Source organism: Amycolatopsis speibonae (assembly GCF_042647925.1).
GTDB lineage: Bacteria > Actinomycetota > Actinomycetes > Mycobacteriales > Pseudonocardiaceae > Amycolatopsis > Amycolatopsis speibonae.
On record NZ_JBHRWK010000086.1, the window covers coordinates 1 to 55,958 of the forward strand.

The following is a 55,958-nucleotide window of genomic DNA, read 5'->3' on the forward strand; positions in this document are numbered from 1 at the left end:
GGCACACACATCCGCACCCTTACAGACCTCACCAACCACGCCATCAACACCGGCATCACCCCACCAACGAAGATCAAACCAGCGAGTTGATTATCGGCGCGCCCATAGGGCCGGAATTCCGTTCCGCTCTCGTGCGGTTCCGATACCCGCCGAAGGCGTAGTGACCGTACTCACTACGGAAATAAACGTGACACGCACCGACCCGCACAGGCAGACTGAACGCTGAATCAGCTTCGCCTTCGCTGTCACCGTTGCCGACGCCGAAGGCGGCCCACGCGGAACCGCGCCCCTCCAGGAGCACCACACAGATGACCGAGACCATGCCCGAAACCACCCACGACCAGGAACGGGCACCGGCGCGCGCCGGGCTCCTGATCGGGGTCCTGGTCCTCTCCGCGTTCGTGATGATCCTCAACGAGACCATCCTGAGCGTCGCACTGCGTGACCTGACCGTCGACCTCAAGGTCCCGACCACCACCGTGCAGTGGCTGACCAGCGGCTTCCTGCTCACCATGGCGGTCGTCATCCCGATCACCGGGTTCCTGCTCGAACGGTTCACCCCGCGCCAGGTCTTCCTCGCCTCGCTGACCCTGTTCAGCACCGGCACCCTGGTCAGCGCGCTCGCCCCGGGCTTCGCGCTCCTGCTGACCGGCCGGGTCATCCAGGCCTGCGGTACCGCGGTGATGCTGCCGCTGCTGATGACGACGGTGATGCGCCTGGTCCCGGTCGAGAAGCGCGGCGCCACGATGGGCACGATCACCATCGTCATCGCGGTCGCCCCCGCCATCGGCCCGACCATCGGCGGCGCGGTGCTCTCCTCGCTCGGCTGGCGCTGGATGTTCTGGATCGTGCTGCCGCTCTCGATCGCCGCCCTGGTGGTCGGCGTGCTGCGGTTGCGGCTGGACAGTGACACCCGCAAGGTGCCGCTGGACGTGTTGTCGGTGATCCTGTCCGCCCTCGGTTTCGGCGGCGTGCTGTACGGCCTCTCGACGTTCGGCGAGTCGGCGGGCGGGCACCAGCCGGTGCCGCCGTGGGTGCCGATCGTCGTCGGTGTCCTGGCGCTCGCGGTGTTCACCTGGCGCCAGTTGCGCCTGCAGAAGGAAGACCGCGCGCTGCTGGACCTGCGCCCGTTCACCCATCGCAGCTTCGTCGTCTCACTGGTGCTGACGGCACTGCTGTTCATGTGCCTGCTCGGCGCCGCGGCGATCCTGCTTCCGCTTTACCTGCAGACAGTCCTGCACACCACCACGTTCGTCAGCGGGCTCGCGGTACTTCCCGGCGGTCTGGTCCTCGGGCTGCTCGGCCGCCCGGTCGGCGCGCTGTACGACCGCTTCGGCCCCCGGCCCCTGGTCATCCCCGGCGCCGGCGCGATGGCGGTCTCGCTGTGGCTGTTCGCCCTGCTCGGCGCGGATTCACCGCTGGTCGCGGTGATCGCCATCCACGTCCTCCTGATGGGCGGACTCGGCCTGATGATGACGCCGCTGATGACCGAGTCCCTCGGTTCGCTGCCCGAACACCTCTATTCACACGGCAGCGCGATCCTCGCCACCCTGCAGCAGCTCGCCGGCGCGCTCGGCACCGCCGTGTTCATCGCGGTCGCCACGGCGAGCACGGTCACGGCCGGGGCCGCCAGCCCCGACGCGGCGGGGATCCGCACCACGTTCATGGTCGCCGGCTGCGTCGGTGTGGCCGCGTTCGTCGGTTCGCTGTTCGTCAAGAAGAGCACCGGCACCGCCGCGGTGTCCGCGCACCACTGATCCACCTCGCGCCCGCCGTGACCTCCACCTGACGTCCGGCGGGCGTTCGAGCACCTTCCGGCCGTAGGCGATGGCCGGTCGCTCGACCCACCGGCGCAGCGCGCAGGCGAACAGCAGAGCGACGCCGGTGGTCGCCGCGGCCTTGGCGAACCCGCTGGGCAGCAGCCAGCCCGTGACTCCGGCCGCGGCGGTCTGGGCGAGGTAGAGCGCGTACGAACGGTCGCCGACGAAGGTCATCGGCCTGCTCGAAAGCAGGTTCCGGACCGGGCCGGGCGAAACGACGGCCACGAGCAGCAACGCCGAGCCTGCCGCGTACACCGGGACCACGAACTGCCAGTGCCCGCCGAGTGCCTTCGCCAGCGGGCCGACGGAGAACTGCAGCACGACGAACCCACAGCCGATCGCCGTGGCGATGGCAGGCCTGGTCAGTGGCCGGACCAGGGCGAACCCGCGCGGATGATGGAGCACCATCGCCAGCAGGCAGCCGATCACCAGCGAGCAGTAATGCACCGAAAGGCTCGCCCAGGTATGCGACGGCGCCAGCGGCAGCGCGAACAGCACCACCCCGAGGACGGCCGCTGAGCCCAGCAGCAGGCGTAGCGCTGTCTTCCCGCTTCGTGCGAAGGACGTGAGCACCAGCAGCGCGGGCCAGACGAGGTAGAACTTCTCCTCCACCCCCAGCGACCACGAAGTCGGATAGGGCGTGTTGTAGTTGACGAGTTCGTTGCCGAAGAGGAGGTAGTACGGCATGGCGTCGGCGAGCCTGCTGCTCTGATACGTGCCGCCGAGCAGCACCGCGAGCGTGGTCAGCGCCAGGAGCAGGAAGTACACCGGCATGATCCGGAAGACCCGGCGAAGGTAGAAGCCGCGCAGCGAGATCCGGCCGGTGCGGCCCTCTTCGCGCAGGGACAGGGTGGTGATCAGGAACCCGGACAGCACGAAGAACAGCTGCACGGCGATCCAGCCCTGCAGGCGGTCCATGGCGGTACCGCCGTAGTGGAAGAACACGACGGCCACGGCGGCGAGCGCGCGCACGCCGGTGAGACCGGGGAACCACGAAGAGGCCAGGTAGTCGGCGTGGCCGAGTGGCTGCCACCAAGAGCGGCGCGAAGGGACGGACATGGCCCGTAGGTTCGGGCCCGGACGCTGAACCGAAGCTTAAGGAAGCTGAAGACGTCTTAAGCTTCCGCCGACGGCAGGCGGACGACGAAGCGAGCACCGCCGTCGTGATCGGCGATCTCGACGGTGCCGCCGTGGGCCTGGGCGATCTCGGCGACAATCGCCAGCCCGAGGCCCGCTCCGCCGTCGTCGCGTGCACGTCCGTCGTCCAGCCGCACGAAGCGGTCGAACACCCGCTCGCGATCCGCGGCGGGGATCCCGGGCCCGTCGTCGGTCACCGTCAGCACACCGAATCCGTCCACTGTGGACACAGCCACGCCGACGCCGGTGCGGGTGTGGCGTTGCGCGTTGTCCACCAGGTTGCGCAGCAGCCGTTCCAGCCTGCCCCGGTTGCCGAGGACCGTCGGGTCTCCCGCGATCTCCGCGCGGACACCCTGCCGCCCGGAGAGACAGGATTCGACCACTTCGGACAGTCGCACCGGCGCGAGCCGTTCCGGTCCGGCGTTGTCCAGCTTGCCGAGCAGGACGAGATCGCCGACGAGGTCCTGCAGCCGGGTGACGTCGAGGAGGGCGTTCCGGCAGGCTTCGCGCCAGTCCAGCCTGTCCGGATGCGCGAGCAGCACCTCCAGCTGGGTGCGCAGGGAAGCCAGCGGGGTGCGCAGTTCGTGCGACGCGTCCGAGGTGAAGCGGCTCTGCCGGGTGACCGCGGTGTCCAGGCGGCCGAGCATCGTGTTCATCGTTTCGGCCAGCTTCGCGATCTCGTCGGCGCTGTCCGGCGCCGGGACCCGGCGGGAGAGGTCGTGCGCGCCGATCTCCGCGACTTCGGACCGGATCACCTCGACCGGGCGCAGCGACCGGCGTACCGCGAACCACGCGATCGCCCCGATCAGCAGCGCGATCACCGGGACACCCGCCAGCAGCGTCGTGCGCACCGCGTCGAGCGCCGCCTGCCCCGACTCGTCGACGATGGCGGCGCCGTAGACCCGGTACTTGCTGTCGCCGCTCACAGTGGCCGCCACGTGCAGCCGGAGTCCGTTCCTCTCCGGGTCTTCCCCGAGCGCGCTCCCGCAGCCGACGGACTCCTGCCTGGCGAGGTCGACGGCGCCAGGCTTGAGGTTCTGGACACTGTCGCCGTACCCGAAGTCCCCGTCCGGGATGATCGTCCCGAAACGCAGGCCGGGACAAGACGCGACCCGCTCGCCGGTCTGGGTGGTCACCTCGTAGATCGAAGCCTGCACGAGGAGCCGCAGATCGGCCGGAGCGGCGCCGGTGTTCAGCACCTGGACGACCGCGGTCGCCCGCTCCCTCGCCACCTGCGCGGCGCCGCTGCCCAGCCGGTTCTGGGCATCGAGCACCAGCCACGCCGAAACGACCGTCAGAGCGATGATCGACGCCAGGAAAGCGGTCAGCGCGACCCGGAACCGGGTGGTCCGCCAGAACCTACGCACCGGAACCCACCACGTGATAGCCGGCGCCGCGGACCGTCCGGATCGTCTCCGCCCCGAACGGCAGGTCGATCTTGCGCCGCAGAGCGCTCATGTGGACCTCCACCAGGTTCGCGGTCGCCGACGCCGCGAAGTCCCAGAGGTTCTCCAGCAGCTCGGCCTTGGTGACCACTTCGCCCTGCCGTTTCATGAGGTACGCCAGCAGTGCGAACTCCTTGGTGGTCAACGGGATCTCGGCCGTGCCGCGACGGCAGGTGTGACTCGCCTGGTCGAGTTCGAGGTCGCCGAGCCGCAGCGTGCCCGGCCGGATCGCTCCCCCGCGCCGGATCAGCGCCCGCAGCCGGGAGAGCAGGACACCGTAGGAGAACGGCTTCGGCAGGAAGTCGTCGGCGCCGGTGTCCAGCGCCTCGATCTCGTCGTCCTCGCCGTCTTTCGCGGTCAGCATGAGGATCGGGGTGCTGTCGCCGCGTTCGCGCAGCTTCCGGCAGACGCGGTAGCCGTTGAGCCCGGGCAGCATGATGTCGAGGATCATCGCGGAATACGGATGTTCGGCGGCGTACCAAAGCGCGTCGCGGCCGTTGTGCGCGACGTCCACGGCATAGCCCTCGGCGCTCAGCCCCGCCCGCAGCGACTCGGCCAGCCGTCGCTCGTCCTCGACGAGCAAGATCCTCATCCGCTCACGATCCCATACGGCCCGGCCGCACTTGGTCACCGCGCCGGGCACAATTGCCCTCATGAGCGGGTGACGCCGTTGCCACCATCGCCTCATGCCCGCCAACCGCCGCCGCGCGGCGCTCGTCCTGGCGCTCGCCGCCGTCCTCGTCGCCGGATGTTCCGCCGAACCCGAGCCGCCGCCCGCGTACCGGCTCGGCGGCGACGACGCGTGCGGGGCGGTGAACCCGGCGGATTTCGAAGCACTCACCCACGCCACGGCGTCGAAAACGCCGAGCAAACTCGTCGCCGGACTCGACGGCGGCAACTGCAAGATGGAATTCGACGGTTCCAGCGGCTACGCCACGCTGACGACGTTCATCGCGATTCACCCGTCGGGTGAGCCCGCCGCGAAGGCCATGTACGACGACTTCCGGAAGAGCGACGGCGAACGCTCGGGCGCCGGTACCGACATCACCGTGTCCGACGTCGAGGGCCTCGGCACCGCCGCGTACCTCTACCGGCAGCACGACGACAAGAAGCCCTGGACCGCGGACGAACTCTGGCTCTACAAGTTCGACATCCGGCACGGTTCGCTGGTGCTCACGGTCTCCGGAAGCGGCTACGCGCGCGAAGTCGCCGGCTGGCCCACCACGGAAGAGGACATGAAGGCCAAGGTCAGGAAAAGCGCCGAAGAGACCCTGAAAGCGCTCAAGCCCTGACCGCGGCCCTACCTCGTGAGTGGTGAGGACGGTTATTGGCGGGCAGGGGCGAACGTGTCGTGTCTGAACCCACGCTGAGCGAAGACGTAACTCGCGTGATCAGGAACGGATCTCGCGTGATCAGACGGCGAACACGGTGAACGGCGTCCGATCACGCGAGTTACGGCTCTGATCACGCGAGATCCGGCTCTGGTCACGAATGATCGCCCAACTCACCCGAACACGACATCTTTGACCTTCTTCTCAAGAGAACCCTCCTGGACCACTCACGAGGGGTCAGGCCTCTCCTTGCGCCGCACCGGTGATGTTGCGGACCATGCCGCCGAAAACGACACCGTGGAACGGCGCGATCCCCTTCCAGTACGCGTGCCCGGCCAGGCCGTGCGGCTCGAAAACCGCCCGCTGCCGGTAGACCGTCCCACCGTCCTCATCGGACTCGACGCTGAGTTCGAGCCACGCGCGCCCCGGCAGCTTCATTTCCGCCCGCAGCCGCAACAGACGCGGCCGGTCGAGGTATTCGACGCGCCACCAATCCAGCGCCTCACCGAGATGCAGCCGCCGCGGATCCCGCCGCCCGCGCCGCAGCCCGACGCCACCCACCAGCCTGTCGGCCCAGCCGCGGACCGACCACGCCAGCGGGAACGAGTACCAGCCGTGTTCCCCGCCGATGGACTCGATGACGTCCCACAGCGCTTCCGGTGAGGCGTCGGTCCGCTGCTCGCGTTTGTCCTCGTAGACGGTCCCGCCCGCCCAGTCCGGGTCGCTCGGCAGCGGATCCGAGGGCGCCGTCGACGCGTCCGACCAGCGGGTCGGCACGTCGGCGTTGCGGGTCCGGGTCAGCGCCAGTTCGACGGCGTGTTCGTAGTGGGTCAGCCCCGCTTCCGGATCCGGGATGTGGTCGACGATCGTGTGGTCGTGACAGATCACCTCGTGCACGAGCGATTCGATCAGCGGTACGGCGATCGACTTCGGCACCGGCGTGACCAGGTTGACCCACTGCGCGGACAGCCACGGGGTCAGCACCGGCACGGGCACGACCGCGCGCCTCGGCAGGCCGGAGACCACGGCGTAGCGGCGCATCATGTCCACATAGGTCAGGACGTCGGGGCCGCCGATGTCGAAGGCGCCGTTCACGTCGGACGGCAGGTCGGCGGCGTGCACGAGGTAATGCAGCACGTCCCGGATCGCGATCGGCTGGATGCGGTTGCGCACCCAGCGCGGGGTGATCATCGCCGGGAGCCGCTCGGTGAGGTAGCGCAGCATCTCGAAGCTCGCCGAGCCCGAACCGATGATCACCGCGGCCTGCAGGACGAGGGCGGGCACCCCGGAGTCCAGCAGGACCCGGCCCACTTCGGCACGCGAAGCCAGATGCGGCGACAACTCCTCGTCATCCGGCACGATGCCGCCCAGGTACACCAGCCGCCGCGCGCCCGCCGTCTTCGCGGCCTCGGCGACCGTCCGCGCCGCCTCCCGGTCGACCTCGACGAAGTCCTTGCGCGCCAAGGAATGCACGAGGTAGTAGACGACCTCGCAGTCGGTCAGCGCCGTCTCGATCGAGGCGGGCTCGGTGACGTCACCGCGTTCGACCTCGACGCGGTCACGCCACGGCTCCTCGGCGACCTTCTCCGGGGAGCGCGCCACCACGCGGACCTCGTGGCCCGCGTCGAGCAGCTGCGGCACCAGCCGTCCGCCTACATAACCCGTCGCCCCGAGCACCACGCATCGCATTCCCCGAGTGTTCCCGGCGAAGACGCGTCGCGCAGTCCGAGTGACCCCGTCAGGGGGCCAGCCGACCGCGGACCTCCACGGTCGCGGCGATGCTGCCGCGGAGGAACCGGGCGACCGTCCTCCGCTCGTCCTCCCCCATGTCCCGCCACGCCGCGGCATAGCGCTCGCCGAGGGGAAGGAAGAACTCGGCGCCGATCTGCCGCGCCTGGTCGTGCATCCGCAACTCGACCTTCCGCCGGTCGGTGGCGCTCCGGTCCCGGTACAGGTGCCCGGCCCGCTCCAGCCGGTCCAGCACCGACGTCGTCGCCGACGCGCTCAGGTGCAGGGCGCTCGCGAGCCTGCTCGGGCTCATCGGGGTCCCCATCCTGGCCGCGTCCATGATCACCGCGAGCGCGTTGAGGTCGGTCCGGTGCAGGCCGTGCGCCTCGCCGAACATCTCGGCGAACCGATCCGACTCGACGGTCAGCTGGCGCAGCAGGAGAACGAGCACGTCGTCCGTGACGTGTTCGACCTCGTCAGCACCCTCAGCCATGTCCGAAACCTCCCCTCCTGTTGCCCCGTCCGGGTGACCACTCTACTATTTCGATGGTCGAACTATTCACTCGTCGAAGCAGCAATGCCACAGGAGCCATCCGTCCATGATCTCGGAAGTCGAACGCCCCGCCCGCACGCGGTCACGTCTGCGGTGGCTGCTCCCCGCCCTCGTCGCGGTCGCCTGGCTGATCTTCGGCGGGTTCAGCGGCCCCTTCGCCGGCAAGCTGAGCCAGGTCACGGAGAACGACAGCAGCAGTTTCCTGCCCGCGTCGGCCGAAGCGACCGAGGTCGGCGAGCTGCAGAAGCAGTTCTCCAGCGCCGCCGTCATCCCGGCGATCGTCGTCGCGGAACGGCCGTCGGGCCTGACCGAGGGCGACAAACGGTTCCTCGCCGACCGGACCTCGAACGCACGGCTCATCCCCGCGCCGGAGAGCAACGCGGGCGCGCAGGTCGTCGTGCTCATGGACGCCACGAACGATCCCGGGGACAGCGTCGAAGCCCTGCGGGACTCGCTCGCCCGTGACACGCCCGACGGGTTGAAAGTGCTCGTGACCGGCCCCGCCGCCCAGGTCGCCGACCTCAAGGAGGCGTTCGGCGGGATCGACGGGCTGTTGCTCCTGGTCGCGGGCGCGGTGGTCGCGCTCATCCTGATCATCGTCTACCGAAGCCCGCTTCTCCCCTTGCTCGTCCTGCTGTCGGCGGTGTTCGCGCTGGGGACCGCGAGTCTCGCGGTGTACCTGCTCGCGGATCACGACGTGCTGGCCTTGAACGGGCAGAGTCAGGGAATCCTGTTCATCCTCGTCTTCGGCGCCGCCACCGACTACGCGCTCCTGATGATTTCGCGCTATCGCGAAGAACTCAAGACGACCGACGATGCCCGCTCGGCGCTCCGCACGGCCTGGCGCTCGACCATCGAACCGATCGCGGCCTCGGCCGGGACCGTGATCCTCGGCGTCCTCTGTCTCCTGTTCAGCGACCTGAACTCCAACAAGGGACTCGGCCCGGTCGCGGCCATCGGCATCGGCGCCGCGTTCCTCACGACCATCACGTTCCTGCCCGCCGTCCTGGCCTTGTGCGGACGCAACGCTTTCTGGCCCTTCCGCCCGGCTGTGGCGCCACCGAAGGAGGACACCGGCGGACTCTGGGGCCGTGTCGCGGGCTGGATCTCCCGCGCGCCGCGCACGGTCTGGATCGTCACGACCGTCGTCCTGCTCGCGGGCGGCGCGTTCCTGCCGCAGCTCAAGGCTTCCGGCACCGCGCAGTCCGACGTCTTCCTCACACCGGTCGATTCCGTGGCGGGACAGGAAGTCCTCTCTCGCTATTTCCCCGGCGGCTCCGGCTCCCCGACGGTGATCATCGCCCCGGCCGGCCAGGCCCAAGCGGTCACCGTGCTGGCGCGCGTCCCCGGTGTTTCCGATGTCCGTCAAAGTGGCGAAGCGGGCGGGCTCGCGAAGATCGACGCGGTACTGGCCGATCCCCCGGACTCCGACGCCGCCGTCGCGACGATCGAACGGATCCGCGAAGCCGTGCATCCTGTCGACGGCACCAAAGTCGGCGGGCCGACGGCGACCCTGCTCGACACCAGGGACACCTCCGAACACGACCGCATGATCATCATCCCGATCGTCCTGGTGGTGATCTTCCTCGTGCTCGCCCTGCTGCTGCGCTCACTGCTCGCTCCGCTGCTGCTGATCGGCACGGTGGTGCTGTCCTTCGCCGCCACGATGGGCGTCTCGGCGCTGGTGTTCAACCACGTCTTCGACTTCCCCGGCGCCGACCCGGTCGTCCCGCTGTTCGGCTTCGTCTTCCTTGTGGCGCTGGGGATCGACTACAACATCTTCCTGATGACCCGGGTCCGGGAGGAGGCGGGCAGAATCGGTACGCGCGACGGGACACTGCGCGGGCTGCGCGTCACCGGCGGGGTGATCACCTCCGCGGGCGTGGTTCTCGCAGCGACCTTCGCCGCGCTGGCCGTCCTGCCCATCCTCTTCCTGGCTCAGCTGGCTTTCATCGTCGCGTTCGGCGTTCTGCTCGATACGCTTCTGGTGCGGTCGCTGCTGGTACCGGCGCTGACGGTGGACGTCGGGCGGAAGATCTGGTGGCCGTCGAAGCTGGCGAAGACCGGCCTGGAATGAACGCGGCGATCGCCAGCGCGATGAGCGCGGTCGCCGAACCGAGTCCCATGATCAACCGGAAGCCGCCTTGGGACGGCACCTGAACCGGGCCGAAGGAGACGGTCAGCTGCGCGAGGATCACGCCCGCGACCGCGCTGGAGATCGAAGTACCGATCGCGCGCATCAGGGTGTTGAGACTGTTCGCGGCCGCCGTCTCCGAAACCGGGACCGCGCCCATGATCAGCGCGGGCATCGCACCGTACGCGAGCCCGATGCCCGCGCCGATCGTGGCGGACACCAGCACGAGATGCCACACACTCGCCATCAGGACGGTGCCGAGGCCGTAGCCCGCGGCGACCACGAGCGCGCCGAGCATCAGCGTCACCTTGGGGCCGCGCGCTTTCGTGATCCGCGCGGACAGCGGGGCGGTCAGCATCATCACGACCCCGGACGGCACCATCACCAGGCCGGTGACCAGCATGGTCTGCCCCAGTCCGTAGCCGGTCGCCGACGGCAGCTGCAGGATCTGCGGCAGCACCAGCGACTGCGCGAACATGGCGAACGCGAACACGATCGACGACAGGTTCGTCAGCAGGACCTGACGCCGGACGGTCGTCCGCAGATCCACCAGCGGCCGGGCCGTCCGCAGTTCCCAACCGCCCCACAGCAGCAGGACGAGCGCGGCGGCCCCGAACAGGCCAAGGGTCCGCCCGCTCGCCCAGCCCCACTGCGCGCCCTTCGAAATCGCCAGCAGCAGGCAGACCAGCGCGGTGGAGAGTCCCGCCGCACCGACGAGATCGAACCGGCCGCCGCTGCGCACGCTCGATTCGGGGACGAAAGCCAGCACGAGCGCGGTCACGACCGCACCGAGCCCGGCCGCGGTCCAGAACAGCAGATGCCAGTCGGCGGTCTCGGCGAGCAACGCCGACGCGGGCAGGCCGAGGGCACCGCCGACGCCGAGTGACGCGCTCATGGTCGCGGTCGCCGAAGCGAGCCTTTCGGCCGGGAGTTCGTCGCGCATGATGCTGATCCCGAGCGGGATCACCCCGGCCGCGAAGCCTTGCAGCACCCGGCCGGCGACCATCGGGACCAGCGTGTCGCTGAGCCCGGCGACGACCGAACCGGCGATCAGCATGCCGAGGCTGACCAGCAGCATCCGCCGCTTCCCGTACATGTCGCCGAGCCTGCCGACGACCGGCGTCGCGACCGCGCTCGCGAGCAAGGTGGCCGTGATGACCCAGGTCGCGTCGGCGGGCGACGTGTCCAGGAGTTCCGGCAGCTTCGGGATCAGCGGGATGACCAGAGTCTGCATCAGCGAGACCACGATCCCGCCCAGCGCCAGCACCACCACGACCACTTGAGGGCGTGGCACGGGCTGAGTCATACGGGGCCTCCGGGGAGATCGGGAACGAACTTCTCCAACTTAAGTCAGTTGATTGACTTATGCCAACAGTCCGGGCACTGTGTGCATCACGCGCCCACCACGCTGAAGGAGCCCTCGATGACGCTGCCGAGCTTCCCGTTCCCGACCGAGGCGGCCTTGGCGCCGCCCGCGGAATGGGCCGAGTTCCGCTCGAAGTGCCCGGTCGCCAAAGTCACCCTCGCCAGCGGCGACGAAGCGGCGCTGATCACGCGCTACGCGGACGTCAAACGCGTCTTGTCCGACCCGCGGTTCACCAGGCCGACCCCCGAGGACAAGGCGGCGAGGGTCGCGGACACCGAGTCGGGCGGGGTCTTCAACAGCGAGATGGCGGGCGTGATCCCCCAGCACGGCGAAGCGCACCTGAAATGGCGCCGGATGCTCGGGAAGTGGTTCACCGCCAAGCGGATGAACGCGCTGCGGCCGCGTATGGAGGCGATGGCCGTCCAGCTGATCGACGAGATGGTCGCGAAGGGCGGACCCGCGGATCTCAAGGCGGGCGTGGCCTTTCCGCTGCCCGTGTGGGTCATCTGCGACATGCTCGGCGTCCCGGACACCGACCGGGAACGGTTCGCCCACTGGTCCGACGTGATGCTCAGCATGACGCGCTACACGCAGGCGGAGTTCGACGTCGCGCAGGCGGAATTCGGCCGGTACATGGGCGGGCACATCGCGGCCAAGCGGGCGGAGCCCGGCGAAGACATCCTGAGCGCGCTCATCACCGACACCGACGCCGACGGCGAGCGCTGGTCCGACGCGCTGCTCGTCGCCACCGGGATCGGCCTGCTGATCGCCGGGCACGAGACCACCGCGAACATGATCGCGAAGATGGTGGCGATGCTGCTGGAGGACCGCGGCCGCTGGGAAGCGCTGCTCGCGGACCGGTCGCTGATCCGCACCGCCGTCGAGGAATCCCTTCGCATGGACGCCAACGCGGGTATCGGCATGTCGCGTTTCCTCACCGAGGATTTCGAGGTCGGCGGGACCACCTTGCCGTCGGGCACCACCGCGATGTGCAGCATGGCTTCGGCCAACCGGGACGAAGACGCGTTCGACGGCGCGGCCGACATGACGCTCGACCGCAGCCCGAACGCGCATCTGGCGTTCGGCGCCGGCGCGCACGCGTGCCTCGGGCAGCCGCTCGCCCGTACCGAACTCCAGGTCGTCCTCGGGGTCCTGCTGGAGAAACTGCCCACGCTGGAACTCGCCGTCGCGGCGGCGGACCTGCGCAAGGTCGAAGGGCTCGCCGTCGGCGGACTGCGGGAACTGCCCGTGCGATGGTGATGCCCATGACGAGTGAGATCACCGGTGCCCGCGCCGAACGGGCGCACGCGACGCGGGAACTGATCCTGACCGCGGCGGAGCGGCTGTTCGCCGAACACGGCGTGTTCGCGGTGTCCAACCGCCAGGTCAGCGAGGCGGCGGGACAGGGCAACAACACCGCCGTCGGCTACCACTTCGGCACCAAGGCCGATCTGGTCCGCGCGATCGCGCGGCGGCATTCGGGGCAGATCGAGGAGATCCGCCGCCGGATGCTGGCGGGCATCGGCGAAAGCACGGACCTGCGCGACTGGATCGGCTGCCTGGTCACCCCGGTGGCCGAGCATCTGGCCACGCTCGGGAGCCCCACCTGGTTCGCGCGGTTCGGCGCACAGGTGATGACCGATCCCGCGCTCCGCCCGATCATGGTCGAGGAATCGCTGACCTCGCCGTCACTGGTGCGGATCGTCGAGGGGCTGCACCGCTGCCTGCCCGAACTGCCCGCCGACGTCCGCGCCGAACGCGGCGACATGGCCCGCCAGCTGCTGGTCCACATGGTCGCCGAACGCGAACGCGCTCTCGCCGAGGGCACCCCCACTCCCCGGTCCACCTGGCACGACGCCGCGACCGGGCTCATCGACGCACTCGCCGGGATCTGGCTCGCACCGGTCACTCCCGGCCCGGACGAAGGAAAGCGACCATGAAGATCACCGTCGACCAGGACAAGTGCTGCGGCGCCGGAACCTGCGTGCTGCTCGCCCCCGACGTGTTCGACCAGCGGGAGGAGGACGGCATCGTGCTCCTCCTCGACGAGACGCCCGGCACCGGCCTGCACGACATCGTCCGCGAGGCCGCCGATGTCTGCCCCGGCGCGGCCATCACGGTGAGCGAATGACCCTGCTCGTCGTCGGCGCCTCAGCCGCCGGCCTCGGCACGGTGGAAGCCCTGCGCCGCAAGGGGTACTCGGAGCGGATCACGGTACTGGGCGCCGAGCCGCATCTCCCCTACGACCGGCCTCCACTGTCCAAACAGGTCCTTTCCGGCCAGTGGGAGCCCTCGCGGACCCAGCTGCGCACGGCGGAACGATTGTCCACATTGGACGCCGAGTTCCTGCTCGGCGACCCGGCCGTTTCGCTGGACGTCCGGGAACGCACTGTCCACACCGAATCGGGGCGGGCGCTGACCGCGGACGGGATCGTGATCGCCACCGGTCTGCGGCCGAGGGCCTTCCCCGGCCAGGACGGTCTCGACGGTGTTCACGTCCTCCGCACTCTCGACGACGCGCTGGCCCTGCGGGCGGATCTGCTCTCCTGTTCCCAGACGGTGGTCGTCGGCGACGGTGTCCTCGGCACCGAGATCGCCGCGAGCGCCGCCGGGATGGGAGTGCGGGTCACCCTCGCGGGACCGCAGCCGGCGCCGCTGGCGGACCGGTTCGGCCCGGTGGTCTCGGACTTGCTGGCGGATCTGCACACCTCTCACGGCGTGACCCTTCGGCTCGGTGCGGCGGTCGCAGGACTGGATTCGCGCGACGGACGCGTCATCGGCGTCCGGCTGGAGACCGGCGAGGTACTCCCCGCGGACGTCGTCGTGGTGGCGTTCGGCGCCGCACCGGCGACGGAGTGGCTCGAAGGCAGCGGACTCGCGCTGGCGAACGGCGTCGTCTGCGACTCCCGATGCCGCGCCGCGGAGGGCGTCCACGCCGTCGGCGATGTCGCGCGCTGGCATCACGAAACGCTCGATGTGGCTCTGCGGCTGGAGAACCGGACCAACGCCACCGAGCAGGCGGGCCACGTCGCCGGGGTCATCCTGGGCGACGACCGGCCCTACACCCCGGTCCCCTACTTCTGGACCGACCAGTTCGACGCCAAGATCCACGTGCACGGAACCCTTTTCGCGGACGCCGAAGTGTCTATTGTGGAGGGTTCTCTTGCCGAACGCCGCTTCGTCGCGCAGTACCGGCGCAACGGCGTGGTGACCGGCGTCCTCGGCTGGAACATGCCCAAACAAGCCCGCCTGCGCCGCCCGGAACTCGTCGGCGTTCTCGTTGGAGGAAAGCCTTGACCACCACACCGTCCTTTCCCGCCGCCAGGGCTCCGGGCTGCCCGTTCGACCCGCCGCCCGCCATCCGGTCGTTGCAGGAGGAGACCCCGCTCGCGCGGGTCCGGTTGTGGGACGACAGCACCCCCTGGCTCGCGACCCGCTACGCCGACCAGCGGAAACTGCTTTCGGATCCTCGTGTCAGCGCCGACATAAGCCGGCCCGGGTACCCGAGCCCGACACCGCTGCGCAGCGGATCCATCAGTTTCATCCTGATGGACGACCCCGAGCACGCCCGGCTGCGGCGGATGGTGACCGCGCCGTTCACCATCAAACGGGTGGAGGCCATGCGGCCCGACGTCCAGAAGATCGTGGACGACCTGATCGACGAACTGCTGGCCGGACCGAACCCCGCCGACCTCGTCACGGCGTTCGCGCTTCCGGTGCCCTCACTGGTGATCTGCCAGTTGCTGGGTGTCCCCTACGCCGATCACGATTTCTTCCAGGACAACAGCAACGTCCTGATCAACCGCGAGACCACCCCGGAAGCGAAGGCCGCCGCGGGCGCCGCGCTGGGCGAGTACCTCGAAAAGCTGATCGGCGAGAAACTCGAAAAGCCCGGCGAAGATCTCCTGTCCGGTCTCACCGAGCGGATCCACGCCGGTGAGCTGACCCGCCAGGAGGCGGCCCGGATGGGCGTCCTCATGCTGATCGCCGGGCACGAGACCACCGCCAACATGATCGCGCTGGGCACCCTCGCGCTGCTCGAACACCCGGACCAGCTCACCCTGCTCCGCGAGACGGACGACCCGAAACTGGTCGCTTCCGCCGTCGAAGAACTGTTGCGCTACCTGCACATCACGCACAACGGACGTCGGCGGGTCGCGCTCGAGGACATCGAGATCGCCGGTCAGGTCATCCGGGCGGGTGAAGGCATCATCCTGGCCAACGACGTCGGCAACCGCGATCCCGAGGTCTTCCCCGATCCCGACCGGCTGGACCTGCGCCGCGATTCCCGCCGTCACGTGGCTTTCGGCTTCGGCGTGCACCAGTGCCTCGGCCAGCCGCTGGCGCGGATGGAACTGCAGGTCGTCTACAGCACGCTGTACCGGCGGATCCCGTCGCTCCGGCTCGCCACGGACCTGTCGGAGGTCAAGTTCAAGCACGACGGTTCGGTCTACGGGGTGTACGAACTGCCCGTAGCCTGGTGACATGAGCGAAGACCAGGACGCCATCGACGAGCGGATCCAGGACGCCGGTGAGCGCGGCGACCTGGCCGAACTCCGGCGGCTGGCCGACGGCGGCAGCAGTGACGCGGCCGACCAGCTGATCGAAACGGCGACCGAACTGGGCGCGCTGGACGAGCTGCGCCGGTTGGCCGAGCGAGGTAACCAGGACGCCGCGGACCAGCTGGCCGAGCTCACCGAGGAGTAGCTTCCCGCATCGCCGGGATCAGCACGGGAAGCGCGACCAGGAGCGCGAGGCCGCGCACGACACCCGCGACAGGGTAGGGAACGCGTAGCCCCAACCTGTGCGCGAGCAGGCCGCCGGTCAGCGCGCCGAGCGGCATCAGCCCCCAGCCGAGCAGCCGGTAGACGCTGTTGACGCGGCCGAGCAAGGACGACGGCACCTGCCGCTGCCGGACGCTGACGGTGACGACGTTCCAGATCGTCGTCACGAACCCGCTCACCGCCCAGAGCCCGCCGAGCACGGCCACGTTCGGGCTGAACCCCATACCGACGAAGACGACGGCGTTCACGGCGAGCGAGACAAGGAGCGCGCGAAGGTCGCCGAGCCGGGCGACCAGCCGCCTGATCACCAGCCCGCCCGCGACGCCGCCGAGCGCCGCCCCGGCGAGCAGCAGACCGAACACTCCCGCGCCGAGATGCAGCACGTCGGTCACGAACAGGACGAGAGTCGCGTTCCCGAGCTGGCCACAAAAGGTGTTGATGCCGAGCAGCAAGGCGAGGGCTCGCAACAGACGGTGTTTCCTCAGCCAGTGAAGGCCATCGAGGACCTTCACTGGTTCCGAGTGCGTGTGTCGTCGCTTGGGCAGCCTGGCCAGAAGCATGGCCGCGAAGACGAACGACACGGCGTCGACGGCGAAGGGCAGCGTCCAGGCGAGGGCGAAGAAGAGGCTCCCGAGCGGCGGGCCCAGGAACTGCCTGCCGACGATCATCGCCACCTGCTGACTGCCGTTCGCTTGGTGCAGTCGGCTTTTTCCGACGAGATCCGGAAGCGCCGTTTGCGCCGCGTTGTCGTAGAAGACATCGCACGACCCCAGCGCGAACGCGAGCACGACGAGTATGGGCACGGTGACGACCTCGGCCGCGACGAGCGCGGTGAGCACGCCGACGATCAGGGCTTGGAGCGTCTGCGTTCGCCACATGAGGGTGGTTCGGTCGCCCCTGTCGACGACGGAGCCGGCGGTGAGCGACAGCAGAAGCCACGGCAGGTACGTCGCGGCGGAGACCAGGGCGATGTCCCTCGCGTCGCGGCTCACCGTGACGGCCAGCAGCGGCAACGCCGCGGTGAAGACGCCGTTTCCGAGGCTGTCGATCCCGGTGGCCCACCACAGTCGTCGGTAGGCGCGGGGCAGGTCGGTCATGATCGGATCGTGGCGACGTCCGGCGTTCCGGAGACACCATTTAGCGCTGGGCTACATACTCGGGCGATGCCGATGACCATCGAACTCGGTGTCGCCGAATTGGCCGCGACCCGGTTCGCGATCTCGCCACTGTCCGAGACCGTGGCCGGTCTGCAGCAGCTCGCCGGGATCGACCGGAACGCGGTCAACCTGCCCTGGCTTCGGTGGGCGCGCGAGGAACTCGACAGCGAGCCGCTCGACCTTTCGCGAACTTGGCCGTTGCTCGTGACCGGCAGGCTCGGCTGGCCGGAGTTCCTCGTCCCGGCCCCGCGGGACTCAGGGGATTCCCTCGAAAACGACCTCGTCGCGCTGCGGCGAACCCCTGAAGACCGGGTGAGGGCGAGCCTCGACCGGGTCTTCGGCGACAAACTTCCGCGCGCGGTCGCGGCCCTCGCCGAGGACCCCGCGTCCGGTCTGCGGGAGGTCGCCAAGGAACTGCGTGAGGCCCACGACCGCCTTGTCGCACCGCATTGGCCGCGGATCCGGGCGGTCCTGGACGCCGATGTCGGGTACCGCGCCCGCGCGCTGACCGCGGGCGGTGCCGAGCGGTTGTTCGCCGACCTGCACGCGGATCTGCGCTGGCGGACCGACCGGGTGATCCTGGCGGGCGAGCGGTGGCGCGATCAGCATCGTGTCATCACGCGAGGGCCGGGTGGTCTCGTGCTGATGCCTGTCGTCCTCGGGTCGCCGTATGTCCTGGTCAAGGAGAACACCTCGACCCAGACCACGATCCGCTATCCGGCGCGGGGAACCGGCGCGCTGTGGGCGGCCGGAACCCGAGCACCCGGGTCCAGCGCGGTACGGCTGCTGGGGCGGACGCGGGCCGACCTCCTGACGGCGCTGTCCTCCCCCGCGACCACGACCGACCTGGCCAAGGCTCTCGGCGTGACACCGAGCGCCGTCTCCCAGCACCTCAAGGTCCTGCGGGACAGCGGTCTGGTCGCGCGGGAACGCTCCGGCCGCAACGTCCTCTACCTGACGACCCCACTCGGTCAGCGCCTGCTCTGACGGTCAGAGGTCGACCAGCTCGACGGTCACCTTCGCTACATCACCTTCCTCGATTCCTTCGGCCTTGCGGACAGCCTTCTTGACCGGCAACACGTACACGCCGCGTTTCGAGTCCGGGAAGATCGAAGTCGTCCATTCGCTTCCGCCGATACCGACCTGGACGCGGACCGCCCCGAACCCGCGTCGCGGCCCGTCGGTGATCTCACGGATCTCCTCGGAAACGTCCTGAGGCAGGCTCACGAAGGTCCAGGTCTCCCCACGGCGGGCGTCCCAGACCCAGAGTTCGGCATCGAACACAACGATCATCGGTGGAGCTTCGCATACGGGACCGACAGTTCCGCCCGCGTCACTTGGCAGGGTGCGAGGGCCTGCCCGCACGCGTGTCGTGCCGCCCATCACGCGTGTCGTCCATCGGATCACGCGTGCCGTCCACCCGGTCGGGGCGACGAGGGCGGCGAGGCCACCTCACCGGGTTCAAGCTGTTCCACAACCACATGGCCGTCGAGCCGGTGCTCGGCATCTTCCCGTTCGGCTCGCCGCCGTCCGGCAGACTCGTCAACGAATTCCGCCGCCGGGTCATCGAAGAGGCGGCCGACGCGGACCTGCCGGGGCTCGTCTACACGAACGTCTGGGGTCACCTGCGCGTCGACAACACCCACCTGAGCCCGGCGGAGACAGCGGGCCTAATCCCGCGATGGATGCCGCAGTGAGCGGCTCGTGCTCGCGCCGAGCACCCGCGAAGCCATCCACGCCAGCGCGTCGGCCGTGCGCGCCGGGGTGTCCGACGGTTGCATGATGTGGCTCAGCACCGTCCGGACCACGACGTCGATGGCGACGTCGAGTTGCTCGCCGTCCAACGGCGGACCGTAGACGCGGACACGGCCGCGCAGCATGATCGTCGCTTCGCCCAGGAGGCTGCCCGCCCGGACCGTCAGCAGTGGCAGCAGTTCGGTGTCGGCGCCGTGGGTGGCCGAGACGATGCTGCGCAGCAGAAGGTTGTCGTCGGCGAGTTCGAGAACGCCTCGGACGGCGTCGTGGATCGCCTCGACGAGGTCTTCGGGATGCCGTTCGAAAGCGTCACGGACGACCGAGAGGAACCGGGCGAGCTCGTGCGAGATCATCGCTTCGGCCAGCTGGGTCTTCGAGCCGAGTTCGTTGTAGACGGTCTGGCGGCTGACGCCGACGATCTCCGCGAGTTTGCTCATCGTCACCGAGGACCAGCCCGAACGCACGGTCAGCTCGATCGCCGACGCGACGATCGGCTGCCGGTACGGGCCACCCGTGGCCGCGGCTGAGGGTGCCTCGCTCATGATCGTCATTCTAGGCAGCCGACGCCTCGGCGAACGCCAGCGCCTCGGGCCACGGCGCCCGCCCCGCGATGTGGCGGCGGTACTTCATGATCTCGCGCGGCCGGTCGATGGTGAGCGCGCCGACGATCCGGTCCCCGCGCCGGTACAGCGCCGTGAAGCCGCCGGAAGCCGGGACCGCGGTCACCACCTCGTCCGCGTGCGGGGTGCCGACGAACTGGATCCGGTGGTCGTACCAGTCCGACCAGAAGTACGGCACCGGCGCCAGCGCACGAGCCGCCTGCGGTGCCAGGGCGTGACGAGCGGCAGCGGCACCCTGCTCCGCGGCGTTCGTCCAGTGCTCCAGCCGCATCAGTTCGCCGTCGAACAGCGGGTTCTCGGCGTGGGCGACATCCCCGGCGGCGTACACGCCGGGCACTCCGGTCGCGAGCGTCGCGTCGCACACCACGCCGCCGTCGCGTTCGTGCAGCGGGACCCCGCTCCCGGCCAGCCAGCCGGTGGCCGGGACGACGCCGATACCGGCGACGACCAGGTCCGCGGGCAGCACCTCGCCGGACGAAAGCCGGACACCGGTCACCACGCCGCCTTCGGATTCCAGGCCGGTGACCGTCGTGGACAACCGCAGCTCCGTGCCCGCCTCCCGGTGCAGCGAAGCGCACACCGCGCCGGCCTCGGCCCCGACGGATCGGGTGAGCGGCACGTCGAGAGCCTCGACGATCGTCGACGGAAGCCCGCGCTTCCGGGCCGCGGCGGCGACCTCCGAGCCGATGAAACCCGCCCCGATCACGACAGTCCGCGCCCCGCTGTCGAGCGCGGCCCGGACGGCCAGGGCGTCCTCCGCGGTCCTCAGCGTGTGGACCCCGGCGAGCCCCTCGCTTCCGGGCAGCCGTCGCGCGGTCGCGCCTGTCGCGATCACCAGTGCCTCATACGGAACGGCCGTCCCCGCCACCGATACCTCGCGGGCGGCGGCGTCGAGCCCGTCCGCGGGCGCGCCGAGCATCAGTTCGACGCCGAGTTCGTCGCGCAACGCGGCCGCACCGTGGAACGGTTCGATCCGCCCCGGACCTTCCGCGTCGAGGAACGCTTTCGACAGCGGAAGCCGGTCGTAGGGCGGATGCTCCTCGGCTCCGATCAGCACCATCCGCCCTCGGTACCCGTCCCGGCGCGCGGCCTCCACCGCACGCAATCCGGCCAGTGACGCGCCCACGACGACCAGCGTCATGGTCAGTCCCGCAGCTTCAGGGCGAGGACGGGGCAAGCGTCGACGGCGGCCGACAGGTCCTGCCGGTATTCCTCGCCGGGCAGTTCGTCGAGCACCACGACCGTGCCGTCGTCACCGACCTCGAAGAAGTCGGGCGCCATCGCTTCGCACATACCCAGCCCGTCGCATTTCGCGCGGTCCGCCTCGATCTTCATCATGCTCCGACCCTTCCCGGTGCCACGAAATCGACCTTCTCCCGCACGCCGCAATCCGGACAGCACCACGAATCCGGGATCGCCGACCACGGCGTTCCGGCGGCGAAACCCTCCCGCGGGTCGCCGAGTTTCTCGTCGTAGACGTAGCCGCAGCCCGGGCACATCCCGCCCTCGGTCGCGTCGCCGTGCGTGTCGTCGGTGACCTCGGACGTCGCCGTGACACGGGTTCCGTAGCGTGCCAGGACTTTGCCCCGCTTCGACGGCTGGATGTTGGCGCGGGAGAGGTCGCCGTCGAAGTGCGCGAGCACCCGCGGGTCCATCACGCGGCGCCAGACCGGCGGGAACAGCGCCAGCACGATCATCCCGGCGTACCCCGTCGGCAGGGCCGGCGATTCCGCGAAATCGCGCAGCGTCTGGTAGCGGCGGGTCGGGTTGGCGTGGTGATCACTGTGCCGCTGCAGGTGGTACAGCAGGACGTTGGTGGCGATGTTGTTGGAGTTCCAGCTGTGGCTGGGATCCACCCGTTCGTACCGGCGCCGGTTCGGCGGGCCGACTTTCTGCCGCCGCATGCCGTAGTGCTCCATGTAGTTCACGACCTCCAGCAGCGAGAACCCGATCACGGCCTGGATCACCAGGTACGGCAGGATTCCCGGGCCCAGCCACACGGTCATCGCCGCCCACAGCACCGCCGACATCAGCCAGGCGTTGAGCACGTCGTTGCCGATCCGGAACGGATGCCTGTCGCGCCGGGCGTACCGCTTGCGCTCCAGGGCCCACGCGGACTTCAGCGAACCGAACACCGTGCGCGGCCAGAATCGGTAGAAGCTCTCCCCCACCCGGCTGCTGGCCGGGTCTTCCGGGGTCGCCACCCGGACGTGGTGGCCGCGGTTGTGCTCGATGTAGAAGTGGCCGTAGAAGCTCTGCGCCAGCGCGATCTTCGACAGCCAGCGTTCGTGACTCTCCTTCTTGTGCCCGAGTTCGTGCGCGGTGTTGATGCCGATGCCGCCGATGCAGCCGATCGAGATCGCCAGGCCGATCTTGTCCACAACGGACAGTTCACCGCGGGAGATCAGCCAGAACGCGGCCACGAAACCCGCGTACTGGATGGGCAGGAACGCGAAGGTGATCCACCGGTAGTAGCGATCCTTCTCCAGCCGTTCGATGACGTCGTCCGGCGGGTTGTCCCGGTCCAGCCCGGCGACCAGGTCGATCAGCGGCACGACCACCAGGATCACGATCGGCCCGATCCAGAACCACACACCCCAGCCGGTGGCCGCGTGCAGCCCGATGGCCAGGAACGCGAGCGAGGGCACCACCAGGCCGATCAGCCAGAGATATCGCTTGCGATCGGTCCACCGGTCGGTCGAGCCCGCCGGGATCGTGCCCGTCAACTCGCTCATCGCACCCTCCTCCGTTGGCTGGGTTTACAAAACTGTAGGCGATGTACACCCGGTTTGACAAGTGGACACCATTTGTAAACCCGCCGTTGCTTCACTTCGTGAGAACTTGGCGATATCTTGTATTTGTAAGGAAACTTACTTAACTTGTGACGACCGCCGCGATCCACTTCGTCCGCCCCGAAGGAGCGCGAATGCCCCGATCACCTCGCCGGATCCGCCCCGCAGCCGTGGCCACCGTCGCCGCGGCCCTGCTGGTCCTGCCCGCGACGACAGCCACCGCGAGCACCACGGCCAACGAGCCCTGGCCAGGCGGTTCAGCCGTGTCGAACGCCGACGACTCGAACGTCCTCGGCGGCAACATGAGCGGTCTGTCCTTCGAAGGCGCCAACGTCCTGTGGGCAGTGAAGAACGGACCCGGCACGCTCTACCGCCTCGTGCGCAACGGCACGAAGTGGAAGCCGGACACGGCCAACGGCTGGTCGTCCGGCAAGGCGCTGCGCTACCGAAGCGGCAAGGGCGACCCGGACGCCGAAGCCGTCGTGGCCACTCCGGACGGCGTGGTCGCGGCCACCGAACGCGACGGCGACAACGACAAGAAGAGCGCGCTCAAGGTGCTCCGGTACGACGTCTCCGGTTCGGCCAAGACCCTCACCGCCAAGGCCGAGTGGGATCTGACGGCGGACCTGCCGAAGGTCTCGGCCAACGACGGGCTCGAAGCCGTCTCGTGGATCCCGGACAGCGCCCTCACCGCGAAGGGGTTCGTGGACGAGCGCACGAAGGCTCCGTACAACCCGAGCACCTACCCCGGCCACGGCACCGGCCTCTACCTCGTCGGCCTCGAGAGCAACGGGATGATCTACGCCTACGCCCTCGACCAGGCGGGTGGGAAGTACACGCGCGTCGCGAGTTTCGCGAGTGGACTCGACTCGATCATGGAGCTCGAGTACGAGGCTTCGACCAGCAAGCTGTGGGCGGTCTGTGACGACAACTGCAGCGGCAACCTGACGACGCTCGCCGTCAACGCGCAGGGCAAGTTCGCCGCGACCGCCACCTACAACCGTCCGAGCGCGATGCCGGACTACAACAACGAAGGTTTCGCCATCTCGCCCACCTGCGCCTCCGGGAGCAAGCAAGTGGTCTGGGCGGACGACGGGAACGAGGGCGACCACGCGCTCCGCGCCGGCAGCCTTTCCTGCGGCTGACCTGGCGCACGGTGCAGTTGGTCGTGAGTGGTAAGTGTCGTTAGAACGGCACTTACCACTCACGACCAACGCGACTTCCCCGGGCAGTAGGCTCCGGATCGCCACCAGCAACGACCCGGAGGACCAGTGATCAGCGAAGACCTGCGCGAGCGCCGCCACAAGATCATCGAAGAGCACATGGACACGGAGGTGACCCAGGAATTCGACCGCACGCTGGGCACCTTCAACGGCCACCCGCACTACGAGATCATGGCGACGGGGCAGATCTTCGACGGCGACGAGGAGGTCATGGGCTACTACCGCATGACCCGCACGGCCTTCCCGGATCAGCGGCACGACAACGTCCGCTACCACTTCGCCGACGAGTCGGTCATCGTCGAGTTCGACCTGCTCGGCACCAACCTCGGCGAGTTCTACGGCCGCCCGCCCACCGGCAAGGCGTTCCGCGTGCCGATCATCGCGGTGTTCTTCTTCGACGGGGACAGGATCACCAACGAGCGCGTCTACTTCGACGCGGCCAGCCTGATCACGCAGGCCGGGCACGCCGAACTGCTGAATCTTCTGGCGTCGGGCGAGGTCTGAACCAACGGCCGATCGGCCGATGTGGACGGACGGGGCGCGCGGCGAGGCCGACGAAGCCCCGCCGTCGAGCCTTGGAGAAACCGCCCATGCCGGACGGCCGGAAGATCGACATCGCGCTCTCGCGGCAGAAAGCGACCGATCCCGCCCGGAGAAAGGGCGTCGTACTGCTGAATCCCGGCGGCCCCGGCCAATCCGGGATCCATGAGCCACGGTGGATCACCGACAGCAAGGCCGCCGGGATCGGCGTGGATCACGATCTGATCGGCTTCGATCCACGCGGCGTCGACTACAGCGCGAACGTCGCTTGCCCATCGCTTCCCGGTGACGACGCCGAACCTCTGGCTTCCTTGCCGGACAAGGAAAAGGCCCGGTTCGTGTTCGAACGGGACGCGAAGGTGAACCAGCGCTGCGTCGCCGCCCACCCCGAGTTCGTCCGCAACCTGACCACCGAGAACGTCGCTCGCGACATGGACCGGATCCGGGAAGCGCTGAGCGAGGAGAAGATCGGCTTCTACGGGGTCTTCTGGGGCACCGCGCTCGGCGCCGCCTACCGCACCGCGTTCGACTCCCGGGTGGACCGCATGCTGCTGGACTCGGTCATGGCGCCGATCTTCGACGTCGGCGCGATGGACGACGCGACGAACACGGCGAGACGGTGACGAACTACCTGTCCGGTCCGCGCCGCGAGTGGGCGAACGCCGCCAACGCACTCGCGACCCTGCGGGACCTTCGCTTCGAAACCCGCGGCAGGGCAGGGTCGCGGCTTCGGCTGGGACGTGGACCCGAACGGGTACAACACCTTCCAGCAGACGGCGATCCTCTGCACGCCTCCGAAGGCCCTCGCGATTTCGAGACGATCTGGCAGCGCAGGCTCGACCGAGTCCGCGCGGGCCGGCCGTTGCCGGTCCAGCCGTGGACCTTCACGCCGGGGACCAGTCCGCTGCAACTGGTCGGGCACACCTGCGAACCGGTGACCCCGATCGACTGGGCGGTGGCCAGGCACGAGCGGATCGGCGGCTCCCTGCTCACCGTCGAGGACGACCACCACGGTTCGCTGTCCTCGCTCCTCTGCGCGAGCAAGGCCGTCGAGTTCTTCTCGACCGGCAAAGCCGGCGACGGGTCCTGCGCCGGAGCGCCGATCCCGCCGCCGACCGGCCGGTGATCAGCGAGTCACTTGGCTTCGGCCAGGGGTGGCACGACGCAGCAAGCGCCGGTGAAGCATCTGAAAGCGTCCACGCGCGCCTTGTTGGTCCAGTTGTCGAAGCGGTCGATCACGAGGTCGACCTCGCCGCCCGCCCTCGCGGTGTCGATCCCGAGGCCGGAGAAGAGCAGACGGAGGTTTTCGGTGGTTTCGTTCTTCATGCGACTCGCTCCCAGGCGTTCGGTGGTACGTCGGCAGCGAAATCGTCCGTCAGCGGGGCCTTCACATCCAGTGCTATCCATCATTCCGGGCTTGTGCTTTTCGACTACGCCGAACGTGTGACGCCGTGAAAGCAGGCCGGGCCGGCCGCGAAGTGCGGCCGGCCCGGTGTCAAGCCGAGGTTCAGGCTCGGATCACGCCACGTCGTACCGGTCGAGGTTCATGACCTTGTCCCACGCCGCCACGAAGTCGCGGACGAACTTCTCCTTGGCGTCGTCGCTGGCGTAGACCTCCGCCACCGCGCGAAGCTCGGAGTTGGACCCGAACACGAGGTCGGCCCGGGTACCGGTCCACTTGACCTCGCCGGACGCGGAGTCGCGGCCTTCGAAGGTCTCCCCGTCGCCGTTCGCCGCGGTCCACCGCACGCCCATGTCGAGCAGGTTCGCGAAGAAGTCGTTGGTCAGCGACCCCGGCTTCTCGGTGAGGACGCCGTGCTTCGAGTCCTGGACGTTGGCGCCGAGGACACGCAGGCCGCCGACGAGGACGGTCAGCTCGGGCGCGCTCAGGTCCAGCAGGTTCGCGCGGTCGATGAGCAGGTACTCCGTCGGGAGACGGTGGCCCTTGCCGCGGTAGTTGCGGAAACCGTCGATGGCCGGCTCCAGCGGGGCGAACGACTCGACGTCGGTCTGTTCCTGCGTCGCGTCGGTGCGGCCCGGGGTGAACGGCACGGTCACGTCGTGACCGCCGTCCTTGGCGGCCTTCTCGACGGCCGCGACGCCGCCCAGGACGATCAGGTCGGCCAGCGAGACCTTCTTGCCGCCGGTCTGGGCGCCGTTGAAGGACTCCTGGACACCTTCCAGGGTCTGCAGCACCTGAGCGAGCGTCTGCGGGTCGTTGACCTCCCAGTCGCGCTGCGGCTCGAGGCGGATGCGGGCACCGTTGGCGCCACCACGCTTGTCGCTGGCGCGGAAGGTCGAGGCCGACGCCCACGCGGTGGAGACCAGCTGCGAGACCGACAGGCCCGAAGCGAGCAGCTTCTCCTTGAGGGAGGCGATGTCCGCGTCGTCGATCAGCTCGTGGTCGACGGCAGGCACCGGGTCCTGCCAGATCAGCGTCTCCTGCGGCACCTGCGGGCCGAGGTAACGCTGGATCGGGCCCATGTCGCGGTGGGTCAGCTTGAACCAGGCGCGGGCGAAGGCGTCCGCGAACTCGTCCGGGTTGTCCAGGAACCGGCGCGAGATCGGCTCGTAGATCGGGTCGAACCGCAGCGCCAGGTCGGTGGTGAGCATCGTCGGCGGGCGCTTGAGTTCACCGGACTCGGGGTCGGGCACGGTGTTCGCGCCCGCGCCGTCCTTCGGCTGCCACTGGTGGGCGCCGGCGGGGCTCTTGGTCAGCTCCCACTCGTAGCCGAACAGGTTCTGGAAGAAGCCGTGGCTCCACTGGGTCGGTGTGGAGGTCCAGGTGGTCTCGAGACCACTGGTGATGGCGTCGCGGCCCTTGCCGCTGCCGAAGGAGTTCTTCCAGCCGAGGCCCTGCTCCTCGATCGAAGCGCCCTCGGGCTCGGCACCGACGTGCTCGTCGGGGTTCGCCGCGCCGTGCGCCTTGCCGAAGGTGTGGCCGCCGGCGATCAGCGCGACGGTCTCCTCGTCGTTCATCGCCATGCGGCGGAAGGTCTCGCGGATGTCGCGGGCCGCGGCCAGCGGGTCCGGGTTGCCGTTCGGGCCTTCCGGGTTCACGTAGATGAGGCCCATCTGCACGGCGGCCAGCGGGCCCTCGAGCTGACGGTCACCGCTGTAGCGCTCGTCGCCGAGCCACGTGCGCTCGGGACCCCAGTACACGTCCTCGTCCGGCTCCCAGACGTCCGCGCGGCCACCGGCGAAGCCGAAGGTCTTGAAGCCCATCGTCTCCAGGGCGCGGTTGCCGGTGAAGATCATCAGGTCGGCCCACGAGATCTTGCGGCCGTACTTCTTCTTGACCGGCCAGAGCAGACGGCGGGCCTTGTCCAGGTTGCCGTTGTCCGGCCAGCTGTTGAGCGGGGCGAAGCGCTGCATGCCGGCGCCGGCGCCACCGCGGCCGTCCTCGATGCGGTACGTGCCCGCGCTGTGCCACGCCATACGGATCATGAGGCCGCCGTAGTGGCCGAAGTCCGCGGGCCACCACTCCTGCGAAGTGGTGAGGACGGCGTCGACGTCCTTGGCGAGTTCGCCGAGGTCGACGGTCTTGAACTCGGCGGCGTAGTCGAACCCGGCGTCCATCGGGTCGGAAGCGGCGGTGTGCTTCCGGAGGATCTTCAGGTTGAGCTGGTTCGGCCACCAGTCGCGGTTGCCCGCGCCTTCGGTGGGGTGGTTGCGTCGCCCCGCCGAGACGGGGCAGCCGCCCGCGCTCTCTTCGTTCATTTCGCCGACGACGGCGTCCGGGCTGTCAGACACGGGAATCCTTCCGAGGATCAGGGCTTGCAGGGCTCAGGAACGGGGTTCGGTAGCGCGGGTTTCGATAGCACAGTCGGGACAAAGGCCCCAGTAGATGACCTCGGCCTCTTCGATCACGAAGCCGTGGTCGTCCGACGCGCTCAAACAGGGTGCGGGACCGACAGCGCAGTCGACGTCGGCGATGACACCACATGATCGGCAGACGACGTGGTGGTGGTTGTCCCCGACCCGGGACTCATAGCGTGCCACGGACCCCGACGGCTGGATCCGCCGGACGAGACGCGCGGCGGTCAGTGCCCGCAACACGTCGTAGATGGCCTGGTGAGAGACCTCGCCGAGCTCCGAACGCACCGCACCGATGATCGAGTCGGTGTCGGCGTGCGGGTGGTCGCGTACCGCGGTCAGCACGGCCACCCTGGGACGCGTCACGCGCAGGGAGGCCCCGCGCAGCATCCGCTCGAAGTCCGGGGTCGTGGGCACGGCCGCAGTCTGGCCCATTTTCTGGAATGAATCAAGTTGATGGGATCCCGGGCGTGTCTCCGCCGCACGTCTCCCCGCCTTCCGCGCCGAGACGTGCTCACGAGGGGCCACCGGCGCGATGTGGGCCACATAAGTCGCAAAGACTCCACATTTGTTACAGCCGTGCGGATTTTCCACCTGCTTGCAACATTCGCGAAATCAACAACGACACAAGGAGACGTACGCCACCAATGGTTACGTCGGCGACACGATAGTGCGATACCTCGACCCGCTCTTGCCCGTGCGCACATCGGCGTCGACCGTCGTGACCGCCGCACCACTCTTTTCGTTGCCCGGAAAGAGTTCGACTACGCTTCAGCCATAAGGGAAGCCCCGATACGCCCGTACGAGTGACTGGATCTGGCGGAGCGTCGCCAAACGGCCGCCTCCACCTCCACCACAGGGAGGAACAATCCCTGACACAGCAACATATCCGGAGTTTTCGCAGCTCCGGGGCGGTACCGAGCACGATGCCACGACACGGCGTCCCACTGCTAGCATTTGCGCCCTGCCCACTTCCCGTTTTCCACAGATTGCCTACCCCACAAGGAAAGAAGCATGTCTGGACCACTTTTCGGCACGGTCGTCGCAGTGGACGGGCCCGCTGCCGCAGGCAAGACCACCACTTGCCTGGCACTGGCCAAGACCTTCGGCCTGCGTTATCTCGAAAGCGGTCGAACCTACCGCATCATCGCCTTCGAGGCGCTGCAACGGGAAATCCCGGTGGACAACGCCCCCGAAATCACCGGTCTCTGCGACGAGTTGATCGAAGAGAGCCGTTCCACCAGCCTCCTGACGTCCGAACGTTATGCTTCCGCCGCACTGAGGAGGACTCCTGTCAACGTCGCCGTTTCCGCGGTCGCCAGGATCGCGGACGTCCGGCAGCGGGTGACCAGCCTCATCAGGCTTTGGGCCACCACGCACGACCACTGTGTCATCGAAGGCCGCGACATCGGCACGACTGTCTTTCCGAGGGCCGCGGTCAAGTTCTACCTGACCGCGACACCCGAAGTGAGGGCGATGCGTCGACTCACCCAGGAACGGGCAGAGTCCTACGAAAACGTGCTCCGGGACGTGACTCGCCGAGATGACGCGGATATGTCCCGCAAGACATCGCCACTGCTCCCCGCCGCCGATGCCCTCACGATCGACACCTCCGATCTCACCGTCGAGCAGGTACTCGATCGCATGTCCTCGACATGCCGGAGCCGTGGCTTAGAGCTCAACCATTAGTGCGAGTAAGCTTCTGCTTCGTCTGCGACGAGGCTAAGTTGTCCTGATTATGACTTCAAGTGATCGATCAATGACAAGGAGTATCAATGATGGAGTCGGCACTGGCGGCGAATACCGAAGCCGAGCCGGTCTCCGGCAAATGCCTCTTTTGTCAGATACACGACCCCGAAGTCACCAAGCTGATGCTCGACGGCAAGGAAATCTACGTACGCTGGGACAACTTCCCCGCTGCGGAAGGCCATGTCGAAGTCGTGCCGAAGCGGCACGTCGAATCCTTCTTCGATCTCACTCCCAGCGAGCTCACCGAAGCCTACGAACTGCTGAAAGAAGCCCGTCGGACACTCGACGAGAAATTCCGGCCTGACGGCTACACCATCGGCGTGAACGAAAGACCGGCCGCGGGTCGCACCGTCGACCATCTGCACATCCACCTGATCCCCCGTCATCACGGCGACGTGGCCGATCCCCGCGGTGGCATCCGGCATGTCCTGCCCGGGACGAACCCGGACGAGTGGAATTCCTAGGTCTTCGTCGCCTCCACGACGAACCAGGTACCGCGCCCGCTCGGGAACACGCGGGCGGACGCGAAACCGGCGGTGCCGAGTTCACGGACCACGGCTTCGGGTCTGCGCGGCGAGAACCAACGCGGTGACGACATCCGCGGGTCCCCGATCCAGCCTTCCCCATCACCCTCTTTGAGGCTGATCGCGGCCACGCCGCCTTTGGCGAGCACGCGATGAATCTCGACGAAGGCTGCGAGATGAGCCGACCGCGGCACATGGAGCAGACTCGCGCAGGCCCAGACTCCGTCGAACACACCGCCGGCCAAGGGCATGGCCAACAGATCCAGCTGAACCACGCCGGCCACCGCGCACCGATCGCGGGTGGTCCGCAGCATGACCGCACTGAGGTCGCCCGCGACCACGGTCGCGCCCCGCCGGATCAGGTAGTCCGAGTCACGACCGGAGCCACATCCCAGGTCCAGCACGGAAGCACCGGGCAGTGCATCGAAGAACCGGTCGAGTTCGCGATCCAGACCCGGGAACTTGTCGAGCGTGTCGGTGGTTCTCACGTAGGCCTCGGCACTCTCGTCATAGGTCCGGCGGGTGCTCGACACCACCGCACGCAGGCTCTCGTCGTTCAGGTGCACTCGAAATCCTCACTCCGGATGTCCAAGCCCAGTTTCGTCATCTCGGCGAGCAGCTCACGTTTGTCCAGCGCGCCGTAGCCGCGGCTCGCGTCGACACTGATGCAGCCGACGAAGCGGCCGCGGCTGTTCCTGATGGGCGTGGCGAAGAGCGCGGCCCGATGTTTGAGGTCATTGAACATCTCCCAGGAGAGGTTCATCACCGATTCTGATCCGTTCCGCTTCACGTACTGATCGAACTTCGCCTGGTCCTCAAGTTCCTCCGTCAAGGGCTCGACGTCGAACTGGATCTCGCGATCACGGAGCCAGCAGAGTCCCACCACGCCGACACCACGGGTGGGGGCGAACTTCCGCGTCTCGGGATAGGAAGACATCCGATAAGTCGAAAGTCGTTTCAGCACACCGTGTATCGGATGCCGCCACGTCCGCCTGCGCCGCCACACATGAAGTGCCAGATCTCCCGTATCCAATGGCGGCTCGATCTTCGCGCTCATTTCGAGCAGCTTGCCGAAAGTGGAAAGGACCCTTCGGCGCATCAGCACGTTCCGGTCCACGAACGAACGGCCCTGCCAGCTCTCGAACGGTGTCAACGCGCCGAAAACCCCCGCCACGGCGAGAGTCACCAGCAGCAGGTACTGGCGGTCGTGCAGGACACCGTCCCACAAGGCTTTGGAGGGCACGTTGTACGCCTTGCCCGCCAGGAACAACGTCGCTGACAGCAGAACGGCCTTGTCCGCTGCCCTGGCGGTCACCCGTCTCATGCTCTTCGATCGCCACTCTGATGGCGCCATGCCTTGCCGGGCAGGGTCGTACGACTGCCGTCCGGACGCGCCAAGACCACTCCCCGGTCCGCGGTGACGGCGCCGATCCGATGGAAGTCCACCGACTCGGCGAGTTCGTCTACCCGCGACCGCGGAATCGTGAAGACGAGTTCGAAATCGACCGAATCCCCCATGACCAGACCGAGTGGATCCGCTCCGACGTGTGCACCCACCGCCGCGACCGCTTCAGGGACCGGTACGGCCTTTTCGTCGACGACGATTCCGACACCGCTCAGTTCGGCGATGCTCTCCAGCGTCGCTTTGAGTCCGTCGGACGTGTCCTGACAGCTCGTGACAGCCCCGCTAGCCCCGAGCACGAGGCCTTCGTCCACCCTCGCCATCGGACGCTTCCAGCTCGCGAGCAAGGACGGGAGCACGCTTTCGATGGCCGGATCCGTCGAACCGGCGCGCAGGTAGGCCATCGCGGCCCCGGCGGGACCGGTCGGGGCCGTCAAACACACGACGTCGCCGGGTTTCGCCCCGGAGCGAAGGAGAGCACCGCCCGCCGGGCACACCCCCAGCGCCGACGCCGAGAGGATCAGCCGCTCCGCCCCGCCGATGTCGCCGCCCACGTTCAGACAACCGAACACGGCACAAGCGTCACGAATGCCCTTCATGACGAATCCGAAAAGCGCGTCGTCCATGTCCGGCGGGTACCGGACGACGGAAAGCAGGCCGATCGGCTTCGCACCCATCGCCGCGATATCACTGAGGTTCGCCGCGACCAGGTAGTACCCGAGGTCGTATTCGTCGAGGTGACCCATCTCGTACAACCTGAACTTGGGGCCCCGGACGTAGTCGCTGCCCACCACGAGATCGTGACTTCCGACCAGCCGGAACACGGCACAGTCGTCCTGAGCGTCGGCCCCCGCTGTCAGCTCCACCCGGTCGCCGTTCGAAGAGGACACCGGGACGAACTCGCCGGCCTGATGGTCGAACAGCGGCACTATCGTCTCGGCCAGCCGCTTAGGCTCGTCCGAGAATTTCTCACTCACCACAGGACAGCCTCCTTCGCCAAGAATCGACCATGCGCATCGTTTGACGAAGTGAGTCCTTGCGCATCACGACCGCGTAGTCCCATTCTGGGTCCTCGATCGACAACACCGCTCCGACGACCGAGCGCAGATACTGTCTTTTCTGCCGCCCGGTCGGCAGGTACACCCGGTTCTTACCCTTGTAAGTACGGAGAAAATACGCGGAACCCGGCCACGGAGGCAGCGCAAGTTCACCGAATGCTCCGAGCTCCCGGTAGGGCAGGTCGTCCTCGATCAAGAGTTTGTCCACGATTTCGCCGTCGACGGGAAGAAAGTGCAGATGAGCGTGCGTGATACAGGCATGACTCTCCTGCCCCGCGCTCGATCCGTGCTCCATGATCAACGGCTCGCCGAAGGTCTCCCGGTACAGCGGAACCAGGCGGCCCACGAAGTCCTGCAACTCGTCACTGTGCGAGGAAAGTACCTGAGCGAACGACAAGTGGTGGATTTTAGGCAACAACAGAAGATGCCCGGGAACGAGTGGTGACATATCCGCCAGCAATGTCAGATTTTTCGTCGCATATATTGCCCGGGTCGGTGGATCCCCTTCGTAGAAACGGGCGAAGGAAGTGTCATCCGAACCCGACAACTCCGCACAGAAATCCGCACCCTCGCACCGCATGGTTTCGATCATGACTCCCCCTGCCACCTCGTCCTCGCCGTCGCCGATCAGGGCACCTGGATTTTTGCGCACCGATATGGCCGACTTGAACGGTCAATGGGGAGATTAGCTCGAACGTCGTAACGAGCTCACCGGTTCGTGATGACGGAGTATTGGACAAATACAGGACACATCATGGGCGTAAATCGGTACTCTTCCCGCGACCGGGCGAAACCGCGAAAACAACCCCGCCGATCACCGGAATCCGCACCGGGGAAATGCCGCCTCCGGGCGGCTCGGAGGCGGCATCATGGTTCGTCTCTACCCCTCGTCGCGGGCGAGCAGCTCCCGCACCCGTTCCCGCAGCGCCTCCCGCGGGTACGCGTTCACCTGGGCGCCCGCCATCCGCACCGGGTCGCCGAAGAAGAAGTACTCGTACAGCGTCTCCCGCCCGGCGAAGCTAGACACAGACGCGTCGAACGCCAGCTTGAACAGTCGCGCGCGGTCCTTGGCGGGCAGGGTGGCCGACTGGAGGTAGACGTCGATGTCGGGGCGCCCGTCCGCCTCGAAGTCCGCTTCACCCGGCAGGGCCATGAGACCGGACGCGGAGAACTTGCGGATGATCTCGGTCAGCCGCGGCGAAACCTTGGTGGGGTACCAGTTCCGGGCAGCGTTGAGGACTTCCCACTTGGGCAGGAAGACGCCGTCCTCACTCAGCTTGCCGTCGGCTTCCGCCGCGCGCAGCACGGCTTTCTCGATCTCGACGTAGGAGATCAGCTCCGACAGGTCCTGCTGGATGTGCTGGAAGCCGCCGATGCCGATCGCGGCGGCGATCTCGCTGGCGAGGCCGAGGTAGAACTCGGTCTTGGCCAGTGTGCGGGTGACGACCTGGTGGGTCATGAGCGCACCGGCCCCGGTCTCGGAGTACCAGGCGTTGCACAGTTCCGGATGCCCCAGCAGGAAGACCCGCTCGTTCGGGACGAACACGTCGTCGAACACCACGACCGCGTCCATCTCCTCGAACCGGGAGGCGAGCGGTTCGTCGAAGGTCGAGCGGCCGTGGTCGAGCCCGGCGCGGCAGAAGTACTTCAGCCCGGGAGCATCGTTCGGGACGGCGAAGGCGTAGGAGTACGGGGCGTCCTCGGGGGTGCCGCGCAGGACGGTCGACGGGAACACCAGGAGTTCGTCGGCGATCGGCGCGATCGTGGCGAGCATCCGGGCACCGCGGACGACGATGCCGTCCTCCCGCTCCTCGACCACCTTCGCCGAAAGGTTGCCGCCGCCCTGCTGGCTCCCGGACACCGAACGGTTGACCTGCGGCGGAATCAAGGTGTGCGTCGCGAGAAGATCGTTCTCACGCGCCATCTCGTAGTACTTCTCGATGCGCTCGCCGAAGACGGGATCAGCCTGGGAGAAGAACTTCTTCGCGGTCGAAAGCGCGGTGAGCGACGAGTTCATGTAGTCGCCGGTGCGGCCGAGGAAACCGTTGGAATACTCCGCCCACACGGAGAAAGCGGCACGACGGCGTTTGAGGTCCTCCTCGGTGCGCGGCACCAGGAACGAGGTGCCGACGCGCTCCCCCGTGGTCGGCGATTCGTAGGTCAGGAGGTCGCGGTGCGCCGGATCGTGCTGGAGGTCGAACAGCTTCGCGTAGGTCAGCGCGTTGTTGCGGAAGGCCGCGTGCTCGGCGACCTTCGAGGTCACCTTTTCGCCGTCGACGTACAGTTCCGGCGTCATCGCGTTGAGCTTGTCGAGGTACTGCTGTCCGGTGCGGGCTCCCATGTCGGGCTCCTTCTCTTGTCAGAACAAGGATTCGTGGCCTTGTGCGGATTCGTGGATCGTCGAGAACCGCCCGTCGACAAAACCGAGCGCGTCGCCGGAGCGGTAGTCGAACTCCCGCACCTCGCCGAGGAACAGGGTGTGGTCGCCGCCGTCGTAGGCGGCCCACGGCGTGCAGTCGAACCAGCTGAGCACGCCGCCGAGCCTCGGCGCGTGCCCGCCTTCGACCCATACAGGCGCGCCTTCGGGGCTCGGGCGGCCGGCGAAGTTCATCGCGAGCGCTTCCTGTTCGGCGCCGAGGACGTTGACCGCGAACGCGCGGCCTTCGAGCAGGTCGTGACTCTTCACCGTGCGCTGGATCGACACGAGCACGAGCGGCGGATCCATCGAGACCGCGGTGAAGGAGTTCACCGTCAGGCCGTGCCGTTTCGTGGCGGCATCGAAGGTCACCACCGCGACGCCGGTCGCGAAGCGGCCGAGGCAGCCCCGGAAGAACTGCGCGGGCGGCCGGTAGAGGTTCGAACCTGGCGAGAAACTGGTCTCACGTGACATCACGACCACCTTGCCGGTTTCTGTTCTATAATCGAACAGCCAGTTCAACTATCGAAATGAATCGTATACGATGGTTTCGGACTCCCGCAAGGCTTCGAGCGCGTCCCAAACGCTGAGCCGAGGCATCCGCGTGCTCGAAGTCCTTGCCGACGCCCAAGAACCGCTCAGCGTCGACCAGATCGCCGAACGACTCGGCGTCCACCGGTCGATCGCGTACCGGCTCATCCGCACGCTGGAGGACCACGGGCTCCTCACCCGGGAGCCCGCCGGGAAGTTCGAACTCGGCACGCGTTTGGCGGCGCTCGCGGCGGGGATCAAGCACGATCTGCAGGCCGCCGCGCTGCCCGAACTGACCGAGGTCGCGAACGAACTCGGCATGACGTGTTTCGTGGCGGTGATGGACCGCGAAGAATGCGTGACCCTGGTCAGCGTGGAACCCCGGCACGCCGTCGCGTCCGTCGCGCAGCGTCCGGGGTCCAGGCATCCGTTCACCGTCGGCGCCCCCGGCCGGGCGATCCTGTCGCAGCTTCCGGAGGAGGACTGGCCGGAGGGAATACGAGAAGTGGCCGCCCGCGGATACGCGGACAGCCACGGCGAAGTGATCGAGAACCTCAGCGCCGTGGCGGTGCCGCTCCCCCTGCGCGGCCACAACCCCGCGGCGCTGGCAGTCGTCTATCTGTCCAGCACACGCGCCCCCGCCGAGCTCGCGAAACGGCTCAAGGCGGCGGCGAAGGCCGTCCGTGACGCCCTCGGCGGGTGAGCGTCACGGACGGCGGGACTACTTGCCGAAGCGCAGCGGACTGACCGCCTGCTCGGCTTCGTGATCCGGTCCGAGCGGGATCCCGGACCGGTCACGCAGCAGCAAGGTGGCGATGAGACCGACGACGGTCATTCCCGCCAGGTAGACGGCGACGGACACCGACGTACCTGTCGCGTCGACCAGCGCGGTGGCGATCGTCGGCGCGAACGCACCCCCGAGGATCGCGCCGAGCGCGTACGAGATCGAAACGCCGGAGAACCGGATCGACGCGGGGAACAGCTCCGCGTAGAACGCCGCCTGCTGGCCGTAGGTGAACCCGAGCCCGACGCTGAGGATGATCAGGCCCAGCGCCAGCAGCACGACGTTCCCGGTGTCCACCAGGGGAAAGAGCACCGCGACACCGGCGAGTTGCGCGATCCAGCCCAGTACGTAGGTGCGCCGCCTGCCGATCCGGTCGGACACCGCGCCCGCCGCCCACGTGGAGATCAGCCAGGTCGCCGCCGACGCGGTCACCGCCCACAGCACCGGACCGCGGTCGAGCCCGATCGGGCCCTTCGGATTGGTCGCGTAGTTCTGGATGTAACCACCGGTGGTCATGTAGCCGACGGCGTTGTTGCCCGCGAACACCAGCGCGGCCACCAGGACGAGCACGGAGTGCTTGCGGAACAGCTGGATGATCGGCGTCCGGGTCTGCTCACGACGTTGGGCGATCTCCCGGAAGACCGGGCTCTCCTCGACACGGCGGCGGACGTAGTGACCCACCAGGATCAGCCCGACACTGAGCAGGAACGGGATCCGCCAGCCCCAGTCGAGGAACGCCTGGCCGGGAACGAGCAGATTGGTCAGCGCCAGGACACCGGAAGCCAGCAGCAGACCGAGCGGGACGCCGATCTGCGGTGAGGCACCGAAGAGTCCCCGGCGCTTCGACGGCGCGTGCTCGACGGCCATCAGCACGGCGCCGCCCCATTCGCCGCCCGCCGAAACGCCCTGCAGGATCCGCAGCAGGATCAGCAGTACCGGCGCGAGGACCCCGATCTGGTCGAACGTCGGGAGCACGCCGATCAGCGTGGTCGCGGCTCCCATCAGGATCAGGGTGAGCACCAGGACCACCCGGCGGCCGTACTTGTCGCCGAAGTGGCCTGCCAGGAACGCGCCGAGCGGGCGGAACAGGAAGCTCACGCCCACGGTGGCGAAGGAGACGAGGGTGCTGTTCGCCCCGAGCCCGGAGAAGAACAGCTTGCCGAAGACGAGACCGGCGGCGGACGCGTAGACGAAGAAGTCGTACCACTCGACCGTGGTGCCGACGACGGTCGCGAACGCGACCCGGCGCCGGTCGGAAGACGGCGGGGCGGTCCGGCCGGGCGTGTGCTCATCCTGCGCTGGATTCGACACCTTGACTCCTTTGACGTAGGCCTGACGCGAGTGGCGGCCCGCAGGGATCCTCGGGCGAGGCGAAAGCCACTCGGTGACCGCCTTGCCACTGTGGCACAGAATCATATACGTTATTAGATACGAAGCAAGGGTCGAGGGATTCAGGGAAACATGGGCACTTACGAGTCAACGGCGCCATCAGGTCGCGGGTCCGGTCCGCTGGGCACCCGGCCGGGCAAGATCATCGCCGTCCATCTCAGCTACGCGTCACGCGCCGAGCAGCGCGGGCGGCGTCCGGCGAACCCGTCTTACTTCTTCAAACCGTCGAGTTCGGTCGGGACGTCCGGGGGCACGGTCGAACGTCCGGCAGGCACCGAACTGCTGGCCTTCGAGGGCGAGATCGCGCTGGTCATCGGCACCGCGGCCCGGTGGGTCAAGCCGGACGAGGCGTGGGACCACGTCGCCGCGGTCACCGCCGCGAACGACTTCGGCCTCTACGACCTGCGCACCGCGGACAAGGGGTCCAACGTCCGGTCCAAGGGCGGTGACGGCTACACCCCGCTCGGCCCCGGTCTCATCGACGCGCGCGACGTCGACCCCTCGTCGCTGCGCGTCCGCACCTGGGTGAACGGCGACCTGGTGCAGGAGGACACCACGGCCGGGCTGATCTTCCCGTTGCGGCAGTTCGTTTCCGATCTCTCCCAGCACTTCACGCTCGAACCCGGCGACGTCATCCTCACCGGGACGCCCGCCGGATCGACGGTGGTCTCCCCTGGCGACGTCGTGGTGGTCGAAGTGGACGTTCCCGGCACCTCCACCAGCAGCGGACGGCTCCACACCACCGTCTCCCAGGGCATCCGGTCGTTTTCGGACGTCGGCAGCCAGCCCGAAGTCGACGACAAGCAGCGCGCCGAGGCCTGGGGTACTCCCGCGGATGAGCCGGCGGAAGAGAGTCCGCCCGCGCTCAGCGACGAGCTTCGCTCCAAGCTTCTTCGCGCGCCTGTCGCGGGCTTGTCCGCCCAGCTGCGCAAGCGCGGGCTGAACAACGTCGCGATCGACGCCGTGCGTCCCAACCTGGCCGGCTCGAAGATCGTCGGCACGGCGAGGACCCTGCGTTTCGTCCCGAACCGCGAGGACCTCTTCAAGTCCCACGGCGGCAGCTACAACGCGCAGAAACGCCTCTTCGACTCGGTCGGCACCGGCGAGGTGATCGTCATCGAGGCACGAGGTGACAAGGGGTCCGGCACGCTCGGCGACATCCTGGCGTTGCGGGCGCGGTACCTCGGCGCCGCCGGGGTGGTCACCGACGGCGGGGTCCGCGACTTCGAAGCCGTCGCGGCGACCGGGCTCCCGGTGTTCTCCCAGGGCCCGCATCCGGCGGTCCTCGGCCGCAAGCACGTGCCGTGGGACACCGACGTCGCGGTCGCCTGCGGCGGGGCCACCGTGCTGCCCGGCGACATCATCGTCGGCGACGACGACGGCGTGGTCGTCATCCCGCCGGGCCTGGCCGAAGAGGTCGCCGACGCCACGCTGGTCCAGGAGGACGAGGACGCCTGGATCGCCGAACAGGTCGGCCAGGGCCGCCCGATCGAGGGGCTCTTCCCGCTGAACCCGTTGTGGCGGGAAAGGTATGCGGCATGGCAGAAGAAGCAGTGAAGACGGCCAGCAAGTCCGAGCTCGCCTACGAGTGGCTGCGTGAGCGGATCGCCCGGCACGAATACGGCCCTGGCTACCGGCTGGTCCTCGCCGAGATCGCCGGCGCGCTCGACATGAGCGTCGTCCCGGTGCGCGAGGCGATCCGGCGGCTGGAGGCCGAACGGCTCGTGACCTTCGAGCGCAACGTCGGCGCCCGCGTGGCGATGGTGGACCAGAACGAATACGTCCACGCCATGCAGACCCTCGGCGTGGTCGAAGGCGTCGCCACCGCGCTGTCCGCGCCGGGACTGACCGAAGAGGACATCGCGAAGGCGCGCCGGGTGAACGAGCGGATGATCGCGCTGCTCGACCACTTCGACGCGCACGAGTTCACCGCGCTGAACCAGCAGTTCCACTCGCTGCTCTTCGAATGCTGTCCCAACCCCCAGATCCTCGAGCTCGTGCACCAAGGCTGGACGCGGCTGTCCGGACTGCGTGACTCGACCTTCGCGTTCGTCCCCGACCGCGCGCACCGGTCGGTCGAGGAACACGAAGAAATCCTGCGGCTGATCTCCGAGAAAGCCGATCCGCTCGACATCGAATTCGCCGCGCGCAATCACCGCTGGGCCACCATGCAGGCCTTTTTGGACGCTCGAGAGCGCGCGAACCGCTGACTGAGGAGGACTTTTGACCACCACGACTCCCCGGCCGATCCCGGACGGTGTCCCGGAGCGGATCCGGCACTACATCGGCGGCGAGCTCGTCGATTCGGCCGACGGCGCCGTTCTCGACGTGATCGACCCGGTGACCAACGAGGTCTATGTCCGGGCCGCCGCCGGCAAGAAGGCCGACATCGATCGCGCCGTCGCCGCCGCGCGCAAGGCGTTCACCGAGGGACCGTGGCCGAAGCTGCTTCCGCGGGAGCGGTCGCGCGTGCTGAACCGCGTCGCCGATCTCGTCGAGGCGCGGGACAAGAAGCTGGCGGCGCTGGAGAGTTTCGACTCCGGCCTGCCGATCTCGCAGGCGCTGGGCCAGGCGCGCCGGGCGGCGGAGAACTTCCGGTTCTTCGCCGACCTGATCGTCGCGCAGGCCGACGACACCTACAAGGTGCCGGGCCGCCAGGTCAACTACGTCAACCGCAAGCCGATCGGCGTCGCCGGACTGATCACGCCCTGGAACACGCCGTTCATGCTGGAGTCGTGGAAACTCGCCCCCGCGCTGGCGACCGGCAACACCGTCGTGCTCAAGCCCGCGGAGTTCACCCCGCTTTCGGCCTCGCTGTGGGCGGAGATCTTCGAAGAAGCCGGGCTGCCGCAGGGCGTGTTCAACCTGGTCAACGGCTTCGGCGAGGAGGCCGGTGACGCGCTGGTGAAGCACCCGGACGTCCCGCTGATCTCGTTCACCGGCGAGAGCGGCACCGGCAGCCTGATCTTCGGGAACGCGGCTCCGTTCCTCAAGGGACTGTCGATGGAACTGGGCGGCAAGTCGCCCGCCATCGTCTTCGCCGACGCCGATCTGGAGACCGCGATCGACGCGACGATCTTCGGCGTGTTCTCGCTCAACGGCGAACGCTGCACCGCGGGCAGCCGGATCCTGGTCGAGCGCGCGATCTACGACGAGTTCGTCGAGCGCTACGCCGAGCAAGCCAAACGTGTCGTGGTGGGCGACCCGAGCGAGCCGACGACCGAGGTCGGCGCGCTGGTGCATCCCGAGCACTACGAAAAGGTCATGAAGTACATCGAGATCGGGAAGACCGAGGGCAGGCTCGTCGCCGGCGGCGGCCGCCCGGACGGCTTCCCGACCGGTAACTACGTGGCGCCGACGGTGTTCGCCGACGTCAAACCGGACGCCCGGATCTTCCAGGAGGAGATCTTCGGCCCGGTCGTCGCGATCACGCCGTTCGACAGCGAGGAAGAAGCGCTGGCGCTGGCGAACAACACGAAGTACGGGCTCGCGGCCTACGTCTGGACCAACGATCTCAAGCGGGCGCACAACTTCGCGCAGTCCGTCGAGGCCGGGATGGTGTGGCTCAACTCGAACAACGTCCGCGATCTGCGCACGCCCTTCGGCGGCGTCAAGGCGTCCGGGCTGGGACACGAGGGCGGCTACCGCTCGATCGACTTCTACACCGACCAGCAGGCGGTGCACATCAATCTCGGCGAGGTGCACAACCCCGCCTTCGGCAAGCGCTGACCCCACTCCACCGTCCACAAAGGATGACGCAATGAAGTCGATCCCCACCCCGAAGTCGCCGCCGCCGGACGTCCTGCGCTGCGCGTACATGGAGCTCGTCGTCACCGATCTGGCGCGTTCGCGCGCCTTCTACGCCGACGTCCTCGGCCTGACGGTGACCGAAGAGGACGAGACGACGGTCAGCCTCCGCACGATCGACGAGTTCATCCACCACAACCTCGTGCTGCGCCAAGGCCCGGTCGCCGCGGTCGCGGCGTTCTCCTACCGGGTGCGATCGCCGGAGGATCTGGACAAGGCCGTCGCGTTCTACACGGAGCTGGGCTGCCGGGTCGAACGCCGCGAAGAGGGCTACACCAAGGGTATCGGCGACTCGGTGCGCGTGCAGGACCCGCTCGGCTTCCCGATCGAGTTCTTCCACGACGTCGAGCACGTCGATCGGCTCAGCTGGCGCTACGACCTGCACATCCCGGGCGCGCTGGTCCGGCTCGACCACTTCAACCAGGTCACCCCGGACGTGCCACTCGCGGTGAGGCATATGGAGGACCTCAACTTCCGCGTCACCGAAGACATCCAGGACGATCAGGGCACGACGTACGCGGCTTGGATGCGCCGCAAGTCGACCGTGCACGACACCGCGATGACCGGCGGCGACGGGCCGCGGATGCACCACGTCGCCTTCGCCACGCACGAGAAGCACAACATCCTGTCCATTTGCGACAAACTCGGCTCGCTGCGGATGTCGGACCACATCGAACGCGGCCCCGGCAGGCACGGCGTCTCGAACGCGTTCTACCTGTACCTGCGCGACCCCGACGGGCACCGCGTCGAGATCTACACGCAGGACTACTACACCGGCGACCCGGACAACCCGGTCGTCACCTGGGACGTGCACGACAACCAGCGCCGCGACTGGTGGGGCACGCCGGTGGTCCCGTCGTGGTACACCGACGCCTCCCTCGTGCTCGACCTCGACGGCAAGCCGCAGCCGGTGGTCGCGCGGACCGACGACAGCGAACTGGAAGTCACCATCGGCGCCGACGGCTTCTCCTACACCCGCAAGGGTGACGACGACGGGGAACTGCCGGCCTGGAAACAGGGCGAGTACAAACTCGGCAACCAGCTCTGAGGCGGGGAACATGCTCGAACAGGAAACGATCACCGCGATCGCCGATGAGCTGGCGGCCGCGGAGGCGGCCCGGGAGACGATCCCGCTGCTGACGGCGCGTTACCCGGACATGACCGTCGAAGACTCCTACGCCGTGCAGAACGAATGGCGGCGCAGGGGCATCGAGGCCGGGCGCCGTCCGGTCGGCCGCAAGATCGGGCTCACCTCGAAGGTCATGCAGGCCGCCACCGGGATCACCGAACCCGACTACGGCGCCATCTTCGCGGACATGGTGTTCGAGAACGGTTCCGTGATCGAGCACAGCCGGTTCTCGAACGTGCGCATCGAGGTCGAGCTGGCCTTCGTGCTCCGCGAGTCCCTCTCCGGGCCGGACGCCACTGTGTTCGACGTGCTGCGGGCGACCGAGTACGTCGTACCGGCGCTGGAGATCCTGTCGTCCCGCATCGAAATGACGGGGCGGACCATCGTGGACACGATCAGCGACAACGCGGCCATGGGCGGCATGGTCTACGGCGGCAACCCCGTCGCCGTGGACGCCGTCGACCTCCGGTGGGTCTCGGCGCTGCTGTACCGCAACGAGACCATCGAGGAGTCCGGCGTCGCCGCCGCGGTGCTGAACCATCCCGCGAACGGCGTCGCCTGGCTGGCGAACAAACTCGCGCAGCACGGCGACAAACTCGATCCGGGCGACATCGTGCTGGCCGGTTCGTTCACCCGGCCGATGTGGGTGCACCCCGGCGACACCGTGACCGCCGACTACCGGGACCTGGGGGCGATCACGTGCCGCTTCGTCTAGACCCGACGTTCCGGGAGCAGCTGGGCACCCGGCCGCTGATCGGCATGTGGGTGACGTCGGGCAGCCCGGTCGTCGCGGAGATCTGCGCGGGCTCCGGGCTCGACTGGCTGCTCCTCGACACCGAGCACACCCCCACCGGGCTGGAGACGGTGCAATCGTTGCTGCAGACGATCGCCGCCTATCCGATCACGCCGATGGTGCGCGCCCCATCCGGCGACGTGGTCGCGCTGAAGCAACTGCTCGACCTGGGCGCGCAGAACTTGCTCGTGCCCATGGTCGACAGCGCGGAGGAAGCGGAGGCCGTCGTCCGGGCCGTCCGCTATCCGCCGCGAGGGGTACGCGGCGTCGGCAGCGCCCTTTCCCGGTCCGCGCGCTGGAACCGGGTCGAGGGCTACCTCACGAACGCCGACGAGCACACGTCGTTGTTCGTGCAGATCGAGTCGACGGCAGGTGTCGCGGCCGCCGCCGCGATCGCCGCTGTCGACGGCGTCGACGGTGTCTTCGTCGGACCGTCCGATCTGGCCGCGTCGATGGGACTGCTTGGACAGCAGACGCACCCGGACGTCACCGCGGCCGTCGTCGGCACGTTCGAGGCCGTTCGTGCGCAAGGGAAGCCTGTCGGGGTCAACGCGTTCGACCCCGCGCAGGCCCAGCGCTATCTCGACGCCGGCGCTTCGTTCGTTCTGGTCGGTGCCGACGTCACGCTGCTCGCCCAAGGTTCGGAGGCGCTCGCGCGGCGGCATTGACACCTAAGATCGGCCGCATGATGCCGTGGCTGCTCGACTCCGATCCGGCCCTGCGCTGGCAGGTGGAACGCGACCTCGCGCACGAACCGCCCGAGTCTGGGAGGCGACGCGGGCACGGATCGCGACCGAAGGCTTCGGCGCGCGCCTGGGACGGCTCCGGACCCGCGGATGGCTGAAGCCGTCGAACTCATCCGCGCCGCCCGGCAGCTGGACGGGACCTGGCTGCAGGCCCACCGGCACGCGGGACGGGTGTGGTTCGAGGTCGACGTCGCGGCTGGTGAGCCGTCGAAATGGCTGACTTTGCACGGCACGCGGGTCCTGACCTGGTGGGACTCTCGGGCGGTGCGGGAAGTCCAGTAACCCCTCGGTCTTGATCAACGGAGGATCCGGGACACTCAACGTCCCTGATCTTCCGTTGATCAAGGTCCGGGACCGGGTTGTCTTGCGACGGTGAAGGAATTGGGACGTTGAGTGTCCTGATTCCTTCACCGTCGATCCGGTCGACAGCCTCGTGCGGGTCTGAGCTTGCCCGGGTTAGGCGGACGCGACCCGCATCATCTGCAGGAACTGCCGCACGCCATGCGCAAGCTCCAGCTTGCCAGCACGCCACAACTCCTGCGGCAACTCAGGAAGAACAGTCTCGGACACCCCTCCACAATACGCCACTACGGTCGAACATGTGTTCCCAATTTTAAGTGACTACGAAAATAGAGCGCCAACACCTAAAGGGTGATTCGGAAAATAACGCCAAGTAAACATGTCAAAAGTGAAAGGCATTCACACTGGATTGACCGCCGACACTTTCTCAGGAAGCCGAAAAGCGGCGACAACACCACCGGCAGCGACAAGAAGGATGAGTCCGAACACGACACCGAAGGCCAAGACGGGCCGTGAGGGGAGCCCCGCCAGGATCGCGCCGGTCATCGCCACCCCCGCCACCGCACCCACCTGCCTCACCGTGTTGAACAGGCCGGACGCCCCACCCGCCGCGTCCGGATCCACCGACGCCATCGCGATCGCGGACAGCGGCGACCAGGCCATCGCGTTGGCAGCGCCCAGAAGCGCGGCTCCCCCCGTGATCCACCAAGGGTTCAACTGCAGCACGACCACGAGACCCATGAGCAGCAGACTCGCCGCGAGCAGGCTCATGCCGAGTATCGCCGGTCGGCGCCCGCCCGCTCTGTCGACCCAGCGGCCGGCCGGTGGCGACAGCAGGACCGCGACGACGGCGTCCGGCGCCAGGACCATCGCGGCCTCGAGCGGCCCGAAACCGCGCGCCTCTTGGATGTAGAGCATGGTGGGCAGCGCCATCGCGAGGACAGTCACGCCGAGGGACGCCATCGCGAGGCTCGCGAACAGGTAGCCGGACGAGCGATAGAGCTGAAGAGGTGCGAGCGCGTCCGCTCCTTCGGCGCGCTCTCGGAAATAGAAACCGACGAGCAGCACGACGGCGACGACCGCCGCGGGCAGCGAAAGAGGGCTCCAGGACAGCAGCGCCCACACGAGAAGACTCAGACCTGCCGTACTCAAGGCGGCACCGAGCAGGTCGAATCGGGCGACGCCTCCCCGGCTGCCCGGAATCAGGCGAATCCCTAGCACGACGGCGATACCGCAGAGGGGAACGTTGATCCAGAAGATCCAGCGCCAATCGAGGCTCGCCGCCAGCAGCCCGCCCAGGATGGGGCCAAGCAGGGTGGCGGCCGCGGCGACCGAACCCCAGATGCCGAACGCGCGACCTCGCTCGTCCTCGGCGAACAGCCGCCGGATCAGCGTGAGCGGTTGAGGGGACATCGCGGCCGCGGCCAGACCTTGCAGGACTCTGAAGACGATGAGCCACTCGATCGAGGGCGCGAGCCCGCACAGCGCGGAGGACACCGCGAAGCCCGCCATGCCGACGAGGTAGACGCGCTTCGGATCGAAGAGGTCGCCGAGCCGACCGGCGACCAGCAGCGGGACCGAAAACGCCAGCAGATAGCCCGCCGTCACCCAGAACAGCGCGGCGACGTCCCCGCCGAGATCGGCCTGGATGCTCGGACTCGCCACGGCGACGATCGTCGTGTCGAGCAGGAGCACGAAGAATCCCGCGAGCAGCGCCGCGAGCCCGCCCCATTTGGAAGAACTCATCGCCGCCCCGCCCAGTGCACGCACGCCGATCACGATAGGGCCACGGATCCCGGCCGTCGTAACGAGGCCTGTCCGGTCCGCGAGTTGTAAGCCGATGGCTTCGGCACGACGAAGGGGACGACCTTGAAGCGGGCGGGTTCGGTGTGGATCTGGTCCTTGCTCGGCGCCGTCATCGCCGCCGCCCTCGGCACCACGATCAATTTCGCGACCGATCTCAAGACCAATTTCCTGGCCTGGGGTCTCGTCGTCGCGTTCACCGTCGCGACCGGGTTGATCAGCGGAATCTCGCAGGTCCTCGCCCGCCGCGACGGCGACGGCGCGAAGTCCGCCGGCACCACGAACGTCTACAACTTCCAGCGGTCACAGGTCAACGTCTGGCTGGTGTTCCTGATCCTGGGGGTCTCGGGCTCGTTGCTGGCGGCCATTTTCGTGGGAGTCCACTTCGCGGGCTCCCTTCAGACCGCCGGTACACCGCTCCCCGCAGTGATCGAGCCGCGTTTGACACCGCCACCGTCGTCGACGACCACCACGACTTCCACCTTGCCCCGCGCCGCCGCGAACGAAGACATCGCCCGGTTCGTCACCGGCTATTACCGCCTGATGCCGGACACTCAGGCGGGCTGGCCGCTCATCGGGCCGAATCTCCAGCGCCGCGGCCTGAGCGACTACGAAGCCCATTGGGGCAGGATCAGTGCGGTGGACGTACACAGCGCGTCGGCCACCTCCGCGAAGACCGTCCGGGTCCGCATCACGCTGCACTATCGCGACGGCCGCCCCTCCCCGACGGAAACCCACGAGCTGACGGTCGTTCCCCGCGATGGTCAGCTCCGCATCGACGCCGACACCCTGCTCAGCGCGAAATAGCGATCGCGGTCAGGGCGAGCGCGGTTTAGAGTCCCGCTCATGACCGCCCTTCCGCGCGGCGGCCGCCCCGCCGAGGCCTTGGCCGCCGTCGAAGCGACCATCGCGGACCGTTGGCGGCTGCTCCTCGTGGAATACGGCGTCACCGCCGGCGCGAAAGAGGAAACCGACCTCGCCGAAATGGTCGTCGCCGACACGTCCGCGTTCGGGTGGCGAGTGGTCGACGCCGCCCTCGACAGGTTGTCCTGCGGTGACTGCGGCAACGGACTCGGCGCGGGTCCCGCAGGCTGCGAGAAATGCGATCACGCCAACGGTTTCCGGTTCGCCGCCGTCGAAACCGACCGGCCCGCGACACCGCCGGGCACCGAGCACGGGCTCCGCGTCGCCACCGCCGTCGCTCGCACGCGGCATCGTTACGGAGCGCGCGCCAGGTGCGGCTTCGAACTCGGACTTCCGCTTCTTCTCAAGGGTGAACTGCCCAGTACGGCCCAAGCTCAGGCGTACCGGGCAGCGATCGACAAACTCACCGAAGAAGAATGTGAACGCGTGACCTCCTTCGAAGAGGTCACCGGGCTCAGTAGTCGTCGCGTCCGGTGAACTGCTGCTCCAGCAGTTCCGCCGAACCCGCGACGAGTTCGAGCGGGTCGGTGAACTCGTTGATGTCGAGGTTCACCAGCGGCAGGGAATGGCGCAGCACCAGGTGTTCTCCCATGACCACCAGTCCGCCGACGACGATCGTGTTGCCGATCTCGGTCAGCACGGTCGCCAGGTCGACCTCGTCGACCCGCGCGAACGGCGTCGCGATCTGCACCCAGTCTTCGCGGCGGTCGAAGATCTCCCGCGCGATGACCACGGTCTGGGCACGCTCTTCGTAATCGTCGTCGCCGTAGGACAACCGGATGCGAACTTCGTCCGGTTCATCCTTTATCACTCGATATTCGTGCCGTACGAACGCGACCAGATCGGCCCATTCCGCCATGAATTCAGTCTCCCTCGCAGTCGAAGATCAAGACTAGCGACTACACGGGTGGAGATACCGGGCTCAGGCCGACATCACCCGGACAGCGGCGGCCCGTGCGTGTTCCAGCGCCGAATATGTCGCCCCGTGGAGTGAGGCGAGGGTGCCGAGTGTCCCGTATTCGAGCCGGGTGGGACTCGGCGGAAGCGCGGCGCGCACCGGTTCCAGGAGAGCCGGATGGCAGCCGACCGGGCCGCCGAGCAACACGAGTTCCGGATCGACCACGGCGGTGACCGACGCGACCGCCCGCGCGACAGCACATCCGAGCGTCTCGGTGTCGCCGTTGTCCAGCATCCGCAAGGCCGTTTCGACATCGTTCGACGGCGCGTCCGGACCGCCGATCCCGGCAGCGAGTTCGGCGGCGAGGGTGCCCGATCCGGCGCCGGGCAGATACCCGATCTCCCCCGCCAGGCCGTGCGCCCCGCGGATCAGCCTGTCGCCGAGATAAAGCCCGACGCCGAGACCCGGGCCCACGAAGACGTAGGCGAAACTCGACACCCCGACGGCGCCACCGGCGCGTTGTTCGGCGAGCGCGGCGAGATTGACGTCGTTGTCCACCCACACCGGCGCCGCCACGACGCCGGCGAGAGTGTCCGCGGGACTCATGAGGCCTTCGGGAAACGGCGAATCCGGGAGGGCGATGACGTCGTGCGTCCCGGGGTCGACCGGGTTGGCCATCGACACGGCGACAGCGCGCAAGATCCCTTCTCCCGCTTGGGTCACCGCTTCGGACGCGATCGACAGGAGGGCCGCGGCTACCTCGGCACCGGCAGGCCGCTCGTGTTCGCGCAGCACCGCGCCCGCCAGATCGGCCGACCAGGCCCGCACCCCGGACTGGCCGACCTCGATGGCCAGCACCCAGCCCGCCGCCGGACCCAGTTCGTAGAACGTGCCGACCCGCCCCCGCCGCCCGGTTTCCTGCGCTCCTGTCGCCTCCAGCAGACCGCCTTCGGTCAGGCGGCGCACGGCTTCGGAGACCGTGGGTTTCGAAAGCCCTGTCGTCGCGGCGAGTTCGGCCCTCGTGACCCGGCCCCGAGTCACGACCTCCTCGAGCAAGCGGCGATCGGTGGCCTCACGCAGGACGGCTTGCGGCGACGGCACCCTTGCGCTCCCCTCTTTCGCCGGTCTACCTTGACTGGACGGTTCTAGTTAGGTGACATTACCAAATCACCGGAGGTTCAGCGATGACCCTGACCACCGAACTCCCCGCGGACGTCCCTGCCGCCATCCGCGAGACCAAGGCGCGACTCCGCGCCCGCGTCGGAGACGTCGCGGCCGCGTTCGCCAGGGCCGAGGAACTGATGCGTGCCGAAGTCGCCGAGATCGTCGCCCTCCGCGAAAGCGACGAGGAGGTCTGGCCGGTCATCCTGTTCGAGGACGTCGCCGACGGCACCGTGCCCGAAGACCTGGTCGAGGCCGTCCGCCGCCGCGGCTGCGCGGTCGTCAAGAACACCTTCCCCCGCGAGCGGGCCGAGGCCTGGGACCGCGAACTGGTGGACTACCTGGAGCGCAACGAGTTCGAGAAGGCGTATCGGTATCTCGACGACGGCGTGTTCGGCGGGCTCGCCGCCACCAAGCCGTCGATCTACCCGATCTACTGGTCCCGGCCGCAGCGGGAAGCGCGCGAAGACGCCAACATGGCCACGGTTCGCGGCTTCCTCAACGGCTTCTGGAAGCACGAATCCGAGGGCAGGGTGTGGTTCGACCCCACCCGTGACACCTCGTACCCCGACCGGGTCCGCCGCCGCGCTCCCGGGACGAGCTCCTCCGGCCTGTCCGCGCACACCGATTCAGGATCGGTCGAACGCTGGCTGCTACCCGCCTACCAGAACGTCTTCCGCCACGTCTTCGACGGCGACATCGACGCCTACGACCCGTGGGACGCCGCGTACCGGACCGAAGTCCACGAGTTCCCCTCCACCGTGATGTGCTCGGCGTTCCGCACCTTCCAGGGCTGGACGGCGTTGTCCGACATGCGGCCCACCGAAGGCGTCCTGCACGCCGTGCCGATCCCGTCCGCGATGGTCTACCTGCTGTTGCGCGCCCTGCAGGGCGACGTCGCCGAAGACGATCTCTGCGGCTCGGCGAACGGGGAGGCCCTGCCGGTGAACGAACGCTGGCACGCGCCGCTGCTGCCCGCGCTCACGCCGATCCCCGTGGTCGAGCCCGGCGACACCGTCTGGTGGCACGGGGACGTGATCCACTCCGTCGCCGAGGTCGAGGACCAGAAGGGCTGGGGGAACGTCATGTACATCCCGGCGAGCCCGTACTGCGAAAAGAACGCCGCTTACGCCGCACAGTGTGAAGAAGCGTTTCGCGCCGGGGCCAGTCCCGGCGACTTCGCGCCCGAGAATTACGAAGCGGGCTGGGTCTGACTCGTGAGTGGTGAGGACGGTCAGAACCGTCCTCACCACTCACGAGGCCGGAAGATCAGCCGCCGGTGGGCAGCCCCGCCCGCGCTTCCTGCGCCGTCAGCGGCCGCAGCGAAAGCGTGTACTCGTACGTGCTGTCCTGCTGGACCTGGCTGCGTTCCCGCACCGGGTTGGGCGTGTCCCCGACCCCGGTCACCGCGTGGCTCGCGTGCAGCGTGAACCAGCCCTTGTTGCGCTGCAACTGGAACGGGTACGCCGCCCGGTCGAGGTCGTCGAACGGCGTCACGCTGACGTCGTTCGCTCCCCCGACCAGCAGGCCGCCGGTCCGGCCGTCGGTGAGCAGCGCCCACCGGCTGTCGGTGTGGTTCCCGTGATCCTGCGGCCGGTGGTACTCGACGTACTGCTGGTCCACCGTGCTCGACTGCACGCCGATCGGCGTCCCGTCCTTGCGGTCGACGTAGCTCTCGGCTTTCCGCCCGTACCAAGCGAAGCGGTCATACCGATCCGGCACCGCCAGCGAGACACCGATCCGGGGCAGGTACGGCAGAGTGCGCACGCTCCCCTGCGGCACCACCCGGTTGCCGAGGCTCAGCGTCCCGGTCCGGTCGACGGTGTAGGTCATCGTCTGGTCGAACCACGCCCCGGCGACGTCCGGCGCCGCGACCCGGCTGTCCACGATCACCCGCACGCTTCGCGAGCCGTCCTTCTCGACCCGGACACCCGTGACCGTGGTCTTCAGCCGGTCCAGCCCGGCCTTGCGCCAGTCCTCGCCCTCGGCCCGTCCCCACGCGAAGGTCTCGTTGCTGATCGGCGCCCGCCACGCGTCGAGCTTCGGCCCGCCGGTGAGCAGTTCCTTGCCCTGGTGCCGGATCGACGTCAGCGCACCACTGGCTTTGTCCACTTTGTACGTGACACCGGCCGCCGACGCGGTCACCGAACCCGCGTCCTCGACGACGTCGACGGACTTCCCGCCGAGCGGCGTCCGGTCCAGGCCCGGGACTCGCTTGCCGCCCAAGGTGAACTGGTCGTGCGCCAGGACATGTCCCCGTGCGAGCATCGGTTCGCCCTGGGTCGTCACCGCCTCGACGGCGAGGAACCGCTCGCGGTCCGCGGGGTTCGGCGGCACCGGCAGGGAGACCTGTCCGGTCGAACCGGCGGCGACCCGCAACGGCTGTTCGCCGCGGGCGACGATCCGGGAGCCTTCCTGGATCCGCCAACGCAGGTTCAGCTCGTCGGTGCCCTTGAACTGCCGCTCGTTGGTCACCGACAGCGCACCACTGGAATAAGCGAACCGGAGCGGCTGGTGCGCCCACGCCATCTGCGCGGTCTCCGGCTGCGCCGAACGATCCGAACCGATCAGACCGTCCACACCGGACAGACTGGAGCCATAGGACAGGTGACTCCCCCGGTCCGTGACGTTGTCGAAGTCCAGCGCCAGGACCGCGCCGCCCACCGGATTCGCACCGGACAAGTCCGCAGCGGACAGCGGCTTGTCATAGATGCGGACGTCGTCGACGGCGCCGCGCCCCATCCAGCCGATGCTCGACGGGTCGTTCCACGACGTCTCGAAGTCACGGCCGATGTTGACCTCCGCCGACGACGAGTCGATCGCGCCGGTGAACGGTTTGCTCCCGATCTCCTTGCCGTCGAGGTAGAGCCGCAGGGCCGTGCCGTCGTAGGTGCCGCTCACCCGGTGCCAGAGCTCGTAGAAGTCGGCGGGCACCTTGGCTTGGACCGCCTGCCACGTTCCACTGTGGATGAAGAACTCCAGGGTGTCCTGTGTCTTCATCTTGAGCGCGTACTGGTGGTCACCCTTGCCGAGGATGCGGAAGTCACCGGTCCATTTGCCCGGCTTCACCCAGGCGTCGAGGGTCAGCGCCTTGCCGGTGATGTCGAGTTTCCGGTCGCGGTAGACCTCGACGAAATCGTCCAATCCGGACAGTCCCAGCGCCTTGCCGCGATGGCCGTCGACCAGGTCAGGCTTGCCGGTGACGTGTGCCGAGATATCGTTGCCGGAGGAATCGGGCGTGGTCCGGATCCGCTGCCGGATGTTCTGTTCCGCCCAGTCCCAGATGAACCCGCCCTGGGTCTGCGGATTCGCCCGGATGGTGTCCCAGAACTCCCGGAAGTTCCCCAGGCTGTTGCCCATCGCGTGGGCGTACTCGCCGAAGATCAGCGGTTTGGTGGTGTTCTTCGCCTGTTCGGCGAACTTCTCCGGAGACGGATAGCGCGGCCCCCAGACGTCGGCGAAGGGCGCGTCGCCGTCGGGGCTGTTCGACTGGTGGTAGATCGGCCGGGTCGGCTCGTTCGCCTTCAGCCATTCCGCCAGGGCGAAGTGATGCGCGCCGAGACCGGCCTCGTTGCCGGTGTCCCAGAGGAAGACACTCGGATGGTTCTTGTCCCGTTCGACCATGCCGATCATGCGGTCGAAGAACGCGTCACGCCAGGCCGGGTCGTTCGCCTGACAGTAGCTCGCGCAGTTCTCGTGGTTGTGGGTCTCGATGTCGATCTCGTCGTCGATCCAGAGCCCGTTCCGGTCGGCCAGTTCGTAGAAGTACGGGTCCGACGGGTAGTGCGAGGTGCGGACGGCGTTGACGTTGAGCTGCTTCATCAGCGCGACGTCGCGTTCCTGCGCGGCGCGGGGAACGTGCCTGCCGTGGTCGGGATCGGTCTCCGCCCGGTTGACGCCCTTGAACAGGACACGCTTCCCGTTGACCAGCAACTGTTTGTCACGGATCTCGATCTCGCGGAATCCGACCGTCTCGCTGGTGATGTGTGTGACCTTGCCGTCGGGGGCGGTCAACGTGAGGACGGCCGTATAGAGGTTCGGTGTCTCGTCGGTCCACTTCGCCGGGTCGCGGACAGGCAGGCTCAGCGAGGTCTTGCCACCGGGATCGACGTCTCCGCCGGACGCCGCGACCTCCTTGCCCGCGGCGTCGCGCAGGCTCAACCCGACGCGGTGCTTGCCCGTCGTCCCGCCGGGTTTGGTGGTGACCTCGACGACGGCCTTGAGGGTGGCGTCCGTGTAGGTCGCGTCCAGATCGGTTGTCAGCCCGACGTCCTGGATGAACGTCCCCGGCGCCGAGTGCAGGGTCACCGAGCGGAAGATGCCCGAGTACCGCCACTGGTCGACGTCCTCCAGGTAGGCGCCCGCGCTCCAGCGGTGCACCTGGACGGCGATCCGGTTCGCCCCCGGCCGCAGCGCGGACGAGATGTCGAACTCGGCCGGCGTGTACCCACCCTGGTCGTAGCCGATGTACTTGCCGTTGACCCAGACGAAGTAGGCCGAGGTGACACCGTCGAAGCGCAGGAAGGTCTCGCGCGTCGTCCAGTCCGCGGGCAGGTCGAAGTCGCGGACATAGGCGCCGGTCGGGTTGACGTCACGCGGGACGCGCGGCGGGTCGTCCGGCTGGATCTCGGTGGCGATGTTGCGGAAGATCGGGTGGTCCAGGCCGTCCGTCTGCCACGTGTGCGGCACGGACACCTCACGCCAGCTCGACGCGTCGTAGCCGTCGTCGTGGAATCCCGCCGGGACCTGGGACGGGTTGTCCGCCATCGCGATCCGCCACTTGCCGTCGAGCGACCGGGTGTACGGGCTCCGCTCGTCCCGGCGGACGGCGGCGGAAACGTCCGCGTACGGACGCAGGAAGGCGTGCGGCGGCTCCTGTCCTTCCGAGACCTTTCGTGGATCGTCGAGATAGGACTGGACGTCACCCGGCGGTCCCCCGGCCGCGGCGGGTGATCCGGCCGCGACCAGGGAACCGGCGAGAACCGCCAGGACAAGGACCATGGGGCGTAAGCGCAGCACTGCGTTCGACCTCCCAGGGAGTTCAGCTGAGCAGGAAGCTGACAACGTTGACGATCTCGCACCACGACCCCGGGACGGAAGACCAAGATCCTTCCAAGGTCGTAGGCCGAACAGGTGGCGGTCAAGCGGCGGTCCGGGCCCGCCGCTTGGTCCAGATGTCGTAGGCGACGGCGGCGAGCAGCACGAATCCCTTGACCAGGTTCACGCTCTCGGTCGGCGCACCGATCAGGGACATGCCGTTGTTGATGACGCCCATGATGAGGCCGCCGGTGATCGCGCCGACCACCTTGCCGACCCCGCCCTGGACGGCGGCGCCGCCGATGAAGGCCGCGGCGATCGCGTCGAGTTCGAACATGTTGCCCGCGGTCGGCCCGGCCTGGTTGAGCCGTCCGGCGACGATGACGCCGGCGATCGCGGACAGCACGCCCATGTTGACGAAGATCCAGAACGTCACCGCCTTGACCTTCACCCCGGACAGCGTCGCGGCCTGCAGGTTCCCGCCGATGGCGTAGACGTGGCGGCCGAACACGGCCCGCGTCGTCACCAGCGAATAGCCGATGACCAGCACGGACAGCAGGATCAGCACCCACGGCAGGTTCTTGTACCGCGCCAGCTGGACCACCACGAACAGCACGACGGCGGCCGACGCGGCGATCTTCAGCAGGAACATCGGCAGCGGGTCGACCTCCTGCAGGTAGTTCAGGCGGGCCGTCCGCTTGCGCCACTGCGAGAAGATCGCGCCGCCGATCGCGAGGACACCGACCAGCAGGCTGACCAGGTCCGCGCCGCCGAGCGGGCCGAGGCCGATGTTGCCGAGGTAGCCACCAGTGAAGCCGTTCGCCAGCGTCCGCACGGCGTCCGGGAACGGGCCGATCCCCTGGTTCCCCAGCACGGTCAGGGTCAGCGCGCGGAAGATCAGCATCCCCGCCAGCGTCACGATGAACGCGGGGATCCCGAAGTAGGCGACCCAGTACCCCTGCCACGCGCCGATCACCGCGCCGACGACCAGGGTGATGAGCAGCGCGAACGGCCACGCCATCCCGACGTTCACCATCAGCACGGCCGAGATCGCGCCGGTCAAGGCCACCACCGACCCCGCCGACAGGTCGATGTGACCGGCGATGATGATCAGGATCATGCCGATCGCGAGGATCAGCACGTACGAGTTCTGCACGATCAGGTTCGAGATGTTCTGCGGCTCCAGCAGCGCGCCGCCGGTGAGGATCGAGAACAGCACGACGATCAGCGCGAACGCGACGTAGATCCCGCTCTGGCGCGGGTTGAACGAGATCCGCCGCGGCGCGCGGGGCGGGGCGGCTCCCTT

At 68.1% G+C, this 55,958-nt stretch carries 53 protein-coding genes and 2 pseudogenes (1 of these 55 running past the window's edge); 28 read left to right on the top strand and 27 right to left on the bottom strand.

Annotation, left to right across the window (positions count from 1 at the left end; translation table 11 throughout):
* The first annotated feature begins 308 nt into the window (after positions 1 to 308).
* Complete coding sequence (locus tag ACFOSH_RS38200) at positions 309 to 1,757, top strand: DHA2 family efflux MFS transporter permease subunit (protein WP_378245615.1); 1,449 nt, start codon at positions 309 to 311, stop codon at positions 1,755 to 1,757.
* Positions 1,758 to 1,913: 156 nt separating this feature from the next.
* On the opposite strand, the pseudogene ACFOSH_RS38205 reads toward ACFOSH_RS38200, so the two are convergent.
* The 3 genes and pseudogenes from ACFOSH_RS38205 to ACFOSH_RS38215 form a co-directional block, all read right to left on the bottom strand.
* Positions 1,914 to 2,879: pseudogene (locus ACFOSH_RS38205) on the bottom strand (acyltransferase family protein); the annotation flags it as partial.
* A gap of 56 nt (positions 2,880 to 2,935) precedes the next feature.
* Complete coding sequence (locus ACFOSH_RS38210) at positions 2,936 to 4,324, bottom strand: ATP-binding protein (protein WP_378245617.1); 1,389 nt, start codon at positions 4,322 to 4,324, stop codon at positions 2,936 to 2,938.
* The gene (locus ACFOSH_RS38215) at positions 4,317 to 4,994 is read right to left on the bottom strand and encodes a response regulator transcription factor (RefSeq protein WP_378245619.1); all 678 of its coding nucleotides are present in this window, start codon (positions 4,992 to 4,994) and stop codon (positions 4,317 to 4,319) included. The genes ACFOSH_RS38210 and ACFOSH_RS38215 overlap by 8 nt, the downstream gene beginning before the upstream one ends.
* A 94-nt stretch (positions 4,995 to 5,088) precedes the next feature.
* Here ACFOSH_RS38215 and ACFOSH_RS38220 point away from each other — a divergent pair, with 94 nt between their 5' ends.
* Complete coding sequence (locus ACFOSH_RS38220; RefSeq protein WP_378245621.1) at positions 5,089 to 5,694, top strand: hypothetical protein; 606 nt, start codon at positions 5,089 to 5,091, stop codon at positions 5,692 to 5,694.
* Positions 5,695 to 5,970: 276 nt separating this feature from the next.
* Here the strand turns inward: ACFOSH_RS38220 and ACFOSH_RS38225 are convergent, their stop codons facing one another.
* Positions 5,971 to 7,422, bottom strand: coding sequence for an SDR family oxidoreductase (locus tag ACFOSH_RS38225; protein WP_378245623.1), 1,452 nt, complete (start codon positions 7,420 to 7,422; stop codon positions 5,971 to 5,973).
* A gap of 49 nt (positions 7,423 to 7,471) precedes the next feature.
* Entirely contained in the window at positions 7,472 to 7,954 is a 483-nt protein-coding gene (locus ACFOSH_RS38230) for a MarR family winged helix-turn-helix transcriptional regulator (RefSeq protein WP_378245625.1), read from the bottom strand.
* Between the two features lie 106 nt (positions 7,955 to 8,060).
* On the opposite strand from ACFOSH_RS38230, the gene ACFOSH_RS38235 reads away from it, so the two are divergent.
* A complete protein-coding gene (locus ACFOSH_RS38235; RefSeq protein WP_378245627.1) occupies positions 8,061 to 10,091 on the top strand; it encodes an MMPL family transporter in 2,031 nt (676 codons plus the stop codon).
* Here ACFOSH_RS38235 and ACFOSH_RS38240 read toward each other — a convergent pair.
* Positions 10,003 to 11,454, bottom strand: a pseudogene (locus tag ACFOSH_RS38240) (MFS transporter); the annotation flags it as partial. The gene ACFOSH_RS38235 and the pseudogene ACFOSH_RS38240 overlap by 89 nt on opposite strands.
* A gap of 117 nt (positions 11,455 to 11,571) precedes the next feature.
* Between ACFOSH_RS38240 and ACFOSH_RS38245 the strand changes: the two are divergent.
* The 6 genes from ACFOSH_RS38245 to ACFOSH_RS38270 are packed head-to-tail and all read left to right on the top strand — an operon-like array spanning position 11,572 to position 16,221.
* Positions 11,572 to 12,774 carry a cytochrome P450 gene (locus tag ACFOSH_RS38245; RefSeq protein WP_378245629.1) on the top strand — a complete coding sequence of 401 codons (1,203 nt, stop codon included), beginning with the start codon at positions 11,572 to 11,574 and terminating at the stop codon, positions 12,772 to 12,774.
* Between the two features lie 5 nt (positions 12,775 to 12,779).
* Positions 12,780 to 13,454: a TetR/AcrR family transcriptional regulator gene (locus tag ACFOSH_RS38250; protein ID WP_378245631.1), complete on the top strand. Its 675-nt coding sequence runs from the start codon at positions 12,780 to 12,782 to the stop codon at positions 13,452 to 13,454.
* Positions 13,451 to 13,645, top strand: coding sequence for a ferredoxin (locus ACFOSH_RS38255; RefSeq protein ID WP_378245633.1), 195 nt, complete (start codon positions 13,451 to 13,453; stop codon positions 13,643 to 13,645). Before ACFOSH_RS38250 ends, ACFOSH_RS38255 begins: the two co-directional genes overlap by 4 nt.
* Positions 13,642 to 14,811 (top strand): NAD(P)/FAD-dependent oxidoreductase, encoded by a 1,170-nt coding sequence (locus ACFOSH_RS38260; RefSeq protein ID WP_378245635.1) that lies wholly within the window; start codon positions 13,642 to 13,644, stop codon positions 14,809 to 14,811. Before ACFOSH_RS38255 ends, ACFOSH_RS38260 begins: the two co-directional genes overlap by 4 nt.
* Entirely contained in the window at positions 14,808 to 15,998 is a 1,191-nt protein-coding gene (locus ACFOSH_RS38265) for a cytochrome P450 (RefSeq protein WP_378245637.1), read from the top strand. The genes ACFOSH_RS38260 and ACFOSH_RS38265 overlap by 4 nt, the downstream gene beginning before the upstream one ends.
* 1 nt (position 15,999) lies before the next feature.
* A complete protein-coding gene (locus tag ACFOSH_RS38270) occupies positions 16,000 to 16,221 on the top strand; it encodes a hypothetical protein (protein ID WP_378245639.1) in 222 nt (73 codons plus the stop codon).
* Here ACFOSH_RS38270 and ACFOSH_RS38275 read toward each other — a convergent pair.
* Positions 16,208 to 17,395: an MFS transporter gene (locus tag ACFOSH_RS38275; RefSeq protein ID WP_378245641.1), complete on the bottom strand. Its 1,188-nt coding sequence runs from the start codon at positions 17,393 to 17,395 to the stop codon at positions 16,208 to 16,210. The genes ACFOSH_RS38270 and ACFOSH_RS38275 overlap by 14 nt on opposite strands.
* Positions 17,396 to 17,461: 66 nt before the next feature.
* On the opposite strand from ACFOSH_RS38275, the gene ACFOSH_RS38280 reads away from it, so the two are divergent.
* Positions 17,462 to 18,442, top strand: a complete 981-nt coding sequence (locus ACFOSH_RS38280; RefSeq protein ID WP_378245643.1) for an ArsR/SmtB family transcription factor — start codon at positions 17,462 to 17,464, stop codon at positions 18,440 to 18,442.
* Between the two features lie 3 nt (positions 18,443 to 18,445).
* Here ACFOSH_RS38280 and ACFOSH_RS38285 read toward each other — a convergent pair whose 3' ends face one another.
* Positions 18,446 to 18,748 carry a DUF1905 domain-containing protein gene (locus tag ACFOSH_RS38285; RefSeq protein WP_378245645.1) on the bottom strand — a complete coding sequence of 101 codons (303 nt, stop codon included), beginning with the start codon at positions 18,746 to 18,748 and terminating at the stop codon, positions 18,446 to 18,448.
* 116 nt (positions 18,749 to 18,864) lie between these two features.
* On the opposite strand from ACFOSH_RS38285, the gene ACFOSH_RS38290 reads away from it, so the two are divergent.
* Entirely contained in the window at positions 18,865 to 19,152 is a 288-nt protein-coding gene (locus ACFOSH_RS38290; RefSeq protein WP_378245647.1) for a hypothetical protein, read from the top strand.
* On the opposite strand, the gene ACFOSH_RS38295 is transcribed toward ACFOSH_RS38290, so the two are convergent.
* The 4 genes from ACFOSH_RS38295 to ACFOSH_RS38310 are packed head-to-tail and all read right to left on the bottom strand — an operon-like array spanning position 19,126 to position 22,565.
* Positions 19,126 to 19,761: a TetR family transcriptional regulator gene (locus tag ACFOSH_RS38295; protein WP_378245649.1), complete on the bottom strand. Its 636-nt coding sequence runs from the start codon at positions 19,759 to 19,761 to the stop codon at positions 19,126 to 19,128. The two genes, ACFOSH_RS38290 and ACFOSH_RS38295, sit on opposite strands and share 27 nt — an antisense overlap.
* Before the next feature lies 1 nt (position 19,762).
* Positions 19,763 to 20,971, bottom strand: coding sequence for an NAD(P)/FAD-dependent oxidoreductase (locus tag ACFOSH_RS38300; protein ID WP_378245651.1), 1,209 nt, complete (start codon positions 20,969 to 20,971; stop codon positions 19,763 to 19,765).
* 2 nt (positions 20,972 to 20,973) lie between these two features.
* On the bottom strand, positions 20,974 to 21,168 hold the full coding sequence (locus tag ACFOSH_RS38305) for a ferredoxin (protein ID WP_378245653.1): 195 nt from the start codon (positions 21,166 to 21,168) through the stop codon (positions 20,974 to 20,976).
* Positions 21,165 to 22,565 (bottom strand): fatty acid desaturase, encoded by a 1,401-nt coding sequence (locus tag ACFOSH_RS38310; protein ID WP_378245655.1) that lies wholly within the window; start codon positions 22,563 to 22,565, stop codon positions 21,165 to 21,167. Before ACFOSH_RS38310 ends, ACFOSH_RS38305 begins: the two co-directional genes overlap by 4 nt.
* 191 nt (positions 22,566 to 22,756) lie before the next feature.
* Between ACFOSH_RS38310 and ACFOSH_RS38315 the strand changes: the two genes are divergently transcribed.
* The 4 genes from ACFOSH_RS38315 (at position 22,757) to ACFOSH_RS38330 (ending at position 25,511) form a co-directional block, all read left to right on the top strand.
* Positions 22,757 to 23,767 carry a hypothetical protein gene (locus ACFOSH_RS38315; RefSeq protein WP_378245657.1) on the top strand — a complete coding sequence of 337 codons (1,011 nt, stop codon included), beginning with the start codon at positions 22,757 to 22,759 and terminating at the stop codon, positions 23,765 to 23,767.
* Positions 23,768 to 23,893: 126 nt separating this feature from the next.
* Positions 23,894 to 24,349, top strand: a complete 456-nt coding sequence (locus tag ACFOSH_RS38320; RefSeq protein WP_378245659.1) for an ester cyclase — start codon at positions 23,894 to 23,896, stop codon at positions 24,347 to 24,349.
* 71 nt (positions 24,350 to 24,420) lie between these two features.
* Complete coding sequence (locus ACFOSH_RS38325; protein ID WP_378245661.1) at positions 24,421 to 25,008, top strand: alpha/beta fold hydrolase; 588 nt, start codon at positions 24,421 to 24,423, stop codon at positions 25,006 to 25,008.
* Complete coding sequence (locus tag ACFOSH_RS38330; protein WP_378245663.1) at positions 25,005 to 25,511, top strand: alpha/beta hydrolase; 507 nt, start codon at positions 25,005 to 25,007, stop codon at positions 25,509 to 25,511. The genes ACFOSH_RS38325 and ACFOSH_RS38330 overlap by 4 nt, the downstream gene beginning before the upstream one ends.
* 8 nt (positions 25,512 to 25,519) lie before the next feature.
* Here ACFOSH_RS38330 and ACFOSH_RS38335 read toward each other — a convergent pair whose 3' ends face one another.
* The 3 genes from ACFOSH_RS38335 to ACFOSH_RS38345 all read right to left on the bottom strand — a co-directional run bounded on the left by ACFOSH_RS38335 (position 25,520) and on the right by ACFOSH_RS38345 (position 28,618).
* On the bottom strand, positions 25,520 to 25,711 hold the full coding sequence (locus ACFOSH_RS38335) for a hypothetical protein (RefSeq protein WP_364206733.1): 192 nt from the start codon (positions 25,709 to 25,711) through the stop codon (positions 25,520 to 25,522).
* Positions 25,712 to 25,903: 192 nt separating this feature from the next.
* The gene (gene katG / locus ACFOSH_RS38340) at positions 25,904 to 28,138 is read right to left on the bottom strand and encodes a catalase/peroxidase HPI (protein ID WP_378245666.1); all 2,235 of its coding nucleotides are present in this window, start codon (positions 28,136 to 28,138) and stop codon (positions 25,904 to 25,906) included.
* A gap of 33 nt (positions 28,139 to 28,171) precedes the next feature.
* Positions 28,172 to 28,618 (bottom strand): Fur family transcriptional regulator, encoded by a 447-nt coding sequence (locus tag ACFOSH_RS38345; protein WP_378245668.1) that lies wholly within the window; start codon positions 28,616 to 28,618, stop codon positions 28,172 to 28,174.
* Positions 28,619 to 29,215: 597 nt separating this feature from the next.
* Between ACFOSH_RS38345 and cmk the strand changes: the two genes are divergently transcribed.
* On the top strand, positions 29,216 to 29,890 hold the full coding sequence (cmk, locus tag ACFOSH_RS38350; protein WP_378245670.1) for a (d)CMP kinase: 675 nt from the start codon (positions 29,216 to 29,218) through the stop codon (positions 29,888 to 29,890).
* Positions 29,891 to 29,976: 86 nt separating this feature from the next.
* Positions 29,977 to 30,414, top strand: coding sequence for an HIT family protein (locus ACFOSH_RS38355; protein ID WP_378245672.1), 438 nt, complete (start codon positions 29,977 to 29,979; stop codon positions 30,412 to 30,414).
* Here the strand turns inward: ACFOSH_RS38355 and ACFOSH_RS38360 are convergent.
* The 6 genes from ACFOSH_RS38360 to ACFOSH_RS38385 all read right to left on the bottom strand — a co-directional run bounded on the left by ACFOSH_RS38360 (position 30,411) and on the right by ACFOSH_RS38385 (position 35,824).
* The gene (locus ACFOSH_RS38360) at positions 30,411 to 31,040 is read right to left on the bottom strand and encodes a class I SAM-dependent methyltransferase (RefSeq protein ID WP_378245674.1); all 630 of its coding nucleotides are present in this window, start codon (positions 31,038 to 31,040) and stop codon (positions 30,411 to 30,413) included. The two genes, ACFOSH_RS38355 and ACFOSH_RS38360, sit on opposite strands and share 4 nt — an antisense overlap.
* Positions 31,031 to 31,789, bottom strand: a complete 759-nt coding sequence (locus ACFOSH_RS38365; RefSeq protein WP_378245676.1) for a hypothetical protein — start codon at positions 31,787 to 31,789, stop codon at positions 31,031 to 31,033. The genes ACFOSH_RS38360 and ACFOSH_RS38365 overlap by 10 nt, the downstream gene beginning before the upstream one ends.
* A 5-nt stretch (positions 31,790 to 31,794) precedes the next feature.
* Positions 31,795 to 32,853, bottom strand: coding sequence for a thiamine-phosphate kinase (gene thiL, locus ACFOSH_RS38370; protein WP_378245678.1), 1,059 nt, complete (start codon positions 32,851 to 32,853; stop codon positions 31,795 to 31,797).
* Complete coding sequence (locus tag ACFOSH_RS38375; RefSeq protein WP_378245680.1) at positions 32,846 to 33,526, bottom strand: HIT family protein; 681 nt, start codon at positions 33,524 to 33,526, stop codon at positions 32,846 to 32,848. The genes thiL and ACFOSH_RS38375 overlap by 8 nt, the downstream gene beginning before the upstream one ends.
* 288 nt (positions 33,527 to 33,814) lie before the next feature.
* Entirely contained in the window at positions 33,815 to 35,275 is a 1,461-nt protein-coding gene (gene hpaB, locus ACFOSH_RS38380; RefSeq protein ID WP_378245682.1) for a 4-hydroxyphenylacetate 3-monooxygenase, oxygenase component, read from the bottom strand.
* Between the two features lie 18 nt (positions 35,276 to 35,293).
* Entirely contained in the window at positions 35,294 to 35,824 is a 531-nt protein-coding gene (locus ACFOSH_RS38385) for a flavin reductase family protein (RefSeq protein WP_378245684.1), read from the bottom strand.
* A 70-nt stretch (positions 35,825 to 35,894) separates the two neighbouring features.
* Here ACFOSH_RS38385 and ACFOSH_RS38390 point away from each other — a divergent pair, with 70 nt between their 5' ends.
* Positions 35,895 to 36,584, top strand: coding sequence for an IclR family transcriptional regulator (locus tag ACFOSH_RS38390; protein WP_378245686.1), 690 nt, complete (start codon positions 35,895 to 35,897; stop codon positions 36,582 to 36,584).
* Between the two features lie 18 nt (positions 36,585 to 36,602).
* Here the strand turns inward: ACFOSH_RS38390 and ACFOSH_RS38395 are convergent, their stop codons facing one another.
* Positions 36,603 to 37,976: an MFS transporter gene (locus ACFOSH_RS38395; RefSeq protein WP_378245688.1), complete on the bottom strand. Its 1,374-nt coding sequence runs from the start codon at positions 37,974 to 37,976 to the stop codon at positions 36,603 to 36,605.
* Between the two features lie 150 nt (positions 37,977 to 38,126).
* Between ACFOSH_RS38395 and ACFOSH_RS38400 the strand changes: the two genes are divergently transcribed.
* From ACFOSH_RS38400 to ACFOSH_RS38430, 7 genes are all read left to right on the top strand, one after another.
* Complete coding sequence (locus ACFOSH_RS38400) at positions 38,127 to 39,611, top strand: fumarylacetoacetate hydrolase family protein (RefSeq protein WP_378245690.1); 1,485 nt, start codon at positions 38,127 to 38,129, stop codon at positions 39,609 to 39,611.
* A complete protein-coding gene (locus tag ACFOSH_RS38405; RefSeq protein WP_378245692.1) occupies positions 39,593 to 40,264 on the top strand; it encodes a GntR family transcriptional regulator in 672 nt (223 codons plus the stop codon). The genes ACFOSH_RS38400 and ACFOSH_RS38405 overlap by 19 nt, the downstream gene beginning before the upstream one ends.
* Positions 40,265 to 40,277: 13 nt before the next feature.
* Positions 40,278 to 41,783, top strand: a complete 1,506-nt coding sequence (gene hpaE / locus ACFOSH_RS38410; protein WP_378245694.1) for a 5-carboxymethyl-2-hydroxymuconate semialdehyde dehydrogenase — start codon at positions 40,278 to 40,280, stop codon at positions 41,781 to 41,783.
* A gap of 31 nt (positions 41,784 to 41,814) precedes the next feature.
* Entirely contained in the window at positions 41,815 to 42,909 is a 1,095-nt protein-coding gene (gene hpaD / locus ACFOSH_RS38415; RefSeq protein WP_378245696.1) for a 3,4-dihydroxyphenylacetate 2,3-dioxygenase, read from the top strand.
* 10 nt (positions 42,910 to 42,919) lie between these two features.
* On the top strand, positions 42,920 to 43,705 hold the full coding sequence (gene hpaH, locus ACFOSH_RS38420) for a 2-oxo-hept-4-ene-1,7-dioate hydratase (protein WP_378245698.1): 786 nt from the start codon (positions 42,920 to 42,922) through the stop codon (positions 43,703 to 43,705).
* On the top strand, positions 43,690 to 44,451 hold the full coding sequence (locus ACFOSH_RS38425; protein WP_378245700.1) for an HpcH/HpaI aldolase family protein: 762 nt from the start codon (positions 43,690 to 43,692) through the stop codon (positions 44,449 to 44,451). Before hpaH ends, ACFOSH_RS38425 begins: the two co-directional genes overlap by 16 nt.
* A gap of 168 nt (positions 44,452 to 44,619) precedes the next feature.
* Entirely contained in the window at positions 44,620 to 44,811 is a 192-nt protein-coding gene (locus ACFOSH_RS38430; RefSeq protein WP_378245702.1) for a hypothetical protein, read from the top strand.
* Positions 44,812 to 45,228: 417 nt separating this feature from the next.
* Here the strand turns inward: ACFOSH_RS38430 and ACFOSH_RS38435 are convergent, their stop codons facing one another.
* Positions 45,229 to 46,599 (bottom strand): MFS transporter, encoded by a 1,371-nt coding sequence (locus ACFOSH_RS38435; protein WP_378245704.1) that lies wholly within the window; start codon positions 46,597 to 46,599, stop codon positions 45,229 to 45,231.
* A 99-nt stretch (positions 46,600 to 46,698) separates the two neighbouring features.
* Between ACFOSH_RS38435 and ACFOSH_RS38440 the strand changes: the two genes are divergently transcribed.
* Together ACFOSH_RS38440 and ACFOSH_RS38445 are read left to right on the top strand one after the other, a co-directional pair.
* Positions 46,699 to 47,439 carry a serine/threonine protein kinase gene (locus ACFOSH_RS38440; protein ID WP_378245706.1) on the top strand — a complete coding sequence of 247 codons (741 nt, stop codon included), beginning with the start codon at positions 46,699 to 46,701 and terminating at the stop codon, positions 47,437 to 47,439.
* Between the two features lie 39 nt (positions 47,440 to 47,478).
* Positions 47,479 to 48,033, top strand: coding sequence for a hypothetical protein (locus ACFOSH_RS38445; RefSeq protein WP_378245708.1), 555 nt, complete (start codon positions 47,479 to 47,481; stop codon positions 48,031 to 48,033).
* Here ACFOSH_RS38445 and ACFOSH_RS38450 read toward each other — a convergent pair.
* Together ACFOSH_RS38450 and ACFOSH_RS38455 are read right to left on the bottom strand one after the other, a co-directional pair.
* Positions 48,011 to 48,415: a hypothetical protein gene (locus tag ACFOSH_RS38450; RefSeq protein ID WP_378245710.1), complete on the bottom strand. Its 405-nt coding sequence runs from the start codon at positions 48,413 to 48,415 to the stop codon at positions 48,011 to 48,013. The genes ACFOSH_RS38445 and ACFOSH_RS38450 overlap by 23 nt on opposite strands.
* Before the next feature lie 63 nt (positions 48,416 to 48,478).
* Positions 48,479 to 49,555, bottom strand: a complete 1,077-nt coding sequence (locus ACFOSH_RS38455) for an ROK family transcriptional regulator (protein WP_378245712.1) — start codon at positions 49,553 to 49,555, stop codon at positions 48,479 to 48,481.
* A gap of 83 nt (positions 49,556 to 49,638) precedes the next feature.
* On the opposite strand from ACFOSH_RS38455, the gene ACFOSH_RS38460 reads away from it, so the two are divergent.
* Positions 49,639 to 50,829: a YbiU family protein gene (locus tag ACFOSH_RS38460; protein ID WP_378245714.1), complete on the top strand. Its 1,191-nt coding sequence runs from the start codon at positions 49,639 to 49,641 to the stop codon at positions 50,827 to 50,829.
* A 55-nt stretch (positions 50,830 to 50,884) separates the two neighbouring features.
* On the opposite strand, the gene ACFOSH_RS38465 is transcribed toward ACFOSH_RS38460, so the two are convergent.
* Both ACFOSH_RS38465 and mmsB read right to left on the bottom strand, forming a co-directional pair.
* A complete protein-coding gene (locus tag ACFOSH_RS38465) occupies positions 50,885 to 54,616 on the bottom strand; it encodes a glycoside hydrolase family 2 TIM barrel-domain containing protein (protein ID WP_378245716.1) in 3,732 nt (1,243 codons plus the stop codon).
* 139 nt (positions 54,617 to 54,755) lie between these two features.
* Positions 54,756 to 55,958 carry the 3' portion of a multiple monosaccharide ABC transporter permease gene (mmsB, locus tag ACFOSH_RS38470; protein ID WP_378245718.1) on the bottom strand. The gene runs 45 nt beyond the window's last position, so 1,203 of the gene's 1,248 nt are visible here — the last part of the coding sequence; the start codon falls outside the window, past its right edge; it ends in the stop codon at positions 54,756 to 54,758.

Excerpts from the sequence above, each read along its gene's own strand:
- ACFOSH_RS38200 (WP_378245615.1), top strand. The coding sequence starts at position 309 with ATGACCGAGACCATGCCCGAAACCACCCACGACCAGGAACGGGCACCG.
- ACFOSH_RS38215 (WP_378245619.1), bottom strand. The coding sequence starts at position 4,994 with ATGAGGATCTTGCTCGTCGAGGACGAGCGACGGCTGGCCGAGTCGCTG.
- ACFOSH_RS38220 (WP_378245621.1), top strand. The coding sequence starts at position 5,089 with ATGCCCGCCAACCGCCGCCGCGCGGCGCTCGTCCTGGCGCTCGCCGCC.
- ACFOSH_RS38225 (WP_378245623.1), bottom strand. The coding sequence starts at position 7,422 with ATGCGATGCGTGGTGCTCGGGGCGACGGGTTATGTAGGCGGACGGCTG.
- ACFOSH_RS38230 (WP_378245625.1), bottom strand. The coding sequence starts at position 7,954 with ATGGCTGAGGGTGCTGACGAGGTCGAACACGTCACGGACGACGTGCTC.
- ACFOSH_RS38235 (WP_378245627.1), top strand. The coding sequence starts at position 8,061 with ATGATCTCGGAAGTCGAACGCCCCGCCCGCACGCGGTCACGTCTGCGG.
- ACFOSH_RS38245 (WP_378245629.1), top strand. The coding sequence starts at position 11,572 with ATGACGCTGCCGAGCTTCCCGTTCCCGACCGAGGCGGCCTTGGCGCCG.
- ACFOSH_RS38250 (WP_378245631.1), top strand. The coding sequence starts at position 12,780 with ATGACGAGTGAGATCACCGGTGCCCGCGCCGAACGGGCGCACGCGACG.
- ACFOSH_RS38255 (WP_378245633.1), top strand. The coding sequence starts at position 13,451 with ATGAAGATCACCGTCGACCAGGACAAGTGCTGCGGCGCCGGAACCTGC.
- ACFOSH_RS38260 (WP_378245635.1), top strand. The coding sequence starts at position 13,642 with ATGACCCTGCTCGTCGTCGGCGCCTCAGCCGCCGGCCTCGGCACGGTG.
- ACFOSH_RS38270 (WP_378245639.1), top strand. The coding sequence starts at position 16,000 with ATGAGCGAAGACCAGGACGCCATCGACGAGCGGATCCAGGACGCCGGT.
- ACFOSH_RS38275 (WP_378245641.1), bottom strand. The coding sequence starts at position 17,395 with ATGACCGACCTGCCCCGCGCCTACCGACGACTGTGGTGGGCCACCGGG.
- ACFOSH_RS38280 (WP_378245643.1), top strand. The coding sequence starts at position 17,462 with ATGCCGATGACCATCGAACTCGGTGTCGCCGAATTGGCCGCGACCCGG.
- ACFOSH_RS38285 (WP_378245645.1), bottom strand. The coding sequence starts at position 18,748 with ATGATCGTTGTGTTCGATGCCGAACTCTGGGTCTGGGACGCCCGCCGT.
- ACFOSH_RS38295 (WP_378245649.1), bottom strand. The coding sequence starts at position 19,761 with ATGACGATCATGAGCGAGGCACCCTCAGCCGCGGCCACGGGTGGCCCG.
- ACFOSH_RS38300 (WP_378245651.1), bottom strand. The coding sequence starts at position 20,971 with ATGACGCTGGTCGTCGTGGGCGCGTCACTGGCCGGATTGCGTGCGGTG.
- ACFOSH_RS38305 (WP_378245653.1), bottom strand. The coding sequence starts at position 21,168 with ATGATGAAGATCGAGGCGGACCGCGCGAAATGCGACGGGCTGGGTATG.
- ACFOSH_RS38310 (WP_378245655.1), bottom strand. The coding sequence starts at position 22,565 with ATGAGCGAGTTGACGGGCACGATCCCGGCGGGCTCGACCGACCGGTGG.
- ACFOSH_RS38315 (WP_378245657.1), top strand. The coding sequence starts at position 22,757 with ATGCCCCGATCACCTCGCCGGATCCGCCCCGCAGCCGTGGCCACCGTC.
- ACFOSH_RS38335 (WP_364206733.1), bottom strand. The coding sequence starts at position 25,711 with ATGAAGAACGAAACCACCGAAAACCTCCGTCTGCTCTTCTCCGGCCTC.
- cmk (WP_378245670.1), top strand. The coding sequence starts at position 29,216 with ATGTCTGGACCACTTTTCGGCACGGTCGTCGCAGTGGACGGGCCCGCT.
- ACFOSH_RS38355 (WP_378245672.1), top strand. The coding sequence starts at position 29,977 with ATGATGGAGTCGGCACTGGCGGCGAATACCGAAGCCGAGCCGGTCTCC.
- ACFOSH_RS38375 (WP_378245680.1), bottom strand. The coding sequence starts at position 33,526 with ATGATCGAAACCATGCGGTGCGAGGGTGCGGATTTCTGTGCGGAGTTG.
- hpaB (WP_378245682.1), bottom strand. The coding sequence starts at position 35,275 with ATGGGAGCCCGCACCGGACAGCAGTACCTCGACAAGCTCAACGCGATG.
- ACFOSH_RS38385 (WP_378245684.1), bottom strand. The coding sequence starts at position 35,824 with ATGTCACGTGAGACCAGTTTCTCGCCAGGTTCGAACCTCTACCGGCCG.
- ACFOSH_RS38390 (WP_378245686.1), top strand. The coding sequence starts at position 35,895 with ATGGTTTCGGACTCCCGCAAGGCTTCGAGCGCGTCCCAAACGCTGAGC.
- ACFOSH_RS38400 (WP_378245690.1), top strand. The coding sequence starts at position 38,127 with ATGGGCACTTACGAGTCAACGGCGCCATCAGGTCGCGGGTCCGGTCCG.
- ACFOSH_RS38405 (WP_378245692.1), top strand. The coding sequence starts at position 39,593 with ATGGCAGAAGAAGCAGTGAAGACGGCCAGCAAGTCCGAGCTCGCCTAC.
- hpaD (WP_378245696.1), top strand. The coding sequence starts at position 41,815 with ATGAAGTCGATCCCCACCCCGAAGTCGCCGCCGCCGGACGTCCTGCGC.
- hpaH (WP_378245698.1), top strand. The coding sequence starts at position 42,920 with ATGCTCGAACAGGAAACGATCACCGCGATCGCCGATGAGCTGGCGGCC.
- ACFOSH_RS38430 (WP_378245702.1), top strand. The coding sequence starts at position 44,620 with ATGGCTGAAGCCGTCGAACTCATCCGCGCCGCCCGGCAGCTGGACGGG.
- ACFOSH_RS38445 (WP_378245708.1), top strand. The coding sequence starts at position 47,479 with ATGACCGCCCTTCCGCGCGGCGGCCGCCCCGCCGAGGCCTTGGCCGCC.
- ACFOSH_RS38450 (WP_378245710.1), bottom strand. The coding sequence starts at position 48,415 with ATGGCGGAATGGGCCGATCTGGTCGCGTTCGTACGGCACGAATATCGA.
- ACFOSH_RS38460 (WP_378245714.1), top strand. The coding sequence starts at position 49,639 with ATGACCCTGACCACCGAACTCCCCGCGGACGTCCCTGCCGCCATCCGC.
- ACFOSH_RS38465 (WP_378245716.1), bottom strand. The coding sequence starts at position 54,616 with ATGGTCCTTGTCCTGGCGGTTCTCGCCGGTTCCCTGGTCGCGGCCGGA.